The organism is Kitasatospora sp. NPDC057223, from assembly GCF_042669755.1.
GTDB lineage: Bacteria > Actinomycetota > Actinomycetes > Streptomycetales > Streptomycetaceae > Kitasatospora.
Window position 1 is genome coordinate 55,932 of sequence record NZ_JBHUWW010000004.1, and the last position, 56,719, is coordinate 112,650.

Genomic DNA, 56,719 nt, shown 5'->3' on the forward strand with positions numbered 1-56,719 from the left:
GGACCGGGGACTTCCGCGTCCTGGTCCGCACCGGCGACGTGATCACCGACCGCTCGGTGTTCTTCGCCCGCCGCGACTTCGCCGAGAGCCGCCCCGAGGTGGTCGCCGCGATCACCGCAGCGCTGGCCCGCGCCGACGCCTGGGTCGAGGCCAACCCCGCCGAGGCAGCCGCGATCGCCGCCGCCGACCTGGGCGGCAGCGCCGAGGACTGGCAGAGCGCCCTCGGCGTCCTGCCGTGGCGCCTGGAGCCGGCCGGCGCCGCGTTCATCGCCGAGCAGCAGGAGGCGGCCGACATCTTCCACGGCGTCGGCTTCATCGACACCGCGATCACCGTCGCCGACGCCCACCTCCCGGCGCTGGAGGCCCCCGTGGCCGCCGCCCTGGCGAAGGCGGTCTGACCGATGGCCTCCGAAGTCCTCTGGTACATCATCCCGCGCGAGGGCCACTACCCGTGGGAGCCGGCCGGCCGCCGCCCGGTCGACCTCGGCTACCTCCAGCAACTCGCCGGTACGGTCGACCGGCTGGGGTACTCCGGCGCCCTGCTGGCGACCGACCTGTACGACGTCTGGACGCTGGGCAGCGCGCTGGCCGCCGCCACCAGTACCAACTTCAAGCCGCTGCTGGCCGTCCACCCCGGCCTGGTCGCGCCCACCCTGCTGGCGAAGATGGCGCTCAGCTTCGACCACCTGCACGGCGGGCGGCTGCGCTTCAACGTGGTGAACGGCTCCACCGAGCAGCTGCGCGAGTACGGACTGCACGTCGAGCACGACGACCGCTACCGGCTGAGCGCCGAGTACTGGTCGATCGTCAAGCGCCTGACCGCCGGTGAGGTGTTCGACCACAAGGGCGAGTTCTACGACCTGAAGAACGCCGGCGCGAGCCTGCGCGAGCTCACCCCCGTGCAGCCCGGCGGCATCCCGCTCTGGTTCGGCGGCAGCTCACCGGCGGGCATCGAGATGGCCGCCGAGCACGTCGACGTCTACCTCACCTGGGGCGAGCCGCCGCACCTGCTCAAGGAGAAGCTGGAGAAGGTCCGCGAGCGCGCCGCCGCCCACGGCCGCAGCCTGCGGATCGGGCTGCGCCTGCACCTGATCGTCCGGGACACCGAGGACGAGGCCTGGGCCGCCGCCGACCGCCTGCTCGACGTCACCAGCCAGGCCACCTACGCCCGCCAGCTCGGCAACCGCGACGGTGAGGACGGCGTCGGCTGGCAGCGCCAGTTCCGCCAGCACGGCGGCAAGGTCCCGGCCCACGCCAGGGAGCTGGAGACCCACCCGAACCTCTGGCCCGGCATGAGCCTGTTCCGCCCGGGCCCGGGCACCGCCGTGGTCGGCAGCACCGCCCAGGTGGTGGAACGCCTCCAGGAGTTCGAGTCGCTCGGCGTCGACACCTTCATCCTGTCCGGCAACCCGCTGCTGGAGGAGGCCCACCGGGTCGCCGAGACCGTGCTGCCCGCCCTCGGGATCAACCGCCGGCCCGGGTCCGGCCACTGATGACCCTCCTCGCCGACGCCCACGAGCTGGCCCCCGACCTGGTACGGCTCCGCCGGGACCTGCACCGCAACCCGGAGACCGGCCTGGCGCTGCCGTACACCCAGGAGGCCGTGCTCAGGGCCCTCGACGGGCTCGGCCTGGAGATCACCACCGGCCGGAAGCTCTCCTCGGTGGTCGCCGTCCTGCGCGGGACGGCGACCACCGGCCCGGCCGCGCCCGCCGTCCTGCTGCGCGCCGACCTCGACGCCCTGCCGCTCCAGGAGCGGACCGGCCTCGGGTATGCCTCCCGCACGCCCGGCGCCATGCACGCCTGCGGCCACGACCTGCACGCGGCGATGCTGGTCGGCGCCGCCCGGCTGCTCGCCGAGCAGCGCCACCAGGTGGCGGGCGACGTGGTGCTGATGTTCCAGCCGGGGGAGGAGGGCCACGACGGGGCCCGGCTGATGCTGGAGGAGGGCCTGCTGGAGGCCTCGGGCCGACGGCCGGTCGCCGCGTACGCCCTGCACGCCACCACCGGCGCGCCGCTCGGCACCTTCGCCAACCGGGCCGGGCCCGCGCTCGCCGGCTCCGGCAGCCTCACCGTGACCGTCCGCGGCTCCGGCGGCCACAGTGCCTGGCCGCACGAGGCCCGCGATCCGGTGCCGGCGCTGTGCGAGATGGTCACCGCGCTGCAGACGGCGGTCACCCGCGGCTTCGACCCGTTCGAACCGGTCGTGCTCGGGGTCGGGGTGCTGCGGGCCGGCACCCAGGCCAGCATCGTCCCCGCTACCGCCGTCTTCGAGGCGACCCTGCGGGCGATGACCGGCCCGGCCCTGGCCCGGCTGCGCGACCTGGCCGTCCGGACCTGCCGGGGCATCGCCGCCGCCCACGGCCTGGAGGCCGACATCGACTACGCCGAGGGCTACCCGGCGACCCGCAACGACGCCGGTGAGGCCGCCTTCGTCGCCGATACCGTCGCCGAACTGCACGGCGCGCACCGCTTCACGCCCGGTGAGCGGCCCGCCATGGTCTCCGACGACATCGGCCGGGTGCTCGCCGAGATCCCCGGCGTCATGACCAGCCTCGGCGCCCTCCCGTCCGGCCTGGACCCGGCGGCGGCCGCGCCCAACCACTCCCCGTCCGCCCTGTTCGACGACGCGGTGCTCCCCGACGGCGCCGCCCTCCTCGCCGAGCTGGCCCTGCGCCGCCTGACGGCCGAGCGGGGCGCGGCCGCGGGTGACTGACGGGACCCGCAACCGCGGCCGGCCCGGCCACCGCGCACGGTGGCCGGGCCGGCCGGGGGAACCGCCAGGGGTCAGCGGCTGAGGCGGTCGATCTCGGCGAGGTCCTCCGCCGACAGCGGGCCGCCCTCCAGGGCGTCGATGTTCTGGTCCAGCTGGGCGACGCTGCTCGCGCCGATGATCACCGAGACCACCCGGGGGTCGCGCAGCACCCAGGACAGCGCCAGCTGCGCCAGGGTCTGCCCGCGGCCCTCGGCCACCTTGTTGAGGGCGCGCAGCTGCTCCAGCTTGGAGCCGGTCAGCGCCTCCTCCTTGAGGAAGTGGCCGACCGACATCCGGGAGCCGGCCGGCACGTCGCCGCTCAGGTAACGGTTCGTCAGCAGACCCTGCGCGAGGGGGGAGAACGCGATCAGGCTGGTCTGCGTCTCGCCGACGGCGTCGAGCACGCCGTCCTCCGGGGTGCGGTTCAGGATCGAGTAGCTCGCCTGGTTGAGCAGCACCGGCGTACCCAGCTCGCGCAGGATCGCCACCGCCTCGCGGTGCTGCTGCGCCGGGTAGTTCGAGATGCCCGCGTACAGCGCCTTGCCCGCACGCACGGCCGAGGCCAGCGCGCCCATGGTCTCCTCGAGCGGGGTCTCGGGGTCGAAGCGGTGGGAGTAGAACACGTCGACGTAGTCGAGGCCCATCCGGCCGAGCGACTGGTCGAGGCTGGCCAGCAGGTACTTGCGCGAGCCGCCGTCGCCGTACGGGCCCGGCCACATGTCGTAGCCCGCCTTGGAGGCGATGAACAGCTCGTCGCGGTACGGGCGGAAGTCCTGCGCGAAGAGCGTGCCGAAGTTCGCCTCGGCGCTGCCGTACGGCGGGCCGTAGTTGTTCGCCAGGTCGAAGTGGGTGATGCCCCGGTCGAAGGCGCGGCGCAGCACCGCCCGCTGCACCTCCAGCGGCTGGGTGTCACCGAAGTTGTGCCACAGCCCGAGGGAGACGGCGGGCAGCTGTACACCGCTGTGCCCGGCACGGCGGTAGGTCATCGAGGTGTAGCGGTCGTCCGCGGCGAGGTAGGTCATGGGCGCCATCCTGCCAGCTCCCGGCCCCGGCGGCGGCGACGGGACCATCGGCCCTGCCGACCGGCGGGCCGCAGGCCGTACGGTGGACGGTGGCCCGGCCCGGGCCCGCAGCGAGAGGACCCGACGATGACGCCGGACAGGCACCCCGGCCCCGCCCGCGACATCGCCTCCCGGGCCGACCTCGACGGGCTGCTGCGCCGCTTCTACGGCGCCGCCTTCGAGGACCCCCTGATCGGCCCGTTCTTCACCGAGGTCGCCGGGCTCGACCTGGAGGCGCACCTCCCGCACATCACCGACTTCTGGGAGAGCGCGCTGCTGCGCACCGGCTCCTACCGTCGCAACGCGTTCGCCCCGCACGCCGCCCTGCACGAGCGCCGGCCGATGACGGCAGAGCACTTCGGGCGCTGGGTGCAGCTCTGGCGGGCCGCCGTGGACGGGCTGGTCGCCGGCCCGGTCGCGGAGCGGGCCAAGGAGCAGGGCGAGCGGATCGCCGTGAACCTGCTGCGGCGCACCTCGGGCGGCACCACGGACGGCGCCGGCGGCGGGTTCGTCCCGCTGGCCGCGGTGCTGCTCCGCAGCTGACCGGCGGGAGCGGGCCGGTAGAAGTGGTGATCAACAAGCCCTTGCCCGCCCCGCGGCCGCCTGCATATGCTCGCGGTGGATCGTGTGTGTGCGGTCGGGCCTCCGGCGGCTTCGAGCCCGCCGGACGAGAACGGAGGGGGAGTGCCATGTGCCGTCGCACCGCCCCTCTCCGCTGTTGTCGCCCCCGCAGCACCGCGCGCTGACGCCGGCTCACCGCCCGCCCGCGCGTCCCTCCCATGGTGCTGCCGCCGCGCGAGCGCAGCCGTGCCCCGGGCGCTCCTTCGCGGTGGTGGCCGTCCCAGCCCGTTCGAACGCCCCGCAAGGAGACCGTCATGCGGTTCACCGTCTCGTCCCTCGTCTCCAACGGCCCCGATCCGGTGACGGGTGTGCAGCGCACGCCGCACGAGAAGCTCCACAACGTCCTCGACCAGGCGGTCACCGCGGAGCGGCTCGGCTTCGACGGCTACGGGGTGGGGGAGCGGCACGGGGAGCCGTTCCTCTCGCCGGCGCCGCCGCTGCTGCTCAGCGCGATCGCCGCCCGTACGTCCACGATCCGGCTGTTCACCACGGTGACGGTGCTGAGCATCCTCGACCCCGTCCGGGTGGCGGAGGACTACGCGATGCTCGACCAGCTCTCCGGCGGCCGCCTCGAACTGATCATCGGCAAGGGCAACGACCCCCGGCACTTCGGGCTGTTCGGCCTCCCCGAGGACCGCCAGTGGGACGCCCTGGCCGAGAACTACGGCCTGCTGCGCCGGCTCTGGCGGGAGGAGAAGGTCAGCTGGGAGGGCACGACCCGGCCGCCGCTGACCGGGGTGACCACCTCCCCCCGGCCGCTGCAGACGCCCATCCCGGTCTGGCACGGCAGCGCGACCAGCGAGCAGTCGACCGACCTCGCGGCCCGCCACGGCGACCCGCTGTTCTCGGCGAACTCCTTCCACCCGCTGGAGAAGTACCGGGCGCTGGTGGACCACTACCGCGAGCGCTGGGAGCACTACGGCCACGACCCGAAGGAGGCCAGGGTCGGCACCGGCTTCGGCGGGCTGTTCCTCGCGGAGCGCTCGCAGGACGCGGTCGAGGGCTTCCGGCCGTACTGGGACGCCATGTTCGGCTCGGCGGCGGGCCGGTACAACAACTCGCCGTTCAGCTCGCTGGAGGACGCCCTGGAGCGCGGCTCGGCACTGGTCGGCAGCCCGCAGCAGGTGATCGAGAAGATCCACCGCTACCACGAGGCGTTCGGCAACGAGGTGGTCGGCATCGGCGTCGACTCGCTCACCGAGGACGTCCAGCACGAGCAGCTGGAGCTGTTCGCGGCCGAGGTCGCGCCGGTGATCCGCCGGGAACTCCCGCACCGGGACTGACCGCCCGGCCGCTGCCGATCCGGCGGAACGTGACGTACGCCTCATCGCGCCCGCCGCCGGGGTGGAGTGGCGGGCCCGGCGGCCGGGCAGTGGATCATTCGACGGGCCGGCCGGCGACCACCGCGTGGCCGGCCCGGGCCGTGGCCGCCGGGGGGCGGCGCACGGCCCTTCGTACCCGTCCGTGCGGCCGCGCGCGAGAGTCGCCCCGCCGGCCCGCCGGTGGCGCCCGGATCCGCCGGGATCAGCGGCCCTGCCGTCGCATAGGCTGCTTGCACGATGGTGCGGATAAAGGTGCTGGGGTCCCTCGCGGCGGAGGTCGGCGGCGGCCGGGTCGGTCTCGGCGGCCCGCGCCAACGCGGCGTGCTCGCACAACTGCTGGCCGCCCGCGGCGCCGTCGTCCCGGTCGACCGGATCATCGACGACCTGTGGCAGGGCAGCCCGCCGGCCAAGGCCGCCGTCTCCGTCCAGGCGTACGTCTCCAACCTGCGCCGCCTGCTGGAGCCCCGGCGTGGACCGCGCGAACCGGCGCGGCTGCTGGTCAGCGAACCACCCGGCTACGCCGTCCGGCTGCCGCCCGACGCCGTCGACGCCTGGCGCTTCGAACACCTGCTGGAGCAGGCCCGCACGGACCGCCCGGCCGCCGCCGCGCTCGCCCTGCTCGACGAGGCGCTGGCGCTCTGGCAGGGCGACGCCTACGCCGAGTTCGCCGACACACCGTGGGCCGCCACCGAGACCGTCCGGCTGACCCAACTGCGGCTGGCCGCCCGCGAACAGCGCGCCGCGCTCGCCCTGCACGACGGCCGACCCGCGGACGCCGCGATCGAGGCCCGCGCGCTCACCGACGAGCACCCGCTGCGCGAGGAGGGCTGGCGGCTGCTCGCCCTCGCCCTGTGGAGCGGCGGCCGGCAGGCCGAGGCCCTGGACGTCCTGCGCCGGGCCAGGGCCGTCCTGGCCGAGGAGCTGGGGCTCGACCCGGGCCCGGCACTGGCCGCCCTGGAGTCCGCGATCCTGCGCCAGCGCACCGACCTGCTCACCCCGGCCGCCGTGGCGCCCGCGCCGGCCGCCCGGCTGCCGAGGCCGCCGGGCGGCCCGCTGTTCGTCGGGCGGGAGGCCGAACTCGCCGCGCTGCGCCGGGCCGCCGCCCGGGCCCGGGCCGGCGAGCAGGCCGTCGCGATCGTCACCGGCGAGGCCGGGGCCGGCAAGTCCACCCTGCTGGCCCGGCTGCACGCCGACCTCACCGCGGACGGCTGGCTGTCCGCCCGCGGCCGCTGCCCGGAGACCGAGGGCGCGCCGCCCGCCTGGGCCTGGACCGAGGCCCTGCGCGAACTCGCCCGGTGGTCGCCCCCGGCCGACGCCCTCACGCCCGCCCTCGCGCCCGTCCTCGACGAGGGCGGCGGCCACCGCCCGCCGGAGCCCCGGCCGGCACCCGGCGGGGGCGGCGCCCTCCTCACCGCCCGCCGCTCGGACGCCCTGGCCGGCCGGTTCCGCCTGCACCGCGCCGTCGGCGACTGGCTGCGCCGGGCCGCCGCCGACCGCCCGGTGGCCATCGTGCTGGACGACCTGCACGCCGCCGACCACGAGACCCGCGCCCTGCTCGCCGACCTGGCCGGCGGCCCGCCCACCCCCGGCCTGCTGCTGGTGCTCGCCCACCGCCCCGGTGAGGGCGATCTCACCGACACGCTCGCCGTCCTCGCCCGCCGCTCCCCGCACCGGGTGCCGCTGGCCGGACTCGGCGAGGCCGACGCCGGTCGGCTGATCGAGTCCGTCTGCGCGGCCGCCGTCGACCCGCAGACCGTCCACGCCCTCGCCGACCGCACCGGCGGCAACCCGTTCTACCTGGTCGAGAGCGCCCAACTGCTGGCCGGCGAAGGCGCGCTGGTCGCCGTCCACGAAGTCCCGCAGGGCGTCCGGGACGTGCTGCGCCGCCGCTTCGACCGGCTGCCGGCGGCCGCCCTGACCGCCCTGCGGCTCGCCGCCGTGGCCGGCCGCGAGGCGGACGCCGACGTCCTGCTGCGCGCCTCGGACGCCGACGAGGACGAACTCGTCGACGCCCTGGAGTCCGCCGTCGCCGGCGGCCTGCTGACCGAACCCCGCCCCGGCACCGTCCGGTTCACCCACGCGCTGGTCCGCGACACCCTGTACGCCGACCTCGGCGGGCTGCGCCGGGCCCGGCTGCACGGCCGGGTCGCCGACGCGCTGCGCGCCCTGCGCCCCGACCACATCCAGGCGCTCGCGCACCACTACACCCGCGCCGCCACCGGAGCCACCGCCGGCCTCGCCGTCGACTACTGCGTGCGCGCCGCCGAGGCCGCCGAACGCCGCTACGCCCACGAGACCTCCGCCGCCCTGCTCCAGCAGGCCCTCGACAACCTCGACCGGCTGCCCCCGGACGGCGCCGACCGCGAGGCGCGCCGTGTCGCGCTGCTCGGCGCCCTGCTGCGGGCCCAGGTCCGGATGGGCGCGGTGGCCGCCGCGACCGACACCCGGGCCACCGCCCTGCGGCTGGCCCGCGACGCCGGCCGGCACGACCTGATGATCGAGGCGTGGACGGCCTGGACCGAACCCACCCCCTGGGTCACCCACCCGTACGGCACCGTCGACCAGGCCGCCGTCGACTCGCTCACCGCCCTGCTCGCCCGGCCCGGCATCCCCGCCGCCACCCGCTGCCGCCTGCTCGACGCGCTCAGCTACGAGTTCGACTGCTCCGGCCACCCCGAGGGCTGGGCCGTCGCCGCCGAAGCCCTGGCCATCGCCCGCGCCGAGGGCGACCCCCGGCTGCTCGCGATGGCGCTGGCCGCGCAGGCCCGGGTGCACGACTACGAACTCGCCACCGAGCTGCGCTCGGCCATCGCCGTCGAACTCTCCGCGCTGGCCGGCGAACACGACCTGCCCGCCTACCGCTGGCACGCCGAGCTCCTGGCCTGCACGGTGGCCGCGACCGAGGGGGACATGCCCGCGCTGCGCGCGCACGTGCGGACGGCCCGGGCGATCGCCGACGCCTACGGGATGGCCGAGCTGACCGACATCGGCACCGGCCAGCAGGGCATGCTGGCCATCGCGGCGGGCCGCACCGAGGAGGCACGGCTGCTGTTCGCCCGCACGACGGCCGGCCTGCGGGCCCGGCGCTCGCCGCACGCGGAGGGCTTCAACGCGCTGGTCACCGTCGTGATGGCCGTCCAGCAGGGCCGGGTCGGCGAGGAGTTGCCGCTGATCGAGCAGATGCGCGAGGTCTACGGGCCGCTCGCCGCCGACCTGCACGCGCTCGCCCTGGCCGCGCTGGGCCGGCCGGCCGAGGCCCGGGCGGCCCGCGCCGGGCGGCACGTCGTCCCGGCCGACTACTACCGCTCGCTGTTCCTCTGCGTGCGGGCCGCCGCCGTCGTCGCCCTGGACGAACGGGCCGAGGCGGCCGCGCTGCTGGACGAACTGCTGCCGCTGCGCCACCTGGTGGCCGGCAGCGCCAGCACGTCCGTGGCGCTGTGGCCGGTCGCCCGCAGCCTCGGCGACCTGGCCCGGCTGCTCGGCCGGGACGCGGAGGCCGCCGGGTACTACCGGGAGGCCGCCGCCGTGGCCCGGCGCTGGGAGTCCGCGCACTGGGCGGCGGACGCCGAACGCGCCCTGGCCGCGCTGTCCGGCGGGACGGGCCCGGAGCACTGAGCCCTCGGGCCGGGCCGTCTCCAAGCCGGCCCGACCATGCTCCGGGCCTGCTTGGAACACGGCCCCAAGCAGGTTCCAAGCGGCCTGCGGCACGCTGACCGGGACGTCTCCACCGACCTGCCCCGGCCGGTGCCCCGCCAGGGGCGCCGCCCGGTGGCCACGGCCCCGCCGAAAGGCCCCTCATGTCCTCCTTCCTCGGCCGCCTCGGCGGCGCCGCCGCCGCCAGACCCTGGCGCACCCTGCTCGGCTGGCTCCTGCTGCTGGTCACGGCCGCCGCCCTCGCCCTCACCGTCGGCGGTACGCCCCGCGACGAGTTCCGGGTGCCCGGCACCCACTCGCAGGCGGGCAGCGACCTGCTGAGCGAGCGGTTCCCCGAGATGTCCGGCGCCACCGCCCGGGTGGTCGTGCACGACCGGGCCGGCGCCCGGGTGCCGGCCCCGGTACTGGCGGAGCTCGCCGGCCGGCTCGGCGCCCTGCGCGGCAGCCCGACGGTCGAACCGGCGGTGTTCTCGCCGGCCGGTGACACCGCCCTGCTCAGCCTCACCTACCGGATACCGGTCACCGCCTTCAAGGACTCGGAGGGCGTGGACGCGCTGCGCGAGGCCTCGAAGCCGGTCGAAGAGGCCGGACTCCAGGTCGAGTTCGGCGGGCAGCTGCCGGAGAACTTCTCCGCACCGTCCGGCAGCGCCGAGATCATCGGGATCGTCGCGGCCCTGTTCATCCTGGTGCTCTCGCTCGGCACCGTGGTCTCGGCCGGGCTGCCGCTGATCGTCGCGATCGCGGGCCTGGGGCTCGGCAGCGCCGTCATCTACCTGCTGGCCGCGGTCACCGACATCAGCGCGACCGCGCCGACCGTGGCCAGCATGGTCGGCCTCGGCGTCGGCATCGACTACGCACTGCTGCTGGTCAGCCGCCATGTCGAGGGCCTGCGGGCCGGCCTGACCCCGCAGCGGGCGGCGGCCGAGGCCACCGCCACCGCCGGTTCGTCCGTCGTGGTCGCGGGCTCCACCGTGCTGGTCTCGCTGTTCGGCCTGAAGCTGGCCGGGCTCGCCACCTACGCCTCGTTCGGCTACGCCACCTTCGCTGTCGTCGGCGCCGTGATGCTCGCCTCGCTGACCCTCGTCCCGGCGCTCTGCGCGCTGGCCGGCCCGCGCCTGCTGCGCCGGGCCGAGCGGCGCGGCGGCCGGCCGGCCCCCGAGCAGGCCGGCCCGACCCGGACGGAGCGCTGGGCGCAGCTGATCGGCCGCCGGCCGGCCGCCGCCGCGCTGGTCTCGCTGATCGTCATGCTGGCGCTCGCGGCGCCGATGCTCGGCATGCGGACCTGGCCGCAGGACGCCGGCATCCAGGCGGAGTCCAACACCACCCGCAAGGCGTACGACCTGGTGGACGCGGCCTACGGCCCGGGGGCCAACGGCCCGCTGCTGGTCGCGGTCGACCTGCGCAAGGTGCCGGCCGCCGGGCTGGCGGACCTGGCGGCCCGGCTGCAGGCCGATCCGGGCGTGCTGGCGGTCTCCCCGGCGCTGCTCAACCAGGCGGGCGACGCGGCGCTGGTCTCCGTCCAGCCGAGGACCGGCCCGCAGGACGTCCGCACCCAGCAGCTGCTGGACCGGATGCGCTCCGGCCTGCTGCCGGACGGCGCCGAGGCCACCGGCGTGGTGGCGGTCTTCGCGGACATCTCGGACCGGCTCGCCTCCCGCCTCTGGGTGGTGGTGCCCTTCGTGGTCGTCCTGTCGCTGATCCTGCTGACGCTGCTGTTCCGGGCCCCGGTGATCGCGGTGAAGGCGGCCGCGATGAACCTGCTCTCGGTGGCCGCCGCGTACGGCGTGATGACGGCGGTGTTCCAGTCCGAGACGGGCGCGAAGCTGATGGGGCTGCCGCACTCGGTGCCGGTCTCGTCCTGGGTGCCGATCCTGATGTTCACCGTGCTGTTCGGCCTCTCGATGGACTACGAGGTGTTCCTGCTCTCCCGGGTCCGCGAGGACTGGCTGGCCACGGGTGACGCGCGCGGCAGCGTGGTGCGCGGGCTGTCCGCGACCGGACGGGTGATCAGCAGCGCGGCCGCCATCATGGTCGCGGTGTTCATCGGCTTCGCCATCGACCCGGACATCACCGTGAAGATGATGGGGGTCGGCATGGCCGCCGCCGTCCTGGTGGACGCGACGATCGTCCGCCTGGTGCTCGTCCCGGCCACCATGACCCTGCTCGGCCGGGCCAACTGGTGGCTCCCGGCCTGGCTGGACCGCCTGCTGCCCGAGCTGCGGATCGAGCACGGCGGCGGCCCGGCCCCCGCCCCGGCCGAGCGGGAGCGCGTCCCGGCCTGACCCGCCCGGCGGACGAAGGGGGCTGCCCGTACGCCGGGGCGGCCCCCTTCGGCATGTCCGGCGGGCGCCCCTGGCGCACTGTACCTACTAGTATGTACGCTGAGGCCATGGCAACCCAGGACCGTCTGATCGAGAGCACCCAGGAACTCCTCTGGGAGCGCGGCTACGTCGGCACCAGCCCCAAGGCGATCCAGCAGCGGGCCGGCGTCGGCCAGGGCAGCATGTACCACCACTTCGCCGGCAAGCCCGACCTCGCCGCCGCCGCACTGCGCCGCAGCGCTGAGGAGATGCGCGCCGTCGCCGAGGAGCGACTCGCCGGCCCCGGCACCGCGTACCAGCGGATCGAGGCGTACCTGCTGCGCGAGCGCGAGGTGCTGCGCGGCTGCCGGATCGGCCGGATGGCACAGGACCCGGAGGTCATCGCCGACCCGCAGCTGCGCGCCCCCGTCGAGGAGACCTTCGACTGGCTGCGCGGCCGGATCGCCGAGGTGATCGCGCAGGGCCGGGCCGCCGGCGAGCTCCTCCCCGGCGCCGACCCGGCCGACACCGCCGCCGCCGTCGTGGCCGTCGTCCAGGGCGGGTACGTGCTCGCCCGCGCGGCCGACAGCGTCGAGCCGTTCCGCCAGGCCGTCCGCGGCGCCCTCGGCCTGCTGGCCGCGCAGGTCCGCACCACCTGACTCCCGACTGCACGTCACTCCCACCCGAGAGGCCCACCGTGCACGCGATGCAGTACGAGATCACCCTCCCCGCCGACTACGACATGGGGATCATCCGCAAGCGGGTCGCCGACCGGAGCCACCTGACGGACGCCTTCCCCGGTCTGGCCCTGAAGGCCTACCTGGTCAGGGAACGCGCCGCCGCCGACAGCGCCGGGCCCGGGGCGCGCGCCACGGTCAACCAGTACGCGCCGTTCTACCTCTGGCGCACCGCCGAGGGCATGAACAGCTTCCTCTGGGGCCCCGGGTTCCGGGGGCTCTCGGCCGACTTCGGGCGCCCGCTGGTCCGGCACTGGCTGGGCGCCGGACACCTCCCCGGCCCCGCCGTCGACTCCGCGCCGGCCACCGCCACCCGCCGCACCGAGGCCATCCCCGACGGGGCCGACCCCGGCGAGGCGGTGGAACGCGCCCTCGCCGCCCTGCCGGACGACCCCGGCCTGCACTCCGCGGCCGTCGCCGTCGACCCGAGCCGGTGGCAGCTGCTGCACCTCGCCCTGTGGCACGGGCCCGCCCCCGAGCAGGCGAGCGGCACCCGCTACCAGGTGCTGCACGTCTCCCGCCCCGAACTCGACCGCCTGCCTGCCGGCCGGCACTGGTGAGAGGACCCGCCCCGATGGAACCCGCCGACCTGACCGCCGCCCCGCTGGACCGCGCCGCCGGCTACCGGCTGCTGAACGAACTCGCCGGCCCGCAGACCCAGGAGGGCACCCTGCGCGGCCTGGACGCGCTGGCACCCGGCTTCCCCGACTGGATCGTCACCGCCCTCTTCGGCGGCACCTACCAGCGCCCCGGCCTGGAGCTGCGGGACCGCCAACTGCTCAACCTCGCCGCCCTGGCCGCCCTCGGCGGCGTGGAACCGCAGCTCGCCGACCACGTCCGCAACAGCCTGCGGGCCGGGCTGACGGCCGGGCAGATCACCGAGAGCATGGTCCACCTCGCGCCCTACATCGGCGTCCCCAAGGCACTGGCCGGCCTGCGCGTCGTCACCGCCACGCTCGCCGAGAGCCCCTCCGGGGCCGGGGCTTGAGCACCGCCCGGACGGTACGGACGGTGCTGGGGGACATCCCGCCGGAGCTGCTCGGCGTCTGCGACTCCCACGACCACCTCTTCCTCCGCTCCCCGCAGCTGCCCGGCCAGGAACTCGACGACCCGGTGGCGGCCGAGGCCGAACTGCGCGCCTTCACCGCGGCCGGCGGCCGCGCGCTGGTCCAGTGGACACCGCACGGGATGGGCCGCGGCGGCGCCGCGCTCGCCCCCCTCTCCCGCGCCACCGGCGTCCACCTGGTCGCGGCCACCGGCCTGCACCAGGCCGCCCACTACGACGAGGCCGTGCTGTCGGCCCTCTACCGGGGCGACACCCTCGCGGCCCTGTTCGTCGAGGAACTGACGACCGGTCTGCGCGAACCGGACGGCCCGGCCGGCGTCCGCGCGGGGCTGATCAAGGTGGCCGGCGGCTACCACGGCCTGGACGGGCACGCCCGCCGGGTGATGACCGCCGCCGCCGAGGCCCAGCACGCCACCGGCGCCCCGATCGCCGTCCACCACGAACTCGGCACCGGGGCGCCCGAGGTCCTCGACCTGCTCTGTCGGCAGCTCGGCGTGCCGCCCGAACGGGTGATCCTCGGCCACCTCAACCGCTTTCCTGACCTGCGCCTGCACCGGCAGGCCGCCGAATCCGGCGCGTTCATCGCCCTCGACGGCCCGTCCCGCGCGAACCACGCCACCGACCACCACCTCCTCGACACCGTCGAGGCCCTCGTCGCCGCCGGCCACGGCGGCCAGCTCCTGCTCGGCGGCGACACCACCACCCGCGCGGCCCGCGGCGCCCCCGGCCCGCCGTACCTGGTCGGCGGCCTCGCCGACCGGATCACCCGCGAGTTCGGCGCCGCACTGACGGCCCGGCTGCTCACCGCCAACCCGGCCCGCGCCTTCGCCGCCCCCTGGGCCTGAACCGCCCCCGGACAACGCCGTACGGGCGCACGGGCTCCGAGGAACCCGTGCGCCCGTACGGCCCGGCTGTGTCACGCACCGGCCGCCCGCGGACGGCGCCGTCAAGTCAGCAGTTCGACGGGGCCGGGTTGCCGGCGAACCGGTCGGCGATCCAGCTCAGGTACTCCTGCTGCGCCTCGAAGGGGATCGTGTTGTGCGTCGCCCCCTCGTAGGTCGAGTACTCGACCGGCTGGCTGAACCCGCAGGCCCGCCTGATGTACTGCTCGGTGGAGTGCGGGTTGATCACGGTGTCGGCCGTGCCCTGCATGACCAGCACCGGCGCCACGGTGGTGGCGTACCCCGGGGTGTTCTCGTAGAAGCGCTTGCTCCAGACCTCCGGTACGTCGCGCAGCGGCTGGAACAGGGTGTCCAGCTGGTGGTTGTCGGCGACGTTGTTCTGGATCACGTCGGCGAAGTGCTCGATGCACGTCACCCCGTCCCCCGCCAGCGCGTCGAGGCCGGCCGGCTGCAGCACGTCGGTCGCCTTCAGCTCGGGGTAGGCCGCCAGGAAGCCCCGGTAGACGTTGACCCGCAGGGCCGCGTTGTGGGCCTCCGAGGACTCGTTGCGCGGGCCGGGCGGGACGAGTCCGGCGAACTGCGGGCCGAGGTCGGCCGCCGGAGCCAGGGCGGCCACGCCGACCAGGTCGAGGCCCGGGCTGTACGAGGCGACGTCCTGGCCGACGAACAGCCCGGCCCCGCCGCCCTGCGACCAGCCGAGGACGGCCGTCCGGTTGCTCGCGTGGACCGGCCGGATCTGCTGCACCGCGGTGACCGAGTCCAGGACGTTGTGCGTCTCGGTCGCGCCGACCACGTACTGGTGGACACCGGGTGTGCCCAGGCCCTGGTAGTCGGTCGCGACGACGACGTCACCGCCGCCCAGGAACTGGGTCAGCGCGGGCACCCCGACGTCGATGGCGAACGGGCTCTGGTAGCTGAAGTAGTCGACGAGGTCCCGGGCCGGGTTCGGAGCGGCCGACGGCGCGCACTGCCGTGGTCCGCCGACCGTCCCGTGGGCCCACGCCACCACGTTCCGCCCGCCGCGCGGCACCGGGCCGGTCGGCCAGGCGACCAGCCCGGAGACCGCGACCGGGGCGCCGTCGTGCAGCGTCGAACGGTAGAGGATCCTGCACGCCCGGGCCTGGCCGGGCGCCTCGATGCGGCGCGCCCAGATCAGGTCGCCGTGCCGGCCCCTGGGCAGCGGCGACGGGGGTTCGTAGAAGGCCTCGCCGTCGGGGCCGACCGGAACACCCGGTGCGCACTGCGCCGAGGCGTCCCAGCCGTGCCCGCCCTCGGCCGCGGCCGCCCCGGTGCTCAGCCCCGGCACAGCAAGAAAGGTCACCAGGGCAGCCGCAGTGACTGCCCGTAGCCAGGCTCTCATCAGGATTCCCGTCGCTGGACGCCGGTCGTTGCCGGCCGGCCTCGGATGGCGGCGGTGCCGGCCGGCTTGTCATGGTCGAGCCGACGCTACTGTCCGGTGAGCATCAAGTCACATACCGTGATGATCCTCGCGTGTCGCCGGCCCGGCTGACGGGACGACCGTTCCGGTGGCGCCGAGGCCTGCTGACGGGCCCTCACAGCGGCGCGGCCGAGCGCCGCCGGTCCGGACGGGCACCGTTCGGCGGCCGGGGAGGCAGCGGGCCGCGGCGCGGGTCGAAGGCACTCGCGCGGACGACTAGGCTGGTCAATCGCGTCCCGGCCCGTTCCGGGCCCGCCCGTGGAACCGGGCCGCCCACAGGGGTGTCGTAGTGGCGGGGGCGCGACTTCGACGGGTGGGGAGCAAGTAGGACATGGGCCTGACGAGCCACAAGGTGCTGGCGCTGACCGTACTCTTCGCCGTGCTGGTGACCGCCGGCACGGTGTGGATCTGGCCGAGACTGGCCGGACGGACCTGGCAGGCCGTGCTCGGCCGGATCGGCACGATCATGGCCACCCAGGTCGCGGTGCTGCTCGCGCTCGGCCTGGTCGCGAACAACTACTTCGCGTTCTACAGCAGCTGGGACGACCTGCTCGGCACCGGTGACGACGGCCCGGTCACCATCCGTACCGAACTCGGCGCCGGCCGCCCCGGCGATCCCGTCCGGGTGCAGCCGCTCGGCCGGGTCGACGTGCAGGGCGGCGGCGCGGTCGGGCGCGGCCCCGAGCAGGCCGGTGAGATCCACGTGGTGCGGATCCCCGGCGCCTCCACCGGGCTCTCCACCGACGGGTACGTCTACCTGCCGCCGCAGTACTTCCAGCCGGAGTACGCGCAGCGGCAGTTCCCGGCGGTCATCGTCACCACCGGGTTCCCCGGCGACGCCAAGAACCTGGTGACCCGCCTCAACTACCCGGGCGCCGCACTGAAACTGATGCAGAGCGGGCGGATGCAGCCGACCGTGATGGTGCTGATGCGGCCGTCGCCCGCGATGCCCGCCGACACCGAGTGCGAGGACGTGCCCGGCGGCCCGCAGTCCGACACGTACTTCACCAGGGACGTCCCGCGGGCGGTCGAGGGCTCGTACCGGGTCTCGGCCGACCCGCAGGCCTGGGGGCTGATGGGGAACTCCACCGGCGGGTACTGCGCCCTGAAGCTGGCGATGCGTCACCCCGACGTCTTCCCGACCGCGGTCTCGCTGTCCGGCTACTACCGGGCCGCCGAGGACCCGACCACCGGCGACCTCTTCCGGGGCAGCGAGCAGCGGCGCAACGACGCCGACCTGGTCTGGCGGCTGAAGCACGCGCCGAGCCCCCGGGTGGCCGTGCTGGTCTCCGGCAGTCAGGAGGGCGACGGCGACTACCGGCGCCAGACCGAGGAGTTCATCGCCGCCGCGCGCCCGCCGATGAAGGTGTCCTCCAGCATGCTGACGACCGGCGGCCACAACTTCCAGACCTGGGGCCGGCTGCTGCCGTCCTCACTGGAGTGGCTGTCCCAGCACCTGAAGGTGCCCACCCAGGTCTGACCCGCTGCGCGGCGGCCGGGTGGGGCACGGGCTACGGTGCGACCGGCGCCAGGGTGCCGGTGTGCAGCTCGCCGACCCGGCCGCCCTCGCCCTCGTACGTCCAGAAGGCGCGGACGGTCAGTGCGGCGAGGTCCATCACATGGCTGACGGTGATGCCGCTGTGTTCCGTCCAGCTGACGAAGTAGAGCTCGGGGCCGACCTGCGCCACGTGCAGCGCGACGTCCTCCCACTGGCCGGCGGACTCACCGAGGCCCTCCCAGCGGAGCCGCTTCCCGTCGGCCGAGTAGGCATTGCGGAACTCCGCGCCGTTGTCGACCTGGAAGAGGTAGGTACGGCCGGCGAAGGCGGGCAGGGGCGCGGTCATGGCTGGGCTGGTCCTCGTCGTCTCGTGTCGATGGGCGCGGCCGGTCTCCCGGCCACGCCCACCAACCTATCCGACTGCGTCGGCCGTCACCTGATTACTTCAGGTACGGGCCGTCCGTGCCGATCTTGCCCGGGGCGGCGTTGGAGCCGCCCAGGTCCAGCACGTACACCCGCAGGTTGCCCTTGCCGGGCGCACCGACCGTCAGGGTGCCGTTGCCGACGACCTTCACGTCACCGGTGACGGCGTCCTTGTAGGTGCCGTTCGGGATGCCCGTGTACGTGGCCCCGTTGGTGACCGCGACCAGCGCGAACGAGTCCACGCCGCTCGCCGCGTCGGTGTAGCGGCGCTTGAACGCCATGTCACCGGAGACGCCCTGGGTCGAGTACTGGCCCATCTGCAGGGCGGGGATCGCCCGGCGGATCTGGTTGAGCCGCTGGAGCTGCTTGACCAGCGGCTGCTGCAGGGTGGTGGCCACCGCGCCGCTCGCGCCGGAGACCACGGAGAAGTCCGAGGCCGTGACCGTGCCGGCGATCTTGTCGCCGTAGTAGGCGCGGCCGGTGGTGGCCAGCGGGCAGGTCGGGCCGCAGTCGATCTGCTTGCCGGCCTGGAACTCGATCTCCGAGCCGTAGTACAGCGTCGGGATGCCGCGGAACGTCCACATCAGCGCCATGTTCTCGGCCCACGCGTCGGTGCCGCCCGCGTAGCGGGTGCTCGACTTGTTCGGGCCGAAGTCGTGGCTGTCGACGTAGACGACGTTGTACGTGGCGTCGTTGGTCGAGTCGTCCGAGTCCTTGCCGTTGTTGTAGGCGTTGGACGCGTCACCGAAGTTCATGTGCATGCGCATGTCGATGATGTTCATGCCGGAGAACTGCGAGTGGTCGGGGGTGTGGTACGCGTTCCCGTTCAGGAACGCGTTGGTGGAGGTGGGCTGGTTGGCCGTGCCCATGGTGTTCTCGTAGTTGAACTGGTCGAGCGCGGCCTGCACGTCGTCGCTCGTGTACTCCTTGCGCTCCTTCCAGGTGAAGAACTGCGCGGAGTGGTTCACCGAGCCGCGGTTCCACTTGTCGTTGACGAACGCGCCGACCTCGCCGAAGACGAAGAAGTTGGCTGCCTTCGCGGCCCCGAACTTCTGGCTGACCTCGTTGTAGATGGCCGGCAGGAAGCGGCGGTTCCAGGTGACGCGGGGGATGTGCACGGCGGTGTCGATCCGGAAGCCGTCCACGCCCATGTCGATGTACTTGTTGTAGGCGCCGATCAGGTACTGCTGGACGACCGGGTTCTCGGTGTTGAAGTCCGCCAGGTCCTCGTGCAGCCAGCAGGAGCGCGAGTCCTCGCCCTCCCAGTTGCCGATCCAGCACTGGTGGTAGAGCGCCTTCGGGAACATGCCCGAGGACGGGTTGGGCCACTGGCAGTTGTAGACCGTGTAGCCCTCGGCGCTCCTCCCGCCCGTCGGCACACCCCAGTTGACGCAGGTGTTGCCGGCCGGCGCGGTGGTCGACCACATGTCGCCGTTGTAGTAGGACTTGCCCGAGACCGGGTCGACGGTCAGGCCGTCGTACTCGAAGCCGGCGTTCGGCGCGTCGTAGTACCAGCTCCACTGCGAGTCGCGGACGCCGTACACGGTCGGGGTGAACAGGCCCTTGGCACCCCAGCGGGAGCTGTGGTTGTAGACCACGTCCTGGTAGATCTTCATGCCCTTGGCGTGCGCGGCGTTGATCAGGTCCTGGTACGAGGCGCCGGCCGACTCCAGGCGCGGGTCGACCTTGTAGAAGTCGTAGCCGTGGTAGCCGTGGTAGTCGTAGTCGGAGCGGTTCAGGACCACCGGGGTGATCCACATCGCGGAGAAGCCGAGGCCCTTGATGTAGTCGAGCTTCTGGATGACGCCCTTGAAGTCACCGCGGAACATCGGGTCGTTGTTGGCCGCGTTGCCGGACTTGACGTCCTGGCTGCCGCCGCGGTCGTTGCTGACGTCACCGTCGTAGAAGCGGGCGGTGAGCAGGAAGTAGATCGGGTCCTTGCGCGGGTCGGTGCCGAGCGGCGTGCCGCCGGGCGCGGCCGGCGGAGCGTTGCCCGTGGTGGTGCAGCCGGGCGTGCTCGCGGCGGAGAGGTTGCCCGCCGCGTCGAGGGCCTTCACGGTGTAGCAGTAGTACGTGTTGGCTTCGAGGTTGGACTCGGAGTACACGGTGGAGGTGGTGTTGACCAGCGAGGTGCCCCTGGTGCCGCCGGTCCGGGTGACCTGGTAGCCGGTGACGGCCACGTTGTCGTTGGAGGCGTTCCAGGTGAGCACGACGGCCGTGTCGGTCGCGGCCGCGGTGACGGCGGCCGGGACGGACGGCGCGATGGTGTCGATGATGACGCCGGCGCACGGGTCGGTGGCGGAGGCCGTCACCGCCCGGTCCTTGACCGAGCTGTTGCCGGCGGCGAGCTGGTAGTTGACGCCGTTGTTGTTGTCCCAGGTGCCGTTGCCGTTGTTGAACGTCGCCTGCCAGGCGGTGGCGGTGCCCAGGCTGACGGTCTTCTTGACCCAGCCGGTGCAGGCCGCGTCCATGCCGATGCCCGGGACGGTGGTCCAGGTGCCGCCGATGGGCTGCCAGTGCAGGTTGACGGTGCTCCAGCCGGTCGAGACGGTGGAGTACCAGACGGTCGCGGAGGTGCCGGTGGGGGGCGTGGTCGCGGTTGCCGTCGCGGTCGCGGTCGCGGTGGCGGTGGCCGTAGCGGTTGCCGTTGCCGTGGGGGAGGGCGAGGCGGACGGCGAGGCGCTCGCCGTCGCGGACGGCGAGGGCGACGGGGTGGGGTCCGTCGAACCGCACGGGTCGCTGTGGGCGACGACGCCGTTGGTCACGGTGATCGAGCCGGTGCCGAGCTGGTAGTTGGCGCCGCCGTTGTTGTCCCAGGTGCCGGAGCCGTTGTTGAACGTCGCCTGCCAGGTGGCGGCGGTGCCCAGGGCGACGGTGAGCTTCACCCAGCCCGTGCAGGCCGCGGTCATCCGGGTACCGGGCGAGGTCGTCCAGCTGCCGCCGGCCGCTGCCCAGTGCAGGTAGTAGGCCGACCAGTTGGTGGAGGCGGTGGAGTAGAACACCGTCGCCGAGGTGGGGGTGGCGTTGGCACACGGGTCGGTGGTGCTGACGGCGCCACCGGTCACGGCGCTGACGCCGCTGCCCAGGGCGTAGTTGGCGCCGCCGTGGTTGTCCCAGCTGCCCGCGGCGTTGTTGAAGGTCGCGGCGAGGCCGGTGGCGGTGCCGAGATCGACGGTCTTCTTGAACCAGCCGTTGCAGGAGGCGTCCATCGGGACGCCGGGGGAGGTGGTCCAGGTGCCGCCGGTGGGGGCGTAGTGGAGGTCGACGGTGGACCAGGCGGCGGTCGGCTTGTAGTACACCGTCGCGGTGGTGGCGGCATGTGCCGAGATGGCGGGGAGCAGGGTGGCGAGCAGACCTGCGATCAGGGCTACTACGGCGGCCAGCGGACGGCGGTCGCGATGCCGTCTGCTGCGGTGGGGCGCGTGGCTTGTGCGGTCCACGGCGGGACTCCTCGGGGCGGGCCGTCGAGTGGGGCGGCCGGTCGGGTGGGGGAGGAGCGCGAGGCCAGGGGCAGCACAGATCCTTGCAATCCCTTGCAGAGCCTGCGCCGTTCGGGCTGATCGCCGCGGCCCCGGGGGGTGGGTGGGGCATGCGGCGTCGCGGTCCTGTCTTGCGCAAGGTTCTGCAAGATGTTTCAGGAGAGTACTCGTCTGTAAATCCGACGTAAAGAGGTCCGTGCCGTTCCGTCCGGCCCGGGGCGGTCCCCGGCCGGTCCGTCGAACGCCGAAGCCGCCCGAACCCCGGGGGAGACGGGGTGCGGGCGGCCGGTGGGGCGCAGGTGTCGGCGGGCGGTCAGCAGCCGAAGTTGACCAGGCGGAACGTCACGTAGTGGTCCGCGGTGTAGTAGTCCTCGTGGTAGGTCTGGCCGGTGACGATCCGTCGCGCTCCACGGGTCGAGGAGCCGGGGGTCTTCACGGTGTACTCGTGGTAGTAGCCCGCGGTGTGCAGCGGGAGCACCTGCTCGCGGTTCTGGAAGACGATGCCGTCCTGCGAGTACGGGAACGGGCCGTTGGAGGCGATCAGGCCCAGGGTGTCGAGGGCCTGGCTCGGCAGGGCCGTCTTGCAGATGCTGCCGCTGACGGTCGCGTGGGCGTCGGAGGCGAAGACGGCGGTGGGGGCCAGCGTGAGCAGGCCGACGGCGGCGACGGAGGCGGCGCGGGTCTTCAACGCGCGTAGAGTGATTCGCATGGCAGCAGTGTGAATCCCGGCGGGGCACCTGCGGAAGGCCGCCGACGGCACTGTGGCGACTCTTCATGTACGCGTAACTGGGCTGGCATCCGGTCGACTTCCGCCGTCCGCCGGCCGGGCTCCCGCACCCGGACCGGGGGTTAATCACCTGCGCGCGATCCCGGCGCCGGTTAGCGTGGCCGGGTGCCCGTACCGGATGTACACGATGTGGGGAGGCCTGCTGTGAGGCGCGATCAGGTGCTCGTCTTCGACGCGGACGACACCCTGTGGGAGAACAACGTCGTCTTCGAGCGGGTGATCGCCGACTTCCTCCGTTGGATGGAACATCCGACGCTGGACACCGCCGGACGGCGAGCCGTGCTGGACGAGATCCAGGCGGCGAACGCCCTCACCCACGGCTACGGCAGCCGGATGCTCGTGCGAAGCCTCGGGGACTGCGTGGCGAGCCTGCGCGGCAGGCCGGCCACCGCGGCCGAGATCGACGGGATCAACGAGCTGGCAGCCGTGCTGATCGACCATCAGGTGGAACTGGTGCCCGGCGCGGCCGAGACGCTGGCGCAGCTAAGCACGCGGCACCGGCTGTTCCTGCTCACCAAGGGTCACGTCGAGGAACAGCGGCGGAAGATCGACTCGTCGGGGCTGGCGCCCCTCTTCGAAGCGGTGGAGATCGTCCCCGAGAAGGACGACGCCACCTACCGGCGGTTCATCAACGCGTACGGCCTCACGCCCGCCGCCAGTTGGATGATCGGCAACTCGCCGAAGTCGGACATCCTGCCCGCCCGGCGGGCCGGGATGAACGCCGTCTTCATCCCCAACGACCACACCTGGGTGCTGGAACAGACCGAGCTGGACCGCTCCGACACCGGGGTGCTGCACCTGCGGGCGCTGACCGGACTCGTCGGCCACTTCTGAGCCGTCCGTCCGGCCCAGCTCCGGCCCAGCTCCGGGCCGGCTCCGGGCCGGCTGCTTCCGGACACGTCCGAATTCCTGGAGAGGACCGAGCATGACCGGCCCGACCACCACCCGACCGGCCGACGGGGCACCCCGGGTGCCGTCCGTCTCGTGCGTCTTCGTCTGCCACGACGGCGGCGGGCGCGTCCTGCTTGCCCGGCGCGGCGCCGGTGCGCGGGACGAGCCGGGCAGTTGGGACACCGGCGCGGGGGCGCTGGAGTACGGCGAGACCTTCGAGTCGGCGGTGGCGCGCGAAGTCCGCGAGGAGTACACCGCCGAGGCGCTTGCGATCCACACGGTCGGCGTCCGCAACATCCTGCGCGAAGATCCGGTGTCGCACTGGGTGGCGGTCGTCTTCGCGGTCGAGGTGGACCCGGCGCGGGTCGCGATCGGGGAGCCGCACAAGTTCGACGAACTCGGCTGGTTCACGCCGGAGGCCCTGCCCTCGCCGCAGCACTCGCAGCTCGCGGCGACGCTGGAGCTGTACCTGTCCGCGCGCGGCTGACTGCCGGGGTGGCATCGGGCCCGGCCCGGCCGGGACCGATGCCACCCCGGGATCGTCAGGTCAGGACGACCGGCAGGTCGAACGGTTGCCGGTTGTCGGAGAAGTCCGGGTCGTCGGGGCCGAGGACGGTGATCGAGCCGCCCGTCAGCGTGCCGGGGGCCCGGACGTCGGCCCCGATCCGGACGGGCACCAGCGCGGTCGCGCTGCGCAGCGGCGGCAGGCCGGCCGGGAACTCGCAGCGGACGTGCCGCTCGTCGTGGGAGACCTGGCAGGACCGCGGGAAGAACGGGCCCTCGGCCCGGGTGCCCGGTGGCAGCGTCACCAGCACGGTGAAGGCGGACGCCGTCCGGTCCGGCCCCTCGTTGGCCACGTACGCGTGCACCGTCGTGGTGCCGCCCGGCGGTGCGGCCTCGGGGTCGATCCGCATCACCCGGAGATCGGAGACCGGGCCGGGGGCCGGATCGCCCGCCCGCTCCCCGCCGCGGGGCTCCCCGCCCCGTCCGGGCACGGCGCAGGCCGTCCCGGCAGCCAATGCGAGCGCCAGCACGGCGCATCCCGTCACCAGTGCACCGCGTACCGAGCCCCGGGCCATCGCCCTCACCAGCCTTGTCTTGCCTCACCGGCCCGTCGTGATGCGGGCCGCCTCGTGACAAGGCTGGACCGAACAGCCCGCCACCGTTCGGGGAACACACCGCTTCCGCTCGAACGAGTGAACGCAGGGCAGGTAGGTGCAACCATCCGACGAGCTGTTCGGCGGCGGCCGCCCGGCCCGGCGCCGCCGCAGGTCAGGGAGCCAGCACCTGGCCGAGCCGGGCCGAGATGTGCCGCATCACCGGCACCAGCGAGGCACTTCCCGCCTGCTCCTCCAGGGCCCGGATCCGCGCCTCCGGGCCGGACACCGACAGTGCGGTCGGTGTCGGCGCGCCCGGCACCGCCACGGCGATGCAGCGGACGCCGATCTCCTGCTCCTGGTCGTCCACCACGTACCCCCGCTCGCGCGCCTCGGCGAGCTGCTCCAGCAGCAGCTGGGGGTCGGTCACGGTGTACGAGGTGTGCGCGGGAAGGGGATTGGGGCCGAGGACGGCGCGGGCCTCGTCCTCCGGGAGCTGTGCGAGCAGGGCCTTGCCCACACCCGTGCAGTGCGGCTGGACGCGGCGTCCGACCTCGGTGAACATCCGCATCGAGCGCCGTGACTGCACCTGGCCGACGTAGACCACCTCGCCACCCTCCAGGACGGCCAGGTTGGCGGTCTCCCCGGTGGCCTCCATCAGCTCGGCGAGGTAGGGGCGGGCCCAGCTGCCGAGCAGCCGGCCGGCCGTCTCGCCGAGCCGGATCAGGCGCGGGCCGAGGGTGTACCGGCGTGCGGTGTCCTGGCGGACATATCCCTGCTGCGCGAGGGTACGAACCAGGCGGTGGATGGTGGGCATCGGCAGGCCCGAGGAGGCGGACAGTTCACTGAGCGTCGCGACGCCGCCCGCGTCGGCGAGCGCCTCCAGCAACTGGAAGGCGCGCTCGACGGACTGCACGCCGCCGCTCGCGCGGTCGGTGCCCGTCGTCGATGCTGTGTCGGGGGTCCGGGCCACCGGCGTTCCCTTCGCTGTCGGGGGAGGAGTAGAGTCCCAGCGATCACCTCAACAAATCGTTGAAATTCTGTATCGCGGAAACTATTCTCCACCTTACAGAATCCAACCCGTCGGTAGGCGGGTTCAGATCAGGGAGGCTCCCCCCGGAACTCCCTCCGCCAGGCTCAACCGTCCAAGGAGTGTCCTGCCCATGGCTACAGAACAGGGACTTGCCGGCGCCTCCCCCGCCGCTCCGGTCGTCACTGTCGCCGGTCCGCGCGTCCCCCGCGCCGAGGAGGTGCTCACCCCCGAGGCCGTCGCCTTCGTGGTCGGCCTCCACCGCGCCTTCGAGAGCCGACGCCAGGAACTCCTGACCCGACGCAAGAGCCGCCGCGCCGAGATCGCGGCGACCGGCACCCTCGACTTCCTGCCGGAGACGGCGGAGATCCGCGCGGGCGACTGGAAGGTCGCCGAGGCCCCCCGGGCGCTGCGCGACCGCCGGGTCGAGATCACCGGCCCGACCGACCGCAAGATGGTCGTCAACGCCCTCAACTCCGGCGCCCGGATCTGGCTCGCCGACTTCGAGGACGCCACGTCGCCCACCTGGGAGAACGTGGTCAGCGGCCAGGTCAACCTGATCGACGCCTACGAGGGCCGGATCGACTTCAGCAGCGGCGCCGGCAAGGCGTACACCCTGAAGCCCTCCGCCGAACTGGCCACCGTCGTGGTCCGCCCGCGCGGCTGGCACCTGGACGAGAACCACCTGCTGGTCGACGGCACCCCGGTGGCCGGCGCCTTCGTGGACTTCGGCCTGTACTTCTTCCACAACGCCGCCCGGCTGCTGGCACGCGGCCCCGAGGACCCGAACTCCGGCCCGTACTTCTACCTCCCGAAGACCGAGAGCCACCTCGAGGCCCGGCTCTGGAACGACGTCTTCACGCACGCGCAGGCCGCCCTCGGCATCCCGCACGGCACCGTCCGCGCCACCGTGCTGATCGAGACGATCACCGCCGCCTTCGAGATGGACGAGATCCTCTACGAGCTGCGCGAGCACGCCGCCGGCCTCAACGCGGGCCGCTGGGACTACCTCTTCTCGATCGTGAAGAACTTCCGCGACGCCGGTGAGCACTTCATCCTGCCGGACCGCAACAGCGTCGGCATGACCTCGCCGTTCATGGCCGCCTACACCCGCCTGCTGGTGCAGACCTGCCACCGGCGCGGCGCGCACGCCATCGGCGGCATGGCCGCCTTCATCCCCTCCCGCCGCGACCCCGAGGTCAACGCCGCCGCACTGGAGAAGGTCCGGGCCGACAAGGAGCGCGAGGCGGCCGGCGGCTTCGACGGCTCCTGGGTCGCCCACCCGGACCTCGTCCCGGTCGCCCGCGCCTGCTTCGACGCGGTGCTCGGCGACCGGCCGAACCAGAAGGACAATCCCGGTTCCCCCGGGACCGTGACGCCGGCCGAGCTGCTCGACATCGCCGGCGCCGGCGGCAGCTGCACCCTGGCGGGCCTGCACAACGCCGTCCAGGTCGGTGTCCGCTACATCGAGGCCTGGCTGCGCGGTCTCGGCGCGGTCGCCATCTTCAACATGATGGAGGACGCCGCCACCGCCGAGATCTCGCGCTCGCAGATCTGGCAGTGGATCAACAACGGCGTGGTGCTGGCGGACACCGGCGAGAAGGCCACCGCCGACCTCGTCCGCCGGCTGGTGGCCGCCGAGCTCGCCGACCTGCGGGCCGAGCTGGGCGACGACGCCTACGCCGGCGGGCGCTGGGCCGAGGCCGCCAGGCTCTTCGAACAGGTCGCCCTGGCCGAGGAGTTCGTGGACTTCCTCACGCTGCCCGCGCTGCCCCTGCTGGACTGAGCCCCGATCCGTCCGGCCGCGACCCGGCTGCCGCCTGCCGAGCCGTAGCACTGGTCGCACCCGTTCCGCCGATCCGCAACGTGCGCCCGCCACGTCGATCCGCCCGTACCCGAACCGGCGGCCCGGCCGGGGGACCTCGGTGAGGTCCGCCCCCCGGCCGGGCCGCCGCGCACGCTCAGAGGAGCCCCGACGATGGCCCGCATCTTCTTCAACGGCCAGGCGATGGCCGGTGGCCCCTTCCACCACTCCGTCGCCGACGCGCTGATCGGCCCCGTCCGCACCGCGCCCGGCTACCGCTTCTTCTCCATCGGCGACGTCTGCCCCGGCCTGCTGCCCGCCCCCGGCACCGGCACCGTGATCGAGGGCGAGCTCTACGACATCACCCTCGAACACCTCCGGGACGTCATTCTCCCCGGCGAGCCCCGCGAGCTGGAGCTCGGCGTGATCGAGCTGGCCGACGGCAGCGCCTGCCTGTCCATGCTGCTCGCGCGCGGCGAACTGGAGCGCGGGGTGCACAAGGAGATCACCGGGCACGGCGGCTGGCGTGCCTACCTGGCGACGCTGGGCCGTACGGCCTGACCGGGCGGCCCGGGGCTGTCAGACCCCTCGGGCAGCATCGGGGCATGGACGACGACATTTTCTGGCAGCTCATCAGCACGGCCCGCGCCGGGGCACGCGACGAGAGCGAGCAGGCCGGCGCGCTGGCAGGCCTGCTGGCCGGGCTGCCGGCCGAGGAGATCACCGCCTTCGACCGGATCTACGCCGGGTACCACAGCCGGGCGTACACCTGGCGGCTCTGGGCGGCCGGCTACGTCATCAACGGCGGGTGCAGCGACGACGGTTTCCACTACTTCCGCGACTGGCTGATAGCGCGCGGCCGCACGTTCTACGAGTTGGCGCTCGCGGACCCGGACGCGCTGGCGGGCGAGTCCTGGGACGAGGAGGAGGACGCCGAGGCGGAGGAGGTCGGCTACGCCGCGTCGCACGCCTACGAGCGGGTGACGGGCGCCGGACTGCCGGACGGCCCGGGCGTCGGCGACGCGGGCACTCCGGCCGGCGAGGCCTGGGAGGAGGACGACCTGGAGGAGCTGCTGCCGAGGCTGTCCGCCCGCTTCGACTGAGCGGCCCGGGGCGGGGAGCCCGCCCCGGGCCGGTGTCCGGCTAGGCCCGGCCGGTGAGGTGGGCCACGTCGGTGCGCAGAGCGGGGAGCGTGTCGTACATGGTGGCGCCGGGGCAGTCGGTGGCGAGCCAGTCGCGGTGGCCGCTGATCGTCCGGGCGGCCTTGGTCACGCCGTTGACCGGGTTGACGAAGGTGATGGCGGCCTCCGGGTCCAGACCGTGCCAGAACGACAGGCCGGCGAGCAGCAGGGTGAGCGAGCGGCGGGCGGCCTCGGTGGGCAGTTGGCCGCTGAGGGTGCCGAGCAGCGCGATGCCCAGGTTGCCGGAGTTGTAGCCGGCCGAGTGGAACGCGGTCACCATGTTGCCGGACGCGTCGTGGGCCGGGAGCGGGTCGGTGCCGGAGTACCGGCCCTCGTAGACGCGGCCGGCCTCGTCGATCAGGAAGTGGTAGCCGATGTCGCCCCAGTCGAGGGTGACGGCGTGGTACTCGTAGATCGCGCGGACGGTCGCCGCCGGGTCCGGGTCGGCGTTGATGCCGTCGGTGTGGTGCACGGTGAGGGCCTGCAGCGGGTAGTACGCGGTGGGCGTGTTCTCGACGCCGTTCTTGAACCGCTTGGACTCGTCCGCGCCCCAGGCGGCGCGGGACAGGTACTGGATGCCGCCGAACATCACCGGCTCGGTCAGCGGCAGGCTGACCTGACGGGTCGGGCCCGCGGTGGTGTCGATGCCGGCGGAGCGGACGTCGGTGGCACCGTCGGGCAGCCGCAGCTCGTAGCCGGTGGCACCGCCGACCGCCACCAGCGCGCTGGCGTTCTGCGCGGCGTCTCCCTCGTGGCCGTCGGGGCCGCCCGCGCAGCTCGTCGTGAGTGCCTGCCAGTCGCCCGGGACGCCGTCCCGGTGGAGCCTGATCGAGGCACCCCGCCGGGGACCCGTCCAGCTGGCCCCGACGTACTGGATCGGGAAGTCGGCCTGCAGCGCGGTCGCCTCCGTGCCCTCGGCGGACACGGCGCGGGTCTGCGGGATCCCGACGGTCTGCGCGCCGGCCGGCTGCGGGCCGGCGGCCTGTGCGGCGGTGGCCGCGGTGAGCGGGCCGACGACGGCGGCGGCGGCCGTCGCGCCGAGCGTCCCGATCACGGTGCGGCGGCTGACCATGGGCTTGCTGTGTGGCATTGGTGTCCCCGAGATAAGGCGTGAACGCGAACAGGGGCCGGGCGGTGGCCGGGCTCCGTGCTGATTGATGATCAGCATCACTGATATACACGGCTCGTACCCCGATCGGGTTGCACGCCTTCCCGGTCCTTCTCGCAGGTGTGCCCGGCCGGCCCCGTCGGACCTGCCCGCCGGGGCACGCCGCGGCCCCGGACCCTCGCCGTGGGTCCGGGGCCGCGTTCCGATCGCCCCCGAGGGGGCTCACGGAGTCCGGGTACCGCACCGTCCCTGGGCGGCCCGGAGTCTGCGGGGTGCGGCCGCCGGGAGGGCGGCCGCACCGGCTGGGGCGGGTCAGACGCGGGCGGCCAGCTCCCGGGCGGCGCGGGCGCACGCCTGGGCGATCCGGTCCTCGTTGACGGTGGTCAGGTTGCCCCTCTCGACCACGGCGTTGCCGTTGACGAGGAGCAGGGCCAGCGGCGGCAGCGCGCCCAGGGTGAGGGCGGCGACCGGGTCGGCGATGGAGGAGTGCATGATGCCGTCGATCTTCCAGAGCGCCAGGTCGGCGAGCTTGCCCGCCTCGATCGAGCCGATCTCGTGCTGGCGGCCGAGCACCCGGGCGCCGCCCATGGTGCCCAGGCGCAGCGAGCTGCGGGCGGTGAGGGCCTTCGGGCTGCCGTGCAGACGGTTGATCAGCAGGGCGTTGCGCAGTTCGGTGCCGAGTTCGCCGGACTCGTTTGAGGCGGTGCCGTCCACGCCGAGGCCGACCGGCACGCCGGCCGCCAGCATGTCGGGGACGCGGGCGATGCCGGCCGCGAGGCGGGCGTTGGAGGACGGGCAGTGCGCGACACCGGTGCCGGTCTCGGCGAACTTGGCGATGTCGGAGTCGTTCATGTGGACGCAGTGCGCCATCCAGACGTCCTCGCCGAGCCAGCCCGTCGACTCGAAGTAGTCGGTCGGGCCCATCCCGAACAGCTCCTTGCAGAACTGCTCCTCCTCGGCCGTCTCGGAGCCGTGGGTGTGCAGCCGGACGCCCTTGCGGCGGGCCAGTACGGCGGCCTCGCGCATGAGTTCGGTGGAGACGGAGAACGGGGAGCAGGGCGCGATGGCGATCTGCAGCATCGAGTCGGCGGAGGCGTCGTGGTACTTGTCCACGGCCGCCTCGGAGGCGATCAGGATGTCCTCGGTCCGCTCCACCGCGTGGTCCGGCGGCAGGCCGCCGTCCTTCTGGCTGCGGTCCATCGAGCCGCGCAGCGCGGTGAAGCGCAGGCCGAGCTCCTGGACGGCCTCGATCTCGGCGCCGAGGATGTCGCCGCCGTCCTTCGGGAACACGTAGTGGTGGTCGCTCGCCGTCGTACAGCCGGACTTCAGCAGGGCGGCGGCGGAGCCCTGGGCGGCCGCGTGCACCAGCCGGTCGTCGATCCGGGCCCAGGTCGGGTAGAGCGCGACGAGCCAGTCGAACAGGATGTTGTCCTGGGCCAGGCCCCGGGTGATCCACTGGTAGAAGTGGTGGTGGGTGTTGACCAGTCCGGGGGTGATCAGGTGGCCCTCGCCATTGACCCGGCGCACCACGTTGTCCAGCCACTGCGGGGCCGGGCCGTCACCGACCGACTCGATCCTGTTGCCGAGGACGACGACGTGGCCGCGGGCGTACTCGGTGTCGTCGGCGTCGACCGTCGCGATGGCGACGTTCTCGATGACGATCCGCTGGTCGGCGGGTGGGGGCTGGACTGCCATGGTGGGGACTCCTAGGGGGGAGGGCGGGAGGGGAGGCGGGCGCCGGAGCGTTTCTACCGCCCCTCCCACCGGTCAGGACGGTGTCGCCGTCGGCGCCGTCGCGCCGGGCGTGTCGCCGGCGGGGGACCGGCGGCGCGCTCCGACATGGTGGAAGAGCAGGTTGAGCAGGACGGCCGCCACGCAGCCGGCCGAGATGCCGGAGTGCATCAGGGTGCGGACGGCCTCCGGGAACGCGTCGTAGAAGGCGGGGGCGGCGATCGGGATGATGCCGACCCCGAGTGAGACCGAGACCAGGATGGTGTTCGAGCCGGACTCCATCCCGGCCTCCGCGAGGGTGCGGATGCCGCTCGCCGCGACCGTGCCGAAGAGCACGATCCCGGCGCCGCCGAGGACGGGCTGCGGCACCAGCGAGACCAGCGAGCCGAGGACGGGGAAGAGGCCGAGCAGGATCAGGATCCCGCCGCCGGCCGCGACCACGAAGCGGCTGCGGATCTTGGTCAGTGCCACCAGCCCGATGTTCTGGGCGAAGGCGCTGGCCGCGAACCCGTTGAAGACCGGGCTGATCGCGGTGGCCAGGCCGTCCGCCCGCAGGCCGGCTGCCAGGGTGGCCTCGTCGGCCTCCCGGTCGACGATCCGGCCGAGCGCCAGCATGTCCGCGGTGGACTCGGTCATCGACACCACCATCACGATGCAGAGCGAGATGATCGCCGCCGCGTCGAACATGGGGGCACCGAAGTGGAACGGGGACGGCAGCGCGAAGACCTCGGCCTCGCCGACCGGACCGAAGTCGGCCAGGCCCAGCGGGAAGGCGACCAGGGTGCCGATCGCCAGGCCGACGAGCAGGGACAGCTGCTGCCAGAAACCGGACAGCAGCCGGTTGCAGAGCACCACCGCGACGAGGGTGAACGCGGCGAGGCCGATGGCCCGTACCGAGCCGAAACCGGGAGCGTCGGGTGAGCCGCCGCGTGCCCAGTTGACCGCCACCGGCAGCAGGGACACCCCGATGAGGGTGATCACGGTGCCCTGGACGACCGGCGGGAAGAACCTGATGAGCTTGCAGAAGTACGGTGCCGCGAGGAAGCACAGGAGCCCCGCGACGATCACCGCGCCGAAGATCACCGGGAGGGCGTCCTTCGGGCCGTGCTCCTGGGCGATGGCGATCATGGGTGCCACACCGGCGAACGAGACGCCGTTGACGAACGGCATCCGGGCGCCGATCTTCCAGATACCCAGGGTCTGGAGCAGGGTGGCCAGCCCGGCGGTGAACAGGCTGGCCGATATGAGCAGGGCGAGCTCGGCGGGGGAGAGTCCCACGCCGGCGCCGACGATGAGCGGGGGCGCCACGACGCCCGCGTACATCGCGGCCACGTGCTGGAGACCGGTGGAGATGAGTTTCACCGGGGGCAGCAGCTCGTCCACGGGGTGGACCGCCTGCCCGGGTGGCGTCTCGGAGTGGCTCCCCGGACCACCACCCGGACCGGAAGGCCTGTCAGGGGTGGAACCGCCGTCGGTGCTGCTGTTGGTGCGGAAAGCCATGTCGAGCCCCTCTTGTGCCCATGGCTCCCGGCGCGCCCGTGGCGCTGGAGAGTGGCTGAACTCGCCCTGGCCGAGGGCGGGACGGCGGTGCAAGGGTCCCTCGGCCGGTTTCTCCAGGCCGCCGGGCCGGCCGCCGTGGGGCGGGCACGATCTCCGGTTGGTGGGGGTGGAGAAACAGCTGGTGCGGTGGAGCGTGGTGGTGCGGTGCGCCTGGCAGCGGCCGGCCCGAGGGGGCCGGAGGGTGCTGCGCCGGGCGGTGTTCATCGGCGGACGGGGGGTCGTCAGGCGACCGGGATGACCGGGACGACGCCCTCGCGGTGCACGGTGCCCTCGATCAGGCCGTACATCCGGTCCGCCGCGTAGTAGACCTCGTTCTCGTTCTTGAGGCCGAACGGCTCCAGGTCGACGAGGAAGTGGTGCTTGTTGGGCAGCTCCAGGCGGACTTCGTCCACCTCGGCGCGGTTGTTGAGGACCCGGGTGCCCATCGCGTGCAGGGTCTGCTGCAGCGAGTAGGAGTAGGTCTCGGCGAACGCCTCCAGCAGGTGGCGGCGTACGTGGGTGTAGGAGCGGTTCCAGTTCGGCTGGGGCTCTTCGTCCCGGCCGGTGAAGCCGTACTTCCAGCGGGCCGTCACCTGGGTGGCGAGGATCCGGTCGTACGCCTCCTGCAGGGTGGTGTACTTGTCCTTGATGTAGCCCCAGAACTCCGAGTTGGTGGAGTTCATCACGACCAGGTCCTTGAGGCCCGAGATCACCTGGACGCTGTCGCCGTCGTAGGTGATCTCCGAGGTGCGGGTCTCGCCGCCGTTGCGGACGAACGAGTGGCCCACCTCCTCCGAACCGATGAAGCGGGCGGAGCTGTCCGGGGTCTTGATCCGGTCCCAGGTGTACTCCTCGATCCGGATCCGGGCCCGGTGGATCGGCTCGTTGTTGTCCACGAAGTGCTTCGCCAGCGTGATGCCGAACTGCTCCGCCGACTCGATCCCGTACTCCTTCGCGAAGGCGAAGACGGTGTTCTTCGTGGTGTCGGTGGGCAGGCAGTTGGCGTTCGAGCCGGTGAGGTGGACGTCGTCGAGGTCACCGGAGAGGGCGACCGAGACGTTCAGGTCCTTGATCTCGTGACGGGTGCTGTCACGGTAGACGCGGACGATGCGGTTCTCCGCCTTGCCGTACTGGTTCTGACCGAGCACGTGGGCCATGACATGGCTCCCAATCAATCAAGGGGTCTAGCTTCCGCGGTAGACCGAGTATCCGAACGGGTTGAGCAGCAGGGGCACGTGGTAGTGGTGCTGCGCGGGCGCGACCGTGAAGACGATCGAGACCTCGGGGAAGAACGGCGCCTCGTCCGACCTCTTCGCGAAGTACGCGTCGGTGTCGAACAGGAGCCGGACGACCGAGCCCGCCTCCACGGCCGGCAGGTCCTTGGCCCGGCCGTCGGAGTCCGTGGCGGAGGTGCCGAGCACCGTCCAGCCACCCTCGGTGTGCAGTGCGAGCTCGACCGGGACACCCTCGGCCGGGCGGCCGAGGCTGGTGTCGAGAACGTGCGTGGAGATGCCAGTCATGGGTGAAGTGACCTTACTGATGGCTGGGGTGACTGCCCGTCGGGACTACCGGTGGGAATCGTCGAGCAGTCGGTCGATACGGATGTCGTTGATCTTGCGCAGTTCGCCCCGGACGATCTCCGCCTCGGTGGCGGCGTCGTTCGGGAAGCGCTCGCGCAGCGCGGCGAGCATGGTGGCCGCGGTCCGGCCGGTCGCGCAGATCAGGAACACGTGGCCGAACCGGGCCTCGTAGGCGGCGTTGGCCTCGCGCAGTTCGTCGAGGAGTGCGGTGTCCACTCCGTGGACACCGGCCTGTTCGCGCTCGGAGGTGGCGTCGCCCGCCTTGGGGCTGCCGATCCGGGCGTGGCCGGCCATCGCGTCGGCGAGGTCGGCGGGCGTCAGCTCGGCCATGGCCGCCGCGTTGGCGGCGAGCAGGGCGTCACGGTCGGCCCAGGGCCTCGTCGCGGTGAGGGCGGCGGCCCAGCGGGGGCTGGAGCAGATCTCCAGCAGGGTCTTCTCCAGCTCGGCGGCCGGGGCCGCCGCCAGCGCTCCGAGGGCGCCGGCTGCCTGCGTCGGCGCCGTCTCTGACGACGCCGGGGGGTGGTTGGTCACGGGTGGACCTCCTGAAGAGTGGTGCCACCCGCAAAAGCTAGATCCGCCACCCCCGGGCGTCAACACTTTGTTGAACGGTTGGTGGTTACGTTTTGATCCGGGCCCGGTTACCGGCCCGTTTCGTGTGCGATTGGCCAAGTGCGCCCGGAGCTTTCCCGGGTCCAGACTGGGCCGACCGGGCGGGCCTCACGGCTCAGCCGGACTTCGGGCCGCCGTCCTGGCGGTTGAGGTAGTTGTACACCGTGAAGCGGCTGACGCCGAGCGCGGAGGCCACCGTCTCCACGCCGTGGCGCACGGTGAACGCGCCGCGTTCCTCCAGAAGGGCGACGACGCGCTGCTTCTCCAGGCGGTCCAGCTCGGCCAGCGGCCGGCCGTCGAACTGGCGGGTCATCTCGGCCAGCAGGCGGTCCAGCGCACTGCTGAGGTGCGGCAGGCGGACGGCGATCGCCGGTACGCCGTCCCACTCCAGCAGGACGTCGTCGGCCCTGGCCTCCTCGATCGCGACCGGCGTCGCGCCGACCGCGTCGAGCAGCGGCTTCATCGCCGCGGCGAGCGGGTGCTGCGGTACGTCGCTCACGGCGTGCCCGCCCCTTCCGGGGTCGCGCCGTCGGCGAGCACGCTCACCTGGACGGAGATCCGGGTGGCCCCGGCCTCCAGGGTCTCCTGCAGCAGCCTGGTCACGGCGGCCAGCACCTGCTGGGCCTCGCCCTCCGCGCCGGTGCCGAACGGGCCCACGGCGACGGCGAGGCCGGCCTCGTCGACCACGCGCCGGGCCGCGACCGCGTGCTCGGGGAACGTGTCCAGCTCGAACGGTTCTGTCGTGAACTCCACCATCAATCGCACCCGCTCACTCTAGCGAGCGGTCCGGCGGGCGGCAGGGGCTGGTCGATCGAACAGCCGGAGGCCGGGCGGGAGGGGAGCGTTCGGCCTCTTCAACAAATTGTTGCGACGGTCTTGACACCCGCTCGACCCGGCGGACATGCTTCCACCAAGCAGAATCCTTCTTCCGGATTGTGGAAGTCGAGGATACGGAAGAGTGAAAGGTGACTGACGTGACTGCCGCTTCCCAGCACGCGTTCCTCCACGGACGCGTCACGGTCAACCTGTCGATCCTGTTCAGCGAGCTTCCGCTCCTGGAGCGCCCGGCCGCGGCCGCCGCCGCGGGTTTCGACGCGGCCGAGCTCTGGTGGCCGTTCGGCGAGGACGCCACCCCCGCCGAGGCCGAGCTCGACGCCCTCCGCAAGGCCTTCACCGACGCGGGGGTGCGGCTCACCGGCCTCAACTTCCTCGACGACCTCACCAGGGGCGCCCGCGGCACCGTCTCCGTCCCGGCCGAGAAGGAGCGCTTCCGCGCGAACGTCGCGGTCACCGCCTCGCTGGCCGGCTCGCTCGGCACCCGGGCCCTCAACGCGCTGTACGGCAACCGGGTCGAGGGCGTTGACCCGGCCGAGCAGGACGCGCTCGCGCTGGAGAACCTCGTCCTCGCCGCGCGGGCCGCCCACGGCATCGGCGCGATCCTGCTGGTCGAGGCCCTCAACCGGCCCGAGTCACCGGACTACCCGCTGGTCACCGCGCGGGCCGCGGTCGAGATCGTCGACAAGGTGAACGCCGCCACCGGCCTGGGCAACGCCAGGTTCCTCGCGGACTTCTACCACCTGGCCAGGAACGGCGAGGACGCCGGCGCCGTCATCGACGCGTACGCCGACCGCTTCGGCCACGTGCAGATCGCCGACACCCCGGGCCGGGGCGAGCCCGGCACGGGCGACCTCGACTTCGACGACCTCTTCGCCCGCCTCGCCGCCGCCGGCTACACCGGCCGCGTCGGCCTGGAGTACCGCCCCTCCACCGGTGTGAGCGCCGACAGCTTCGAGTGGCTGCCGCGCGAGCTCCGCTCCGCGTAGCGGGCCCTCGGCACTCGCCCCCCACCCCACCACGTACGAAGGACAGCGACGCATGAGCGCCTCCCGCAAGATCGCCTTCATCGGCCTCGGCATCATGGGCAGCCCGATGGCCGCCAACCTGGTCAAGGCCGGCCACCACGTCACCGGCTACAACCTCCAGCAGCCCGCGATCGACGCCCTGGTGGCGGCCGGCGGCCACGGTGCGGCGAGCATCGCCGAGGCCGTCGCCGACGCCGAGGTCGTCATCACGATGGTCCCCGCCGACCCGCACGTGCTGCAGGTCATCCTCGGCGAGGGCGGTGTGCTGGAGAACGTCAGGGCCGGCACGCTCGTCATCGACATGTCCAGCATCACCCCGCAGACCTCGATCAAGGTCGCCGCCGCCGCCCGGGAGAAGGGCGTCCGCACCCTGGACGCCCCGGTCTCCGGCGGTGAGGCCGGTGCCGTCGAGGCGGTGCTCTCGATCATGGTCGGTGGCGACGACGCCGCGGACTTCGCCGAGGCCCGGCCGCTCTTCGACGCCCTGGGCACCACCGTGGTCCACGTCGGCCCGGCCGGCGCCGGCCAGACCGTGAAGGCCGCCAACCAGCTGATCGTGGCCGTCAACATCCAGGCCGTGGCCGAGGCCGTGGTCTTCCTGGAGAACGCGGGCGTCGACCTCGCCGCCGCCCTGGACGTGCTCGGCGGCGGCCTGGCCGGCTCGACCGTGCTGAACCGCAAGAAGGCGAACATGCTGAACCGCGAGTTCGCCCCCGGCTTCCGCATCGACCTGCACCACAAGGACATGGGCATCGTCACCGACGCCGCCCGCGCCGTCGGCGCGGCCCTGCCGGTGGGCGCGGTCGTCGCCCAGCTGGTCGCCTCCGCCCGCGCGAACGGCGACGGCTCGCTCGACCACTCCGCACTGCTGCGCGGCGTCGAGCGCCTCTCCGGCCGCACCGTGGCCTAGGAGCGCGCCACCTCCGGGCCGGGGCACTCAGCCCCGGCCCCCACAGACTCCTCCTGGCGGCGTGTACCTATCCGGTCGTGCCCGCGCCGTCAGGAGGCCGGATCCGACCGGCAGGCGGGCCGGGGCTCATCCGCCCGCCTGCCGGTCGTACCAAGCCGGTGGCGCGCTCTCCCTTCCCGGGGGCACTTCGGTCGTGTCCGCGCGCCGCCCGGCCCCCTCCCTCGCCGAGGGGAGCCACCCGTACGTCGGAAGCGGGACGGGTGGAACGGCGGGGAGGGGGTCGCACCCCGCACTTCGAGGCCCCGGAACCACGAAACGGGCGCAGACTCGGATCATCCGCGGCGCCCGCCGCAAGCCCGCCTGCCGCAAGCCCGCCCGCCGCAAGCCAGCCCGACCCCGGAAGTGAGGCCCACGCCATGCCCGCCACCCCCGCCCAGGGCCATGTCGTCGTCGCCCCCGACAAGTTCAAGGGCACCCTGGAGGGCGCCGAGGTCGCCGCCCGCATCGCGGCCGGCATCCGGCGCGCCGCCCCGGGCACCGACGTCCGCGAGCTGCCCGTCGCCGACGGCGGTGAGGGCACCCTCGCCGCCGCGCTGGCGGCCGGGTTCGTCCGGGTACCGGTGAAGGTGGCCGGCCCCACCGGCCTGCCGGTGGACGCGGCGATCGCCGTCCGCGGCGACACCGCCGTGGTCGAGCTCGCGCAGTCCTCCGGCCTGGCCCGGCTGCCCGGCGGCCGCACCGCGCCGCTCGCCGCCGGTTCGTACGGCGTCGGACAGCTGATCGGACGGGCCGTCGGCCTCGGTGCCGGGCGGATCGTGCTCGGCCTCGGCGGCAGTGCCTGCACCGACGGCGGGGCCGGCATGGTGCAGGCGCTCGGCGTCGGCCTGTACGACAGCGAGGGGGCGGAGCTGCCGCCCGGCGGCGCGGCCCTGCGCCGGCTGGCCCGGATCGACCTCGGCCCCCTCGCGGACGTGCTCCGGGGTGTGGATGTCGTGGTCGCCTGCGACGTCGACAACCCGCTGCTCGGCGCGCGCGGTGCGACCGCCGTCTACGGCCCGCAGAAGGGTGCGGACGGCGAGGACCTGCTGATCCTGGAGGAGGGCCTGACCCGCTTCGCCGACGTCGTCGGCGAGGTGACCGGGCGGGACCTGCGGGGCGCTCCCGGGGCCGGCGCCGCGGGCGGGGTCGGCTTCGCGGCCCTCGCGCTGCTCGGCGCCACCATGCGGCCCGGCATCGAGCTGATGCTCGAACTGCTGGGCTTCGACGAGGCCGTGCGTGGGGCACGCCTCGTCGTGACGGGCGAGGGCTGCCTGGACGCGCAGACGCTCCACGGCAAGGCTCCCGCCGGCGTCGCCGCGGCGGCCACCCGGGCGGGGGTTCGGGTGGCCGCCGTGGCGGGGCGTCTGGAGCTGGCGGAGAGTGAGTGGCGGGCGGCCGGTTTCGCCGCCGCGTACGCGCTCACCGAGCTGGCCGAGCGGCCCGGCGACAGCATGACCAGGGCGGCGGAGCTGGCGGAGGCCGCGGGGGAGCGGCTGGCCGCCGAGTTGCTGCCCGGTTAAGCCTCGGTTTCCTCGTAGCTTCCTACATTGACGTTTTGTTGAAGGCGGGCCTAGGCTCCGAGCAATCGCAGCCAGCAGTATGACGATCACACCTCAACTGCCGCCCCGGCCACTCGTGTCCGCCTTCAGCGACCCCTTTTCCCCAGCCCCCTCCCTGTAGCGCCCCAGCCCCCCAGATCCCTGTACCGCCCCAGCCCGGAGGTCCCGATGCCCCCCAGCGAGACGCCAGCCGCCGCCGTGGTGATCCGCTCCCGCCGCGTGGTCCTCCCCGACGGCGAGCGCCCCGCTGACGTGCTGGTCCGGGACGGGAAGATCGAGCGGATCGCCGCCCACGGCTCGATCCCGGCCGGCGAGGGCCTGCTGACCGACCTCGGCGCCACCGCCCTGCTCCCCGGCCTGGTCGACACCCACGTGCACGTGAACGAGCCCGGCCGCACCGAGTGGGAGGGCTTCGCCACCGCCACCCGGGCCGCCGCCGCCGGCGGCGTCACCACCGTCATCGACATGCCGCTGAACTCGATCCCGCCGACCACCACGGTCGACGGCCTGGACGCCAAGCGGAAGACCGCCGCGGGCCAGGCCTGGGTCGACCTCGGCTTCTGGGGCGGGGCGATCCCCGGCAACACCGCCGACCTGGAGCCGCTGCACCGGGCCGGAGTGTTCGGCTTCAAGAGCTTCCTCGCCCCCTCCGGGGTGGACGAGTTCCCGCACGTCGGGCAGGCCGACCTGGAGAGCGCCCTCACCGAGCAGGCCAGGATCGGCGCGCTGGCGATCATCCACGCCGAGGACCCGGCCGTCCTGGACGCCGCCCCGCAGCAGTCCGGCGTGCACTACCGCGACTTCCTCGCCTCCCGCCCCGACGCCGCCGAGACCGCCGCCGTCGCCCGGCTGCTGGACGCCGCCCGCCGCACCGGCGCCCGGGTGCACATCCTGCACGTCTCCTCCGCCGCCGTCCTGCCGCTGCTGCGCCAGGCCCGTGCGGACGGCGTCCGGGTGACGGCCGAGACCTGCCCGCACTACCTCACCCTCGCGGCCGAGGAGGTGCCGGACGGCGACACCGCCTTCAAGTGCTGTCCGCCGATCCGCGACGAGTCCAACCGGGACGCGCTCTGGGCGGCCCTGGCGGCCGGTGAGTTCGTCGCCGTGGTCTCCGACCACTCGCCGTCCACCCCGGACCTCAAACAGCTGGAGAAGTACGGCGGCAGCGGTGACTTCGCCGCCGCCTGGGGCGGCATCGCCTCGCTCCAGGTCGGGCTGCCGGCCATCTGGACGGAGGCCCGCCGGCGCGGGCACACCCTCTCGGACGTCGTCCGCTGGATGTCGGCCGGCCCCGCCTCGCTCGCCGGCCTGACCGGCACCAAGGGCGCCGTGGCCGTCGGCCACGACGCCGACCTGGTCGCCTTCGACCCGGACGGCGAGTTCGCCGTCCGCGCCGACCGGCTGCACCACCGCAACCCCGTGACCCCGTACGCGGGCCGGACGCTGACCGGCGCCGTCCGCACCACCTGGCTGCGCGGCCGTGTGGTGGACGTGGACGCCGAGCCGTTCGGCCGTCAGATCACCCGTCCCTGAATCAGGAGGCTCACCGATGAGCAGCGTTACGACCCCGAGTGCTCCGTTCACCGAGCTGGTCAACCTGGCCTCCCGCCTGCTCGGCGCCGGCGTGGTCGCCACCAACGAGGACACCTTCGCGGACGCGGAGAACCTGCTGGTCGCCAAGCCCGCCGAGTTCCGCGCGCACACCTTCGGCCACAAGGGCCAGATCATGGACGGCTGGGAGAGCAAGCGCCGGCGCGGCGTCAGCGCCGAGCAGCCGCACCCGACCGACGAGGACCACGACTGGGCGGTCGTCCGGCTCGGCGTCGGCGGCGTGATCCGCGGCGTGGTCGTGGACACCGCGCACTTCACTGGCAACTACCCCGAGACGGCGTCCGTGCAGGGCGCCTCGATCCCGGGCCACCCGTCCGTCGAGGAGCTCGACTCCGCGCACTGGACCGACCTGGTACCGCGCACCGCGCTCCGCGGCGACACCGCCCACGAGTTCGAGGTCGCGGACGGGACGCGCTACACCCACGTCCGGCTCAACATCTGGCCCGACGGCGGGGTGGCCCGCCTGCGCGTGCACGGCGAGGTGCTGGCCGACCCGCGTGAGCTGGACGGCCTCACCTTCGACCTCGCCGCGCAGGAGTACGGCGGCGTCGCCGAGGCCGCCTCGGACCGCTACTTCTCCTCCCCGCACAACCTGAACGCTCCCGGCCGCGCCTCCGTCATGGGCGAGGGCTGGGAGACCCGGCGCCGGCGCGACAAGGCCAACGACTGGGTCCGGATCGCCCTGGCCGGGGGCGGCGAGGTGCTGGCCGCCGAGGTGGACACCACCCACTTCGTCGCCAACGCCCCCGGCTGGGCCGGCCTGGTGGGCTACGACGCCTCGAACGGCGGCGACCCGTCGGACGACCCGGACGGCTGGTTCGAGATCCTGCCCCGGACGCGCCTGCAGCCCGACACCCGGCACCGCCTGCGCCTCGCCGTGGGCCGGCCCGTCACGCACGTACGCATCGACGTGTACCCGGACGGCGGCCTGGCCCGGCTGCGCCTCACCGGCCGGCTCACCGAGGCCGGCCGCGCCGCCCTCGCGCTGCGCTGGTTCAACGCACTCCCGGCCGACGAGGCCCGCACGGCCCTCGTCGAGGCCGGTCTGAAGGCGGAGGAGGCCACCGAGCTCACCGCCGCCCGCCCGCTCGCGGACGCCGCCGCGACCGGCGCCGCCGTGTCCGCGCTCCAGCCGGCCGACGGCCCCGACGGCGAGCAGTCCTCCCGCCGCCGTTCGGCGCTCCGGCGTCTGCTCGGCGTCTGATTCCCTGCGCCGCCGACTGCCGGACCGACCGTCTCCTCCTTCTCCACGCACCGCCTTTCTCACCCCGAAGGACCCTCCATGTCCAAGATCCTGACCACCGAGGCCGGCGCCCCGGTCGCCGACAACCAGAACTCGGCGTCGGCCGGCGAGTACGGCCCGCTGCTCATCCAGGACCAGCAGCTCCTGGAGAAGCTGGCCCGCTTCAACCGTGAGCGCATCCCGGAGCGCGTCGTGCACGCCCGCGGCTCCGGTGCGTACGGCTACTTCGAGGTGACCGACGAGGTCTCGCAGTTCACCCGCGCCGACTTCCTCTCGGAGATCGGCAGGCGCACCGAGGTGTTCCTGCGCTTCTCGACCGTGGCGGGCAACCTGGGCTCCTCCGACGCGGTGCGCGACCCGCGCGGCTTCGCGCTGAAGTTCTACACCGGCGAGGGCAACTACGACCTGGTCGGCAACAACACCCCGGTGTTCTTCATCAAGGACCCGGTCAAGTTCCCCGACTTCATCCACTCGCAGAAGCGCGACCCGTTCACGGGCGTGCAGGAGGCGGACAACGTCTGGGACTTCTGGGCGCACTCGCCCGCCTCGACCCACCAGATCACCTGGCTGTTCGGCGACCGCGGCATCCCCGCCTCGTACCGCCACATGAACGGCTACGGCTCGCACACCTACCAGTGGGCCAACGCGGCCGGCGAGGCGTTCTGGGTGAAGTACCACTTCAAGACGAACCAGGGCATCCGCTCGCTGGACGGCGCGCAGTCCGCCGAGGTGCTCGGCGCCGACGCCGACAGCCACCAGCGCGACCTGCACCAGGCCATCGAGCGCGGCGTGTTCCCGTCCTGGACGCTCTACGTGCAGCTGATGCCGGTCGCCGAGGCGGCCGACTACCGCTTCAACCCGTTCGACCTCACCAAGGTCTGGCCGCACGCCGACTACCCGCTGCAGAAGGTCGGGCGCCTGGTGCTCAACCGGAACCCGGAGAACGTCTTCGCCGAGGTCGAGCAGTCCGCCTTCTCGCCGAACAACTTCGTGCCCGGCATCGGCCCCTCCCCGGACAAGATGCTCCAGGGCCGGCTGTTCGCCTACGCGGACGCCCAGCGCTACCGCCTCGGCGTCAACCACACCCTGCTCGCCGTGAACGCCCCCAGGGCGACCGAGGCGAACAACTACGGCCGGGACGGCCTCTCCGCCGTCAACAAGTCCGGCCGCGGCAAGAACTACGAGCCCAACTCGTACGACGGCCCGGCGCAGACCGACGAAGCGCTGGCCGCACCGGTCGCGCTGAACGGCCACACCGGCACCTGGACGACGCCGGCCCACACCAAGGACGACGACTTCTTCCAGGCCGGCGAGCTCTACCGGCTGATGTCGGCCGGCGAGCGGACCCGCCTGATCGGCAACATCGCGGGCTTCCTGGCGCAGGTCACCCGGGACGACGTGATCGAGAAGAACCTCGCCCACTTCCACGCGGCCGACGAGGAGTACGGCAGCCGCCTGGAGGCGGCCGTCGCCGCGCTGCGCGCCGGCGACGAGGGCTGACCGCAGCCCGCCGCCCGAGTCCGACCGACCTACCCTCACCGGCCGCCCGGGGCCCGCACTCCGGCCGGCCGCGTGGCACGGGCCCCTCCCCGCCGGGCAGTCGGGGAGGGGCCCGTCCGCGTTTCCGGGGCGCGCCGGTGGCATATGCCAGTCAAGTCGCGCTTATCACCTGCGCGAATATCTGCCGACCGGGAGCTCGGAACGCATTCCGGTGGATAGGCTGGAGCAGCCGCGGCACGTCCGCGCGGGGCATCGGAAGGGGAGGACGTCATGTCGACACCAGCCCGGGGTCGTCAGGCCACGCTGGACCAGGGTGGCCCTGGCCCGTACACCTCCCTGCAGCATGCGCTGAGACTGCTGGAGGCGGTCGACCGTCACCCCGGCGGGGTGACCACCGCCGGCCTGGCCCGGGAGACCTCGCTCCCGCTGCCGGACGTCCGCCGGCTGACCGAGTTCCTGGAGACCGAGGGCTACCTGCAGTACCAGGACGAGGCCTGGGTGCTCGGAGGCACCTTCGCGCTGCTCGGCCAGTACAACCGGGAGCAGCTCGTCAGGGTCCGGCTGAACCACAAACTGGCCGAACTGCGGGACGAGTTGGGGGCGGCGGTGTACTTCAGCCGCTACCACGAAGGGGAGTTGTCGGTGGAGGCGGTCGCGTCGGCCGACCACGCCCCGGCCGTCCAGGAGTGGGTGGACTTCCGTGCCACCGCGCACGCCAGCGCGATCGGCAAGTGCCTGCTGAGCCAGCTCGACCACGACACCCGGCGGGACCACTTCTCCCGGCACCCGGTGGCCCGGCTCACCTCGCGCACCGTGGTCGACGCCGAGCAGCTGATGCACCGTCTGGAGCGCCAGCCGGCCACCATGCCGATGCTGGACATCCAGGAGTACGCCCTCGGCACGGTGTGCGCGGCGGTGCCGATCACGGCGGGCAGCACGGTCGGCTGCCTGGCCACCTCGATGCCGGTCGACAACGTCCACCGGCTGAAGGCGGCGGCCGAGCTGCTCGCGGTGCGGGCCGCGCCGCTGATGCTCGCGATGGCGGTCTGAGCACCGCTGCCGTTCCAGAGCTGCTGTTCGAGAGCTGCTTCCGAGGCCCGCCGGGACGTCCCGGCGGGCCTCGGTGCTGCCCGGACCCGACTGCCCGCCTTATTAGACTCGATGTCGATAAGAATGGTCGAAACCCTTGTCGCGGGCATTACCCGCTAGTACGTTTCCGGGAGTCGAGCTGCCACCCGCAGGTCAGGAGAGCCCTCATGCCCCGCTCCACCTCCGCCGCCCCCGCCGTCCACGACAACCTCGTCCTGGAGCCCCGGGACGTCCGCTTCGACTGGTCCGCACTGCCGCTGCACTGGATCCCCGACGAGCCGATGGCCACCCACACCATCAACGTCCTGCACCTGCTGCTGCCCGAGGGCGAGCGCTGGTTCGTCCGGGTCTTCAAGGAGGCCCTGCCGCTGATCACCGACGAGCAGCTGTGCGAGGAGGTGCTCGGCTTCATCGGCCAGGAGTCCATCCACGCCGAAGCCCACCAGGAAGTCCTCGACCACCTGCTCGCCCAGGGGCTCGACCCCCGCCCGTACGTCCGCCAGATCGCCTGGCTGTTCCAGCGGATCCTCGGCGAGCGCAGCGGACTCAGCCCGCGCGGGCGCCGCGAGAACATCATCGAGCGGGTCGCCTTCGTCGCCGCCATCGAGCACTTCACCGCCTTCCTCGGCGACTGGGCGCTCAACTCGCCCGGCCTGGACCGCGCCAAGGCCGACCCCACGATGCTCGACCTGCTGCGCTGGCACGGCGCCGAGGAGGTCGAGCACCGCAGCGTCGCCTACGACCTGATGGTCCACCTCGACCCCGGCTACCTGCGCCGTGTCCGCGGCATGGCCGTCTCCGGGCCGCTCCTCGTCCACCTCTGGGTGCGCGGCGTCCGCTTCCTGCTCGCCGCCGACCCCACCCTCGACGGCCGGATCCGCCCCACCTGGCGCGAAGCCCGGAGCATCGCCGCCCGCGGCATGCTGCCCGACCCGGTCAAGTCGCTCCGCTCCGGCCTGCGCTACCTGCGGCGCGGCTACCACCCCACCCAGGAGGGCTCCTCCAGCCAGGCCCTCAGCTACCTGGCCACCTCCCCGGCGGCGCGCGCCGCAGCCCACCACTGACCAGCCGCCAGCAGCCAGGAGAGCAACCCCGGATGGACCTCAGCACCCCGCCCCCGGACCTGTACGGCCGCCCCCGCGCCGACCGCTTCATGCAGCGCGTCACCGCCTTCGGCGACCGCTACACCCCCGCACTCGGCAGCCCGCTGCTGCGCCGCAGCCCCCGCCGTCCGCCCGCGCGCCCCACCCCGCCGCTGCGCCTCACCGTCACCGGCCACCGGACGATCGCCGACGGCATCGCCGAACTGCGCCTCGCCGACCCCGCCGGCGGCGCACTGCCCGGCTGGCAGCCCGGCGCCCACATCCGGCTGCGGCTGCCCTCGGGCCGCGAGCGCCACTACTCGCTCTGCGGCGACCCCGCCGACCGCGGCGGCTACCGGATCGCCGTGCGCCGGCTGCCCGGGGGCGGCGGCGGCTCCGTCGAGATCCACGACGAACTCCTCCCCGGCACCGAACTGACCGTCCGCCGCCCCCGCAACGGCTTCGCCTTCTGCGCGGAGCCGGCCGTCCTGCTGCTGGCCGGCGGCATCGGCATCACCGCGCTGCTGCCGATGGCCCGCGAGGCCCGCCGCCTCGGCCTGGACTGGCACCTGATCCACACCGGCCGCAGCGCCGGCACCCTGCCCTTCGCGGACGAGCTGCGCGCCCTCGGCCCCGACCGGGTGGAGATCCGCACCGACGACCGGCACGGCGTCCCCACCGGGGCCGCACTCCTCGCCCGCGCCCGCCGGGGCACCGCCGTGTACTGCTGCGGGCCCGCCCCGATGCTCGCCGCCGTCCAGGGCGCGCTGGAGGCGTCGCCCGCCCGCACCCTGCACTTCGAACGCTTCGGCGCCGCCCCCGTCCTGGGCGGCAGTCCGTTCGGCGTCCGGCTCGGCGCGGACGGACCGCTGCTCGCCGTCCCCGCCGACCGCTCCGCCCTGGACGTCGCCCTGGAGCAGCGCCCCGGCCTCCCGTACTCCTGCCGCCAGGGCTTCTGCGGCACCTGCCGGGTGCACGTCCTGGCCGGCACTCCCGAGCACCGCGACCGCCGCCTCACCGAGGACGAGCGCGCCGCCGGCGCCCTGCTGCCCTGCGTCTCGCGGGCGGCCGAGGGCGAGACCCTCGTCCTCGACCTCTGACCGCCCGACAGGAGCCGCACCCGCATGGCCACCGCGACCGCCGCCCGCCCCGCCTTCCCCTTCACCGACGCCGACCTCGGCCGGTTCCGCGAGACGCAGCAACTCGCCTACCACTGCGCCGAACAGGTCGCCGCCTGGATCGAACCCGGCGTCACCGAACGCCAGGCCACCGCCGAGCTGCGCCGCTGCCTGGTCAAGGCCGGCGTGCAGGACTTCTTCCACATCCCGTTCGCCTGGTTCGGCGACCGCACCGCCTTCCGGCACTTCCACACCCCGCTCCAGTTCTTCGCCGGCAACCGCAAGCTCCAGGAGGGCATGCCGTACGTGCTGGACTGCGCACCCGTGGTGGACGGCTACACCGCCGACATCGGCTACGGCGGCAAGGCCGGCGACAACCCCGTCTGGGACCGCCTCGCCGCCGACCTCCAGGTCTACCGCGAGCTGATCCTGCGTGAGGTGAGGGCCCGCAAGCCGCTGGACGAGGTCTACGCGGCCGTCGACGCGCAGATCGCCGCCCACGGCTACGACAACCGCCACCAGGTCTACCCCGGCCGGGTGATCGGCCACCAGGTGACCCGGACGACCGCGCGCGGCCCGGCCGGCGTCAACCTGTTCGGCTTCGGCCTGCGGACCGTCCAGACCCTCGGCCGGGAGCTGATCAGCGAGCGGCTGCACGGCCGCTCCCCGCTCTGGGCGGACGGCCGGGCCTCCCGGCACGCGCCCACGCCCGGCCTGTGGGCGGTCGAACCGCACATCGGCTTCCGCGAGGTGGGTATCAAGTTCGAGGAGCTGCTGGTGGTCACCGAGGATGATGCCTACTGGCTCGACGACGACCTGCCGCACGTGCGGCGCTGGAACAACGCCCCGGAGGCCTCCCGATGACCCCCCGCCGCCGCACCGTCCACTCCGGCGGGCTGCCGCTCGCCGTCTTCGAGCAGGGCGACCCGGCCGCGCCGACCGTCCTGCTGGTGCACGGCTACCCCGACACCCACGTGGTCTGGGACGACGTCGCCGACGACCTCGCCCGCGACCACCACGTGGTGCGCTACGACACCCGCGGCGCCGGCGAGTCCGGGGTGCCGGCCGACCGGGACGGCTACCGCCTCGAACAGCTCGCCGCCGACCTGTTCGCGGTCGCCGACGCCGTCAGCCCCGGCCGCCCGGTGCACGTGGTCGCCCACGACTGGGGCTCGCTGCAGTCCTGGGAGGCCGTCACCGAGCCCGGGGCCGGGCAGCGCCTCGCCTCCTACACCACCCTCTCCGGCCCCTGCCTCGACCACATGGGCTTCTGGATCCGCAAGCGCCTGCACCGGCCGACCCCCCGGCACCTTCGGCAGCTGATCTCGCAGGGCGCGCACTCCTGGTACATCACCGCCTTCCACCTGCCGGTGCTCGCCCCCGCCGTCTGGCGGCTCGGCCTGGCCCGGGCCTGGCCCCGCGTGCTGCGCGACCTGGAGGGCGTCACCCCGCGCCCCGGCCACCCGCAGCCGACCCTCGCCCGGGACGCCGTGCACGGCATCGAGCTGTACCGCGCCAACATGCGCCCCACCCTGCGCGATCCGCGCGAGCGGCCGACCGACGTCCCCGTCCAGCTCGTCACGCTCACCCGGGACCGCTACGTCGGAGCCGCCCTCTCCGAGGGCATCGAGCGCTGGGTCCCGAACCTGACCCGCCGCACGCTCGACGCCACCCACTGGTCCGCACTGCTGGAGAAGGGGTCCGCCGTGGCCGGTCTGGTCCGTGATTTCGCCGCCCGCACCGAGGCCGGGCAGAAGGCCGGCCCGCCCGAGGACGGCCGGCTCGTCGTCGTCACCGGCGCCGGCAGCGGCATCGGCCGCGCCACCGCCCTGGCCTTCGCCGAACAGGGCTGCCGGGTCGTCGTCTGCGACCTGGACCTCGACGCCGCCACCCGCACCGCCGAACTCGCCTCCCTGATCGGCCCGCCGGCCCACGCCTACTGGGTCGACGTCAGCGACGGCGCTGCCGTCGACGCCTTCGCCGCGCAGGTCGCCGCCGCGCACGGCGTGCCCGACGTGCTGGTCAACAACGCGGGCATCGGCCACTCCGGCACCTTCCTGCAGACCACCGAGAAGGAGTGGCAGCGCGTCCTGGACGTCAATCTGTGGGGCGTCATCCACGGCTGCCGCGCCTTCGGCACCCTGATGACCGAACGCGGCGAGGGCGGCCACATCGTCAACATCGCCTCCGCCGCCGCCTACCTGCCGTCCAAGGTGCTGGCCGCCTACGCCACCAGCAAGGCCGCCGTCCTGATGCTCTCGGACTGCCTGCGCGCCGAACTCGCCCCGGCCCGGATCGGCGTCAGCGCGATCTGCCCCGGCATCGTCAACACCAACATCACCCGCACCTCCACCTTCTCCGGCACCACCGCCGACCAGCAGGCCGCCAAGCAGCAGCGCGCCGCCAAGCTCTACGCCCGCCGGGGCTTCCCGCCCGAGAAGGTCGCCGCCGAGATCGTCCGCGCCGTCCGCACCGGCAAGGCCGTCGTCCCCGTCACCTTCGAGGCCAAGGCCGCCCGCGCCCTCGGCCGCCTCTCCCCGGGCCTGCTGCGCCTCGCGGCCCGGCTGAACGTGGGCTGAGCACGCGGGCCGGGCCGTCCTCCCCGGTCACCGGGGGGACGGCCCGAGCGGCATCGAGTATGCCCGCCGTGATTTCCGGAAGGACGGCTCGCCCGGCGCGTGTCAGCGGCGGCCGGCCGGGCGGGTGTCTGTTAATCCTGGTGGGGCATCGACCGCCCGCCCGAAGGAGTGCAGCCATGGCCACCGGCATCGTCACGTCGTACCACGAGGGACACGGCTACGGGTCGATCAAGCCCGACGACGGCGGCCCGGAGGTGATCGTCTACTACGACTCGGTGACCTCCGACGCCGGCCGGGTACCGGTCACCGGGCCGGGCGGACGGGGGCTCGCCGTCGGGCAGAAGGTCAGCTACGAGCCGGCCAAGGAGGAGGGGCGGATCGTCGCGGAGCACGTCCGGCTGCTCTGACCGCACTGGGTACGATGACGGGCCATGGAGACAGCCCTGTGGTCCTTCGCCCTCGTCGTCGGCCTGCTCACCCTCACGCCCGGGCTCGACACGGCGCTGATCCTGCGCACCTCGGCCCTCGGCCACCGAAGGCAGGCCTGGGGAGTCGTCCTGGGGATCCAGACCGGCACGCTGGTCTGGGGCACCCTCACCTCGGCCGGCGTGACGGCGCTGCTCACCGCCTCGCACCTGGCGTACGAGATCCTGCGCTGGGCCGGCGCCGCCTACCTGCTCTGGATGGGCGTCCGGATGCTCCTCAGCCGGGACGCCGGCGTGGCGGAACCGGCGGCGGGCCCGGCGGGCGGCGGCCTGCTGCGCGGCTGGCGGCGCGGCACGCTCACCAACCTGCTGAACCCCAAGGTCGGCGTGTTCTACGTGGCGGTGCTGCCGCAGTTCATTCCGGCCGGCGTGCCGCACTTCTCCGCCGGTGTGCTGCTGACCTGCGTGCACGTGGCCGAGGGGCTGCTCTGGTCGGCCGTGCTGGTCGGCTTCGCCCGCGTGGTGCGCGGGAGCCTTCAGCGCCCGGCCGTCCGCAGGGCGCTCGACCGGGTGGCCGGGACGGTCGTGGCCGGGTTCGGGGTGCGTCTGGCACTCGGCGACTGAGCCCGTCGCCGTCCTGCCGCCCTGCCGTCCTGCTTCCCCGCCTCCCCGCTTCCCCGCCGTGACCGGCAGGTGCTTTCACCCGGCCGGGGCAGTGGTTCACCCGTGTGCTGCGTGTGAGTTGCGGGAGGAATGGGTTTGTGTGCAAACGTCTTCCTGATGGTTCCTGGCGGTCGTCCGCCGGGCCTGTCGTGAGGTCTCCGCCGTCGTGGGCGGCGGAGGTTCCGGACACTGTCGGAAGGACATTGTGATGTCGGTTCGTGTGACGCTTCCCAAGCTCGTCGCGATCGCCGCTCTCGCGGCCGTCGCAGCCGTTGCCGCCCCGAGCGCCGCGATGGCGTACGGCGGCCACCACCCGCAGCTGCCCTCGTCGCTGAGCAAGCTGCAGGCGGGCACCGCCGGGGTCGGCCTGTTCGGCCCGCACGCCAGCTGGCTGGACGCGTCCGAGGAGACCCACGGCTGACCTGCCGGGTGCGGGCCCCGCGGCCTCCGGGCCGCGGCGGCGTGCTGGTGGCCCCCGGGGACGACACCGTTCCCGGGGGCCGCGCGCGTGCGCGGGCCGCTCCCGGGCACGGACGGGCCGTCACCCGCGGTGGCTGACGGCCGGTCAGCCGAGCCGGCCGAGGCCGGTCTGCAACTCGTCGCCGTTCATGCAGGGGTGCACCGAGACGTGCGCGTTGAGCTGGACCCAGAACGGCTCGCAGACCGAGGGGATCGACGCCTCGTCGGCGAGGTCGATCACGAGGGTGGCGCAGCGGCGCCCGTCGCGGGCGTAGTAGTAGGCGGCCTCGGGCTTCAGGGCGCTCATCAGGTCGCCCATCACCTTGGGCAGGGTGCCGTCCTTGATCAGCCTGTTGGCGGCCTCGGTGTCGAGTTCGACGTTCAGCAGCGTGCGCATGAGCGGATGTCCTTGTCCGAGGAGCGCCGCCTGCGGGGGCGTCGCCCGGGGCGGTGACGTGCCGACGGCGCACCGCGCTCGGACGGGGCCGGGGTACCGTCGGCCAGTCCTTGTACCCCAGCTTCTCGCGGGAGGCCGGGTCCCGCGACCGGTCAGGCCGCGTGCGGGCGGGCCGGTTCGCCGCCGGTGCGGGCGAGGTCGTGGTGGATCGGGCCGTGGCCCGCGGAGAGCGGCAGGCAGGAGCCGCCCCGGCGGTGGGCGACGATCTCGGCGGCCACCGACACGGCGGTCTCCTCGGGTGTGCGGGCGCCGAGGTCGAGGCCGATGGGGGAGCGCAGCCGGCCGATCTCGGCATCGGTGAGGCCGACTTCGCGCAGGCGGGTGTTGCGGTCGCGGTGGGTGCGGCGCGAGCCCATCGCGCCGACGAAGCCGACCGGCAGCCGCAGCGCGCGCTCCAGCAGCGGGATGTCGAACTTGGCGTCGTGGGTGAGGACGCACAGCACGGTGCGGCCGTCGAGCCGGTCGAGCTGGGAGTCGAGGTAGCGGTGCGGCCAGTCGACGACGACCTCGTCCGCGTCGGGGAAGCGCCGGGCGGTGGCGAAGACCGGGCGGGCGTCGCAGACGGTGACCCGGTAGCCGAGGAACCTGCCGACCTTCACGACGGCGGCGGCGAAGTCGATGGCGCCGAAGACCAGCATCCGGGGCGCGGGCACGTACGACTCGACGAAGAAGGTGACGGTGCCCTTGCCCTCGTCGTCGCAGGGGCGCCCGTCCAGGCCGAGGACGAGCCGGCCGGTGCGGCCGGCGTCCAGCATGGCGCGGGCCTCGACGACGGCCGCGCGTTCCAGGGCGCCGGTCGTCGTCGGGGCGGGGGAGAGCGTGCCGTGGTGGCTGTCGGCGGTGACGGCGATGGTGGCGCCGACCAGGGCGGCGGGCCCGGCGATGACCCGGGCCAGGGCGACCGGCGAGCCGGAGGCGATGTAGGTGATGCCCGCGTCGAGGGCGGGGTCGGCGCCCGGGGTGACCGGCTGGACGAAGACGTCGATGATTCCGCCGCAGGTCAGGCCGACGGCGAAGGCGTCCTCGTCGCTGTACCCGAAGCGCTCCAGCACCGGCCGGCCGTCGGCGACGGCCTGCCGGCACAGCTCGTACACGGCCCCCTCGACGCAGCCGCCGGACACGCTGCCGATCGCCTCGCCGGCCGCGTCGACGGCGAGTGCCGCGCCCGGGTCGCGCGGCGCGCTGCCGGAGACACCGACGACGGTGGCCACCGCGAAGGAGCGCCCGGACGCGTGCCAGGCCTGCAACTGCTCGGCGATGTCCTGCATCTCGGTGGCTCCTTACGGGTGCGGAGGGGCTGACGGGAGGTGCCGCCGTACGGGCCGGGTGCCCGTACGGCGGCGGTGGCGCTAGTGGACGCCGAGCAGGTCCTTGACCGGGCTGAGCGCGAAGTAGACCACGAAGACCGCGGTCAGGACCCACATCAGCGGGCCCGGCTCGCGCCACTTGCCGGTACCGGCCTTGATGGCGACGTAGGAGATGACGCCGGCCGCGACACCGGCGGTGATGTTGTAGGTGAACGGCATCAGGACGGACGTCAGGAAGGCCGGGATGGCCACCTCGCGGTCCGACCAGTCGATGTGCCGCGCCTGGCTCATCATCATCGACCCGATGACGACGAGGGCGGCGGAGGCCACCTCGACCGGGACGATGCCGGCGAGCGGCGAGAAGAACAGCATCAGGGCGAAGAAGCCGCCGGTGACCAGGGAGGCGAGGCCGGTGCGGGCGCCGTCGCCGACGCCGGTGGCCGACTCGACGAACACCGTCTGGCCGCCGCCGCCCGCCACGCCGCCGATGGCGCCGCCGGCGCCGTCGATGAACAGTGCCTTGGACAGGCCGGGCATCCGGCCCTGCTTGTCGGCGAGTCCGGCCTCGGTGCCGACGCCGATGATGGTGGCCATCGCGTCGAAGAAGCCGGCCAGGACGAGGGTGAAGACCGCGACCGAGGCGCTGATGGCGCCCATGCCCTTGCCGGTGAAGGCCCCGAACAGGTCGATGTCACCGAAGAGGCCGAAGTCGGGTGCGGCGACCGGACTGCCGGGCCACTCGGGGACCGAGCTGCTCCAGGTGTGTTCCGGCAGGTCGACGAGCCCGTTGACGACGAACGCCAGGACGGTGCCGCCGGCGATGCCGATCAGGATCGCGCCGCGGGTGTTGCGGGCCAGCAGGATGAAGATCGCCAGCAGGGTGACCGCGAAGATCAGGACGGGCCAGCCGACCAGTTCGCTGTTGGGGCCGAGCGACACCGGCGGGCCGAACGGGTCCGGGCCGTGGTGGATGAAGCCGGACTTGACGAGACCGATCAGGGCGACGAACAGGCCGATGCCGATGGTGATCGCGTGCTTGATCGGCAGCGGGATGCCGTTCATGATCTTCTCGCGGAGGCCGGAGACGACCAGCAGCACGATCAGCAGGCCGTAGATCACGCAGAGGCCCATGGCCTGCGGCCAGGTGGTGTGCGGGGCGACGATCGTGGAGAGCGCGCCGGAGACCGAGAGGCCGGCGGCGAGGGCGAGCGGGACGTTGCCGACCACGCCCATCAGGATCGTGGTGACGGCGGCGGCCAGCGCGGTCGCCGTGGTCAGCTGCGCGTGATCGAGGTGGACGCCGTTCTTGTCGGCGCCGCCCAGCAGGATCGGGTTGAGCAGCAGGATGTAGGCCATCGCCATGAAGGTCGTGAGGCCGCCGCGGATCTCGGTCGCGAAGGTGGAGCCGCGGGCCGAGATCTTGAAGTAGGCGTTCAGCACGTTCTTCGACGGTATCGCCGCGGGCGACGGGGTGGCGTCGGCCTCGGTGGATCTGTCTTCAGTGGTACCTGGCTCCGTCGGGATCCGGGTCATGTCCACTCCCAAGGTTCATAGGGGGTTGGGGTGGGCGAGCCGACCTGGTGACCAGGCAGAGCTGGTGCAGGGGGACTGTTCGACTCACTGTGCGCGTATCGCGCACCGCTGCAGAACCCCGGCGTGGGAGAGGCAGCGGCAGGATGCGTTCGCTGTGGTTCAGGCTGTGCCTGAGGCTGTGGTTCAGGCTGTGGTTCAGGCTGTGGTTCAGGCTGTGCATGGCGGTGCTCTTCGGTGCTGCCCCGGGGCGGCGGGGAAGACTGTCACCGCCCCGGGGAAGATCGCTCCGGGTCCTAGAGGGTCCCGGTGATGTGCTCGGGGCGGACCGGGATGCGGCTGAGCGCCTTCCCGGTCGCCTGCCGGATGGCCGCGACGATGCACGGCGTGGCCGAGACGGTCGGTGCCTCGCCGACCCCGCGCAGCCCGTACGGCGCGTTCGGGTCGGGGAGTTCCAGCATGTCCACCGGGATCGGCGGGGTGTCCAGGATGGTGGGGATCAGGTAGTCGGTGAAGGAGGCGTTGCGCACCTTCCCGTCCTTGACGATGATCTCCTCCATCACGGCCAGGCCCAGTGCCTGGGTGCAGCCGCCCTGGATCTGGCCGATCACGGACAGCGGGTTCAGGGCCTTGCCGACGTCCTGGGCGGCGGTCAGCTCGACCACCTTGACCAGGCCCAGTTCGACGTCCACGTCGACGACCGCGCGGTTGGCGCAGAAGGTGTACTGGACGTGGCCGAAGCCCTGCCCGGTCTCCTTGTCGAACGGGACGGTCGGGCGGTGGTGGTGCTCGCGGGTGAGGTCGATCGCCTCGTCGCCGAGCAGGTCGACCATGGGGACGAGCACCCCGGCGGTCTCGGAGACCACCTTGCCGCCGGCCAGCGTGATGTCGGTCTGGGTCCAGCCGTAGCGCCGGCGGCCCTTCTCGATCAGCGCGGCCTTCACGGCCTCGGCCGCGTACTTCACCGCGCCGCCCGTCATGTACGTCTGACGCGAGGCGGAGGTGGAGCCGGCCGAGCCGACCTCGGTGTTGGCCGGGTGGATGGTGACCTGCTCGACGCCCAGCTCGGTGCGGGCGATCTGGGCGTGCACGGTGACGCCGCCCTGGCCGACCTCGGCCATCGCGGTGTGCACCATGGCGACCGGCTCGCCGCCGATCACCTCCAGGCGGACCCGGGCGGTGGAGTAGTCGTCGAAGCCCTCGGAGAAGCCGACGTTCTTGATGCCGACCGAGTAGCCGATGCCGCGGACGATGCCCTCACCGTGCGAGGTGTTGGACAGCGCGCCGGGCAGCGTGCGGACGTCGACGTCCGTCAGCTCCAGCGGCGGCGGCAGCGGCATGTCCTTGACCCGCTGGAGCAGCTCGGCGACCGGTGCGGGCGAGTCGATGACCTGCCCGGTGGGCATGGTGTCGCCCTCGGACATCGCGTTCAGCTGGCGCAGCTCGACCGGGTCCATGCCCAGCTCGGCGGCGAGCTTGTCCATCTGCGACTCGTACCCGAAGGCCGCCTGGACGGCGCCGAAGCCGCGCATCGCGCCGCAGGACGGGTTGTTGCTGTAGAGCGCGACGGCCTCCATCCGGACGTTCGGGATGACGTACGGGCCGTGGCCGAGCGAGGCCGCGTTGCCGACGACGGCGGGCGAGGCGGAGGCGTAGGCGCCGCCGTCCAGCACGATCCGGGCGTCGGCGAAGACCAGCTTGCCGTCCCGGGTGACGCCGTGCTCGTAGGTCATCCGCGCCGGGTGGCGGTGCACGTGGCCGAAGAAGGACTCGTCGCGGGCGTAGACGATCTTGACGGGCTTGCCGGTGCGCTGGGCCAGCAGCGAGGCGTGGATCTGCATCGAGAGGTCCTCGCGGCCGCCGAAGGCGCCGCCGACGCCGGCCAGCGTGAGGCGGACCTTCTCCTCGGGCAGGCCGAGTACGGGGGCCATCTGCTGGCGGTCCACGTGCAGCCACTGGGTGGCGACGTAGAGGTCGATGCCGCCGTCCTCGGCGGGCACGGCCAGGCCGGACTCGGGGCCGAGGAAGGCCTGGTCCTGCATGCCGACCTCGTAGTCGGCCTTCACGATCACGTCGGCGAGCGCGCGGATCTCCTCCGTCACGCCGCCGCCGTGCACCAGCTTCTGGCTGTGGCAGATGTTGCCGTGGCCGTGCGACTTGTACTCGTGCGGCTCGTGGACGTACCCGTACACCTCGGGGTTGAGGCACTGCTCCTCGGTGACGATCGGGTTGAGCACCTCGTACTCGACCTTGATCTTCTTCATCGCGCGGCGGGCCGTCTCCGGGTGGTCGGCCGCGACCAGCGCGATCGCCTCACCGTGGTAGCGCACCTTGTCGATCGCCAGGGCCGGCTGGTCCTGGATCTCCAGGCCGTAGAACTTCGTGCCGGGGATGTCCTCGTGGGTCAGCACGGCGTAGACGCCGGGGACCTTCAGGGCCTGCGAGATGTCCACCGAGAGGATGTTCGCGCGGGGGTGCGGCGAGCGCAGCGCCGTACCCCAGAGCATGTCCTCGTGCCACATGTCGGACGAGTACGCGAACTCGCCCCTGACCTTCAGCGTGCCGTCCGGGCGCAGCGGCGAGCCGCCGATGCCGTGCGGGCTGGCCTGCCGGATGTCCTGCAGGTTCTTCTGGCCCTGGATGGTGCGCGTACTCATTCCGAGACCGCCTTCG

50 protein-coding genes and 1 pseudogene (2 of these 51 only partly in view) are annotated in these 56,719 nt (G+C 73.4%); 31 read left to right on the top strand and 20 right to left on the bottom strand.

Going from position 1 to position 56,719, the window contains the following annotated elements; all coding sequences use genetic code 11:
* The 3 genes in view from ACFUK0_RS02895 to ACFUK0_RS02905 are tightly spaced (at most 3 nt apart) and all read left to right on the top strand, a layout consistent with a single transcriptional unit that may run on beyond the window.
* Positions 1–398 carry the 3' end of an ABC transporter substrate-binding protein gene (locus ACFUK0_RS02895; RefSeq protein WP_380246228.1) on the top strand. It extends 508 nt beyond the left edge of the window, so only the last 398 of its 906 coding nucleotides appear in the window; its start codon lies beyond the left edge, outside the window; it ends in the stop codon at positions 396–398.
* A 3-nt stretch (positions 399–401) separates the two neighbouring features.
* Positions 402–1,493 (top strand): LLM class flavin-dependent oxidoreductase, encoded by a 1,092-nt coding sequence (locus ACFUK0_RS02900; RefSeq protein ID WP_380246229.1) that lies wholly within the window; start codon positions 402–404, stop codon positions 1,491–1,493.
* Positions 1,493–2,716 carry a M20 family metallopeptidase gene (locus tag ACFUK0_RS02905; RefSeq protein WP_380246230.1) on the top strand — a complete coding sequence of 408 codons (1,224 nt, stop codon included), beginning with the start codon at positions 1,493–1,495 and terminating at the stop codon, positions 2,714–2,716. The genes ACFUK0_RS02900 and ACFUK0_RS02905 overlap by 1 nt, the downstream gene beginning before the upstream one ends.
* Before the next feature lie 71 nt (positions 2,717–2,787).
* Here ACFUK0_RS02905 and ACFUK0_RS02910 read toward each other — a convergent pair whose 3' ends face one another.
* Positions 2,788–3,777 (bottom strand): aldo/keto reductase, encoded by a 990-nt coding sequence (locus ACFUK0_RS02910; RefSeq protein ID WP_380246231.1) that lies wholly within the window; start codon positions 3,775–3,777, stop codon positions 2,788–2,790.
* A gap of 126 nt (positions 3,778–3,903) precedes the next feature.
* On the opposite strand from ACFUK0_RS02910, the gene ACFUK0_RS02915 reads away from it, so the two are divergent.
* From ACFUK0_RS02915 to ACFUK0_RS02950, 8 genes are all read left to right on the top strand, one after another.
* Positions 3,904–4,359 carry a group III truncated hemoglobin gene (locus ACFUK0_RS02915; protein ID WP_380246232.1) on the top strand — a complete coding sequence of 152 codons (456 nt, stop codon included), beginning with the start codon at positions 3,904–3,906 and terminating at the stop codon, positions 4,357–4,359.
* Between the two features lie 332 nt (positions 4,360–4,691).
* Positions 4,692–5,720, top strand: a complete 1,029-nt coding sequence (locus ACFUK0_RS02920) for an LLM class flavin-dependent oxidoreductase (protein ID WP_380246233.1) — start codon at positions 4,692–4,694, stop codon at positions 5,718–5,720.
* A gap of 276 nt (positions 5,721–5,996) precedes the next feature.
* Positions 5,997–9,374, top strand: a complete 3,378-nt coding sequence (locus ACFUK0_RS02925; protein ID WP_380246234.1) for a BTAD domain-containing putative transcriptional regulator — start codon at positions 5,997–5,999, stop codon at positions 9,372–9,374.
* A gap of 182 nt (positions 9,375–9,556) precedes the next feature.
* A complete protein-coding gene (locus ACFUK0_RS02930; protein WP_380246235.1) occupies positions 9,557–11,695 on the top strand; it encodes an MMPL family transporter in 2,139 nt (712 codons plus the stop codon).
* A 107-nt stretch (positions 11,696–11,802) separates the two neighbouring features.
* Positions 11,803–12,372, top strand: coding sequence for a TetR family transcriptional regulator (locus tag ACFUK0_RS02935; protein WP_380246236.1), 570 nt, complete (start codon positions 11,803–11,805; stop codon positions 12,370–12,372).
* A 38-nt stretch (positions 12,373–12,410) separates the two neighbouring features.
* Positions 12,411–13,010 carry a DUF4865 family protein gene (locus ACFUK0_RS02940; protein ID WP_380246237.1) on the top strand — a complete coding sequence of 200 codons (600 nt, stop codon included), beginning with the start codon at positions 12,411–12,413 and terminating at the stop codon, positions 13,008–13,010.
* Positions 13,011–13,024: 14 nt separating this feature from the next.
* Positions 13,025–13,438 carry a carboxymuconolactone decarboxylase family protein gene (locus ACFUK0_RS02945; protein WP_380246238.1) on the top strand — a complete coding sequence of 138 codons (414 nt, stop codon included), beginning with the start codon at positions 13,025–13,027 and terminating at the stop codon, positions 13,436–13,438.
* Positions 13,435–14,361 carry a phosphotriesterase gene (locus tag ACFUK0_RS02950; RefSeq protein WP_380246239.1) on the top strand — a complete coding sequence of 309 codons (927 nt, stop codon included), beginning with the start codon at positions 13,435–13,437 and terminating at the stop codon, positions 14,359–14,361. Before ACFUK0_RS02945 ends, ACFUK0_RS02950 begins: the two co-directional genes overlap by 4 nt.
* A gap of 106 nt (positions 14,362–14,467) precedes the next feature.
* On the opposite strand, the gene ACFUK0_RS02955 is transcribed toward ACFUK0_RS02950, so the two are convergent.
* Entirely contained in the window at positions 14,468–15,739 is a 1,272-nt protein-coding gene (locus ACFUK0_RS02955; protein ID WP_380246240.1) for a lipase family protein, read from the bottom strand.
* Between the two features lie 448 nt (positions 15,740–16,187).
* Here ACFUK0_RS02955 and ACFUK0_RS02960 point away from each other — a divergent pair, with 448 nt between their 5' ends.
* Positions 16,188–17,336: an alpha/beta hydrolase gene (locus ACFUK0_RS02960; protein WP_380246241.1), complete on the top strand. Its 1,149-nt coding sequence runs from the start codon at positions 16,188–16,190 to the stop codon at positions 17,334–17,336.
* 31 nt (positions 17,337–17,367) lie between these two features.
* Here the strand turns inward: ACFUK0_RS02960 and ACFUK0_RS02965 are convergent, their stop codons facing one another.
* The 3 genes from ACFUK0_RS02965 to ACFUK0_RS02975 all read right to left on the bottom strand — a co-directional run bounded on the left by ACFUK0_RS02965 (position 17,368) and on the right by ACFUK0_RS02975 (position 21,965).
* The gene (locus ACFUK0_RS02965) at positions 17,368–17,700 is read right to left on the bottom strand and encodes a hypothetical protein (protein WP_380246242.1); all 333 of its coding nucleotides are present in this window, start codon (positions 17,698–17,700) and stop codon (positions 17,368–17,370) included.
* 94 nt (positions 17,701–17,794) lie between these two features.
* Positions 17,795–21,217, bottom strand: a complete 3,423-nt coding sequence (locus tag ACFUK0_RS02970) for a carbohydrate binding domain-containing protein (protein WP_380246243.1) — start codon at positions 21,215–21,217, stop codon at positions 17,795–17,797.
* Positions 21,218–21,569: 352 nt separating this feature from the next.
* Positions 21,570–21,965, bottom strand: coding sequence for a ribonuclease domain-containing protein (locus ACFUK0_RS02975; RefSeq protein WP_380246244.1), 396 nt, complete (start codon positions 21,963–21,965; stop codon positions 21,570–21,572).
* Between the two features lie 222 nt (positions 21,966–22,187).
* Between ACFUK0_RS02975 and ACFUK0_RS02980 the strand changes: the two genes are divergently transcribed.
* Both ACFUK0_RS02980 and ACFUK0_RS02985 read left to right on the top strand, forming a co-directional pair.
* The gene (locus tag ACFUK0_RS02980) at positions 22,188–22,877 is read left to right on the top strand and encodes an HAD family hydrolase (RefSeq protein ID WP_380246245.1); all 690 of its coding nucleotides are present in this window, start codon (positions 22,188–22,190) and stop codon (positions 22,875–22,877) included.
* A 91-nt stretch (positions 22,878–22,968) separates the two neighbouring features.
* Positions 22,969–23,421: an NUDIX domain-containing protein gene (locus tag ACFUK0_RS02985; protein ID WP_380246246.1), complete on the top strand. Its 453-nt coding sequence runs from the start codon at positions 22,969–22,971 to the stop codon at positions 23,419–23,421.
* A gap of 55 nt (positions 23,422–23,476) precedes the next feature.
* Here the strand turns inward: ACFUK0_RS02985 and ACFUK0_RS02990 are convergent, their stop codons facing one another.
* A complete protein-coding gene (locus ACFUK0_RS02990; RefSeq protein WP_380246247.1) occupies positions 23,477–23,968 on the bottom strand; it encodes a hypothetical protein in 492 nt (163 codons plus the stop codon).
* Positions 23,969–24,206: 238 nt separating this feature from the next.
* Complete coding sequence (locus ACFUK0_RS02995) at positions 24,207–25,004, bottom strand: IclR family transcriptional regulator (RefSeq protein ID WP_380246248.1); 798 nt, start codon at positions 25,002–25,004, stop codon at positions 24,207–24,209.
* A 190-nt stretch (positions 25,005–25,194) separates the two neighbouring features.
* Between ACFUK0_RS02995 and aceB the strand changes: the two genes are divergently transcribed.
* The 3 genes from aceB (at position 25,195) to ACFUK0_RS03010 (ending at position 27,968) form a co-directional block, all read left to right on the top strand.
* Complete coding sequence (gene aceB, locus ACFUK0_RS03000; protein WP_380246249.1) at positions 25,195–26,847, top strand: malate synthase A; 1,653 nt, start codon at positions 25,195–25,197, stop codon at positions 26,845–26,847.
* A 192-nt stretch (positions 26,848–27,039) separates the two neighbouring features.
* Complete coding sequence (locus ACFUK0_RS03005; RefSeq protein ID WP_380246250.1) at positions 27,040–27,426, top strand: gamma-glutamylcyclotransferase; 387 nt, start codon at positions 27,040–27,042, stop codon at positions 27,424–27,426.
* 44 nt (positions 27,427–27,470) lie between these two features.
* Complete coding sequence (locus ACFUK0_RS03010; protein WP_380246251.1) at positions 27,471–27,968, top strand: DUF4240 domain-containing protein; 498 nt, start codon at positions 27,471–27,473, stop codon at positions 27,966–27,968.
* 40 nt (positions 27,969–28,008) lie between these two features.
* Here the strand turns inward: ACFUK0_RS03010 and ACFUK0_RS03015 are convergent, their stop codons facing one another.
* From ACFUK0_RS03015 to ACFUK0_RS03050, 8 genes are all read right to left on the bottom strand, one after another.
* Complete coding sequence (locus ACFUK0_RS03015; protein WP_380246252.1) at positions 28,009–29,136, bottom strand: peptidoglycan recognition family protein; 1,128 nt, start codon at positions 29,134–29,136, stop codon at positions 28,009–28,011.
* Between the two features lie 330 nt (positions 29,137–29,466).
* Positions 29,467–30,849 (bottom strand): 8-oxoguanine deaminase, encoded by a 1,383-nt coding sequence (locus ACFUK0_RS03020; protein WP_380246253.1) that lies wholly within the window; start codon positions 30,847–30,849, stop codon positions 29,467–29,469.
* 72 nt (positions 30,850–30,921) lie between these two features.
* A complete protein-coding gene (locus ACFUK0_RS03025; protein WP_380246254.1) occupies positions 30,922–32,385 on the bottom strand; it encodes a nucleobase:cation symporter-2 family protein in 1,464 nt (487 codons plus the stop codon).
* 281 nt (positions 32,386–32,666) lie between these two features.
* Positions 32,667–33,581, bottom strand: a complete 915-nt coding sequence (pucL, locus tag ACFUK0_RS03030; RefSeq protein WP_380246255.1) for a factor-independent urate hydroxylase — start codon at positions 33,579–33,581, stop codon at positions 32,667–32,669.
* A gap of 27 nt (positions 33,582–33,608) precedes the next feature.
* Positions 33,609–33,944 (bottom strand): hydroxyisourate hydrolase, encoded by a 336-nt coding sequence (uraH, locus tag ACFUK0_RS03035; protein ID WP_380246256.1) that lies wholly within the window; start codon positions 33,942–33,944, stop codon positions 33,609–33,611.
* A 45-nt stretch (positions 33,945–33,989) separates the two neighbouring features.
* Entirely contained in the window at positions 33,990–34,535 is a 546-nt protein-coding gene (gene uraD, locus ACFUK0_RS03040; protein WP_380246257.1) for a 2-oxo-4-hydroxy-4-carboxy-5-ureidoimidazoline decarboxylase, read from the bottom strand.
* 193 nt (positions 34,536–34,728) lie between these two features.
* Complete coding sequence (locus ACFUK0_RS03045; RefSeq protein WP_380246258.1) at positions 34,729–35,112, bottom strand: helix-turn-helix domain-containing protein; 384 nt, start codon at positions 35,110–35,112, stop codon at positions 34,729–34,731.
* Positions 35,109–35,369 (bottom strand): thiamine-binding protein, encoded by a 261-nt coding sequence (locus ACFUK0_RS03050; RefSeq protein WP_380246316.1) that lies wholly within the window; start codon positions 35,367–35,369, stop codon positions 35,109–35,111. The genes ACFUK0_RS03045 and ACFUK0_RS03050 overlap by 4 nt, the downstream gene beginning before the upstream one ends.
* A 209-nt stretch (positions 35,370–35,578) precedes the next feature.
* Between ACFUK0_RS03050 and ACFUK0_RS03055 the strand changes: the two genes are divergently transcribed.
* The 14 genes and pseudogenes from ACFUK0_RS03055 to ACFUK0_RS03120 all read left to right on the top strand — a co-directional run bounded on the left by ACFUK0_RS03055 (position 35,579) and on the right by ACFUK0_RS03120 (position 50,714).
* Positions 35,579–36,436, top strand: coding sequence for a TIM barrel protein (locus tag ACFUK0_RS03055; RefSeq protein WP_380246259.1), 858 nt, complete (start codon positions 35,579–35,581; stop codon positions 36,434–36,436).
* 52 nt (positions 36,437–36,488) lie between these two features.
* Positions 36,489–37,385 carry a 2-hydroxy-3-oxopropionate reductase gene (locus ACFUK0_RS03060; RefSeq protein ID WP_380246260.1) on the top strand — a complete coding sequence of 299 codons (897 nt, stop codon included), beginning with the start codon at positions 36,489–36,491 and terminating at the stop codon, positions 37,383–37,385.
* A 416-nt stretch (positions 37,386–37,801) separates the two neighbouring features.
* Positions 37,802–38,944, top strand: coding sequence for a glycerate kinase (locus ACFUK0_RS03065; protein WP_380246261.1), 1,143 nt, complete (start codon positions 37,802–37,804; stop codon positions 38,942–38,944).
* Positions 38,945–39,151: 207 nt separating this feature from the next.
* On the top strand, positions 39,152–40,516 hold the full coding sequence (gene allB, locus ACFUK0_RS03070; protein ID WP_380246262.1) for an allantoinase AllB: 1,365 nt from the start codon (positions 39,152–39,154) through the stop codon (positions 40,514–40,516).
* A 16-nt stretch (positions 40,517–40,532) separates the two neighbouring features.
* Positions 40,533–41,585, top strand: a pseudogene (alc, locus tag ACFUK0_RS03075) (allantoicase); the annotation flags it as partial.
* Positions 41,586–41,876: 291 nt separating this feature from the next.
* Positions 41,877–43,337, top strand: coding sequence for a catalase (locus ACFUK0_RS03080; protein ID WP_380246263.1), 1,461 nt, complete (start codon positions 41,877–41,879; stop codon positions 43,335–43,337).
* 270 nt (positions 43,338–43,607) lie between these two features.
* Entirely contained in the window at positions 43,608–44,387 is a 780-nt protein-coding gene (locus ACFUK0_RS03085; RefSeq protein ID WP_380246264.1) for an IclR family transcriptional regulator, read from the top strand.
* A 206-nt stretch (positions 44,388–44,593) separates the two neighbouring features.
* A complete protein-coding gene (locus ACFUK0_RS03090; RefSeq protein WP_380246265.1) occupies positions 44,594–45,490 on the top strand; it encodes a metal-dependent hydrolase in 897 nt (298 codons plus the stop codon).
* A gap of 32 nt (positions 45,491–45,522) precedes the next feature.
* Positions 45,523–46,608 carry a PDR/VanB family oxidoreductase gene (locus tag ACFUK0_RS03095; protein ID WP_380246266.1) on the top strand — a complete coding sequence of 362 codons (1,086 nt, stop codon included), beginning with the start codon at positions 45,523–45,525 and terminating at the stop codon, positions 46,606–46,608.
* Between the two features lie 24 nt (positions 46,609–46,632).
* Positions 46,633–47,490, top strand: coding sequence for a M24 family metallopeptidase (locus tag ACFUK0_RS03100; RefSeq protein WP_380246267.1), 858 nt, complete (start codon positions 46,633–46,635; stop codon positions 47,488–47,490).
* On the top strand, positions 47,487–49,205 hold the full coding sequence (locus ACFUK0_RS03105; protein ID WP_380246268.1) for an SDR family oxidoreductase: 1,719 nt from the start codon (positions 47,487–47,489) through the stop codon (positions 49,203–49,205). The genes ACFUK0_RS03100 and ACFUK0_RS03105 overlap by 4 nt, the downstream gene beginning before the upstream one ends.
* A 176-nt stretch (positions 49,206–49,381) precedes the next feature.
* On the top strand, positions 49,382–49,612 hold the full coding sequence (locus tag ACFUK0_RS03110) for a cold-shock protein (protein ID WP_380246269.1): 231 nt from the start codon (positions 49,382–49,384) through the stop codon (positions 49,610–49,612).
* Positions 49,613–49,636: 24 nt separating this feature from the next.
* Positions 49,637–50,254, top strand: a complete 618-nt coding sequence (locus ACFUK0_RS03115; RefSeq protein WP_380246270.1) for a LysE family translocator — start codon at positions 49,637–49,639, stop codon at positions 50,252–50,254.
* Positions 50,255–50,501: 247 nt separating this feature from the next.
* Positions 50,502–50,714, top strand: coding sequence for a hypothetical protein (locus tag ACFUK0_RS03120; protein WP_380246271.1), 213 nt, complete (start codon positions 50,502–50,504; stop codon positions 50,712–50,714).
* A gap of 144 nt (positions 50,715–50,858) precedes the next feature.
* Here the strand turns inward: ACFUK0_RS03120 and ACFUK0_RS03125 are convergent, their stop codons facing one another.
* From ACFUK0_RS03125 to ACFUK0_RS03145, 5 genes are all read right to left on the bottom strand, one after another.
* Positions 50,859–51,149, bottom strand: a complete 291-nt coding sequence (locus tag ACFUK0_RS03125) for a hypothetical protein (protein WP_380246272.1) — start codon at positions 51,147–51,149, stop codon at positions 50,859–50,861.
* A gap of 152 nt (positions 51,150–51,301) precedes the next feature.
* Positions 51,302–52,477 (bottom strand): XdhC family protein, encoded by a 1,176-nt coding sequence (locus tag ACFUK0_RS03130; protein WP_380246273.1) that lies wholly within the window; start codon positions 52,475–52,477, stop codon positions 51,302–51,304.
* 81 nt (positions 52,478–52,558) lie between these two features.
* Positions 52,559–54,049 carry an NCS2 family permease gene (locus ACFUK0_RS03135; protein WP_380246274.1) on the bottom strand — a complete coding sequence of 497 codons (1,491 nt, stop codon included), beginning with the start codon at positions 54,047–54,049 and terminating at the stop codon, positions 52,559–52,561.
* A gap of 293 nt (positions 54,050–54,342) precedes the next feature.
* Complete coding sequence (gene pucD, locus ACFUK0_RS03140; protein ID WP_380246275.1) at positions 54,343–56,703, bottom strand: xanthine dehydrogenase subunit D; 2,361 nt, start codon at positions 56,701–56,703, stop codon at positions 54,343–54,345.
* Positions 56,700–56,719, bottom strand: the 3' portion of a protein-coding gene (locus ACFUK0_RS03145) for a (2Fe-2S)-binding protein (RefSeq protein ID WP_380246276.1). The gene runs 466 nt beyond the window's last position; the window shows 20 of its 486 coding nt (coding positions 467–486); the start codon falls outside the window, past its right edge; the stop codon is at positions 56,700–56,702. Before ACFUK0_RS03145 ends, pucD begins: the two co-directional genes overlap by 4 nt.

Coding starts and splice junctions, on each gene's coding strand:
- ACFUK0_RS03125 (WP_380246272.1), bottom strand. CDS start 51,149: ATGCGCACGCTGCTGAACGTCGAACTCGACACCGAGGCCGCCAACAGG.
- ACFUK0_RS02945 (WP_380246238.1), top strand. CDS start 13,025: ATGGAACCCGCCGACCTGACCGCCGCCCCGCTGGACCGCGCCGCCGGC.
- ACFUK0_RS03105 (WP_380246268.1), top strand. CDS start 47,487: ATGACCCCCCGCCGCCGCACCGTCCACTCCGGCGGGCTGCCGCTCGCC.
- ACFUK0_RS02905 (WP_380246230.1), top strand. CDS start 1,493: ATGACCCTCCTCGCCGACGCCCACGAGCTGGCCCCCGACCTGGTACGG.
- uraH (WP_380246256.1), bottom strand. CDS start 33,944: ATGACTGGCATCTCCACGCACGTTCTCGACACCAGCCTCGGCCGCCCG.
- ACFUK0_RS02915 (WP_380246232.1), top strand. CDS start 3,904: ATGACGCCGGACAGGCACCCCGGCCCCGCCCGCGACATCGCCTCCCGG.
- ACFUK0_RS03050 (WP_380246316.1), bottom strand. CDS start 35,369: ATGGTGGAGTTCACGACAGAACCGTTCGAGCTGGACACGTTCCCCGAG.
- ACFUK0_RS02975 (WP_380246244.1), bottom strand. CDS start 21,965: ATGCGAATCACTCTACGCGCGTTGAAGACCCGCGCCGCCTCCGTCGCC.
- ACFUK0_RS02935 (WP_380246236.1), top strand. CDS start 11,803: ATGGCAACCCAGGACCGTCTGATCGAGAGCACCCAGGAACTCCTCTGG.
- ACFUK0_RS03015 (WP_380246252.1), bottom strand. CDS start 29,136: ATGCCACACAGCAAGCCCATGGTCAGCCGCCGCACCGTGATCGGGACG.
- ACFUK0_RS03110 (WP_380246269.1), top strand. CDS start 49,382: ATGGCCACCGGCATCGTCACGTCGTACCACGAGGGACACGGCTACGGG.
- ACFUK0_RS03005 (WP_380246250.1), top strand. CDS start 27,040: ATGGCCCGCATCTTCTTCAACGGCCAGGCGATGGCCGGTGGCCCCTTC.
- ACFUK0_RS03065 (WP_380246261.1), top strand. CDS start 37,802: ATGCCCGCCACCCCCGCCCAGGGCCATGTCGTCGTCGCCCCCGACAAG.
- ACFUK0_RS02925 (WP_380246234.1), top strand. CDS start 5,997: ATGGTGCGGATAAAGGTGCTGGGGTCCCTCGCGGCGGAGGTCGGCGGC.
- allB (WP_380246262.1), top strand. CDS start 39,152: ATGCCCCCCAGCGAGACGCCAGCCGCCGCCGTGGTGATCCGCTCCCGC.
- ACFUK0_RS03020 (WP_380246253.1), bottom strand. CDS start 30,849: ATGGCAGTCCAGCCCCCACCCGCCGACCAGCGGATCGTCATCGAGAAC.
- ACFUK0_RS03080 (WP_380246263.1), top strand. CDS start 41,877: ATGTCCAAGATCCTGACCACCGAGGCCGGCGCCCCGGTCGCCGACAAC.
- ACFUK0_RS02960 (WP_380246241.1), top strand. CDS start 16,188: ATGGGCCTGACGAGCCACAAGGTGCTGGCGCTGACCGTACTCTTCGCC.
- ACFUK0_RS03095 (WP_380246266.1), top strand. CDS start 45,523: ATGGACCTCAGCACCCCGCCCCCGGACCTGTACGGCCGCCCCCGCGCC.
- ACFUK0_RS03085 (WP_380246264.1), top strand. CDS start 43,608: ATGTCGACACCAGCCCGGGGTCGTCAGGCCACGCTGGACCAGGGTGGC.
- ACFUK0_RS02910 (WP_380246231.1), bottom strand. CDS start 3,777: ATGACCTACCTCGCCGCGGACGACCGCTACACCTCGATGACCTACCGC.
- ACFUK0_RS03060 (WP_380246260.1), top strand. CDS start 36,489: ATGAGCGCCTCCCGCAAGATCGCCTTCATCGGCCTCGGCATCATGGGC.
- ACFUK0_RS03010 (WP_380246251.1), top strand. CDS start 27,471: ATGGACGACGACATTTTCTGGCAGCTCATCAGCACGGCCCGCGCCGGG.
- ACFUK0_RS02920 (WP_380246233.1), top strand. CDS start 4,692: ATGCGGTTCACCGTCTCGTCCCTCGTCTCCAACGGCCCCGATCCGGTG.
- ACFUK0_RS03090 (WP_380246265.1), top strand. CDS start 44,594: ATGCCCCGCTCCACCTCCGCCGCCCCCGCCGTCCACGACAACCTCGTC.
- pucD (WP_380246275.1), bottom strand. CDS start 56,703: ATGAGTACGCGCACCATCCAGGGCCAGAAGAACCTGCAGGACATCCGG.
- ACFUK0_RS02930 (WP_380246235.1), top strand. CDS start 9,557: ATGTCCTCCTTCCTCGGCCGCCTCGGCGGCGCCGCCGCCGCCAGACCC.
- pucL (WP_380246255.1), bottom strand. CDS start 33,581: ATGGCCCACGTGCTCGGTCAGAACCAGTACGGCAAGGCGGAGAACCGC.
- ACFUK0_RS03100 (WP_380246267.1), top strand. CDS start 46,633: ATGGCCACCGCGACCGCCGCCCGCCCCGCCTTCCCCTTCACCGACGCC.
- ACFUK0_RS02900 (WP_380246229.1), top strand. CDS start 402: ATGGCCTCCGAAGTCCTCTGGTACATCATCCCGCGCGAGGGCCACTAC.
- ACFUK0_RS03120 (WP_380246271.1), top strand. CDS start 50,502: ATGTCGGTTCGTGTGACGCTTCCCAAGCTCGTCGCGATCGCCGCTCTC.
- ACFUK0_RS03115 (WP_380246270.1), top strand. CDS start 49,637: ATGGAGACAGCCCTGTGGTCCTTCGCCCTCGTCGTCGGCCTGCTCACC.
- aceB (WP_380246249.1), top strand. CDS start 25,195: ATGGCTACAGAACAGGGACTTGCCGGCGCCTCCCCCGCCGCTCCGGTC.
- ACFUK0_RS03130 (WP_380246273.1), bottom strand. CDS start 52,477: ATGCAGGACATCGCCGAGCAGTTGCAGGCCTGGCACGCGTCCGGGCGC.
- ACFUK0_RS02985 (WP_380246246.1), top strand. CDS start 22,969: ATGACCGGCCCGACCACCACCCGACCGGCCGACGGGGCACCCCGGGTG.
- ACFUK0_RS03025 (WP_380246254.1), bottom strand. CDS start 32,385: ATGGCTTTCCGCACCAACAGCAGCACCGACGGCGGTTCCACCCCTGAC.
- ACFUK0_RS03135 (WP_380246274.1), bottom strand. CDS start 54,049: ATGACCCGGATCCCGACGGAGCCAGGTACCACTGAAGACAGATCCACC.
- ACFUK0_RS02965 (WP_380246242.1), bottom strand. CDS start 17,700: ATGACCGCGCCCCTGCCCGCCTTCGCCGGCCGTACCTACCTCTTCCAG.